The 56175-nt window shown below is 53.9% G+C and carries 53 protein-coding genes and 1 pseudogene (2 of these 54 cut by a window edge); 33 read left to right on the top strand and 21 right to left on the bottom strand.

Annotated features, from left to right (window positions below; all coding sequences use genetic code 11):
- A protein-coding gene (locus FOC35_RS20460) for a chitosanase (protein WP_172570023.1) crosses the window boundary here: on the top strand, positions 1-677 show its 3' portion. 106 nt of this gene lie to the left of the window's left edge; only the last 677 of its 783 coding nucleotides appear in the window; the start codon falls outside the window, past its left edge; it ends in the stop codon at positions 675-677.
- 48 nt (positions 678-725) lie between these two features.
- Here the strand turns inward: FOC35_RS20460 and FOC35_RS20455 are convergent, their stop codons facing one another.
- The 3 genes from FOC35_RS20455 to FOC35_RS20445 are packed head-to-tail and all read right to left on the bottom strand — an operon-like array spanning position 726 to position 3280.
- Positions 726-1487 (bottom strand): inositol monophosphatase, encoded by a 762-nt coding sequence (locus tag FOC35_RS20455; protein WP_172570022.1) that lies wholly within the window; start codon positions 1485-1487, stop codon positions 726-728.
- 9 nt (positions 1488-1496) lie between these two features.
- Positions 1497-2504, bottom strand: coding sequence for a LacI family DNA-binding transcriptional regulator (locus FOC35_RS20450; protein WP_172570419.1), 1008 nt, complete (start codon positions 2502-2504; stop codon positions 1497-1499).
- A 5-nt stretch (positions 2505-2509) separates the two neighbouring features.
- Positions 2510-3280, bottom strand: a complete 771-nt coding sequence (locus FOC35_RS20445) for an MBL fold metallo-hydrolase (protein ID WP_172570021.1) — start codon at positions 3278-3280, stop codon at positions 2510-2512.
- 164 nt (positions 3281-3444) lie between these two features.
- Here FOC35_RS20445 and FOC35_RS20440 point away from each other — a divergent pair, with 164 nt between their 5' ends.
- The 14 genes from FOC35_RS20440 (at position 3445) to FOC35_RS20375 (ending at position 16473) form a co-directional block, all read left to right on the top strand.
- The gene (locus FOC35_RS20440; RefSeq protein ID WP_172570020.1) at positions 3445-4428 is read left to right on the top strand and encodes an ABC transporter ATP-binding protein; all 984 of its coding nucleotides are present in this window, start codon (positions 3445-3447) and stop codon (positions 4426-4428) included.
- A 28-nt stretch (positions 4429-4456) separates the two neighbouring features.
- On the top strand, positions 4457-5596 hold the full coding sequence (locus FOC35_RS20435; RefSeq protein WP_172570019.1) for an extracellular solute-binding protein: 1140 nt from the start codon (positions 4457-4459) through the stop codon (positions 5594-5596).
- 58 nt (positions 5597-5654) lie between these two features.
- Positions 5655-6485 carry an ABC transporter permease gene (locus tag FOC35_RS20430; RefSeq protein WP_172570018.1) on the top strand — a complete coding sequence of 277 codons (831 nt, stop codon included), beginning with the start codon at positions 5655-5657 and terminating at the stop codon, positions 6483-6485.
- Positions 6486-7313 (top strand): ABC transporter permease, encoded by an 828-nt coding sequence (locus FOC35_RS20425; RefSeq protein ID WP_172570017.1) that lies wholly within the window; start codon positions 6486-6488, stop codon positions 7311-7313.
- Positions 7314-7416: 103 nt separating this feature from the next.
- Positions 7417-7716 carry a hypothetical protein gene (locus FOC35_RS20420; RefSeq protein ID WP_172570016.1) on the top strand — a complete coding sequence of 100 codons (300 nt, stop codon included), beginning with the start codon at positions 7417-7419 and terminating at the stop codon, positions 7714-7716.
- A gap of 201 nt (positions 7717-7917) precedes the next feature.
- Entirely contained in the window at positions 7918-8793 is an 876-nt protein-coding gene (locus FOC35_RS20415) for a carbohydrate ABC transporter permease (protein ID WP_172570015.1), read from the top strand.
- The gene (locus FOC35_RS20410) at positions 8783-9670 is read left to right on the top strand and encodes a carbohydrate ABC transporter permease (protein WP_172570014.1); all 888 of its coding nucleotides are present in this window, start codon (positions 8783-8785) and stop codon (positions 9668-9670) included. The genes FOC35_RS20415 and FOC35_RS20410 overlap by 11 nt, the downstream gene beginning before the upstream one ends.
- An 11-nt stretch (positions 9671-9681) precedes the next feature.
- Positions 9682-10506 carry a phosphodiesterase gene (locus FOC35_RS20405; RefSeq protein ID WP_172570013.1) on the top strand — a complete coding sequence of 275 codons (825 nt, stop codon included), beginning with the start codon at positions 9682-9684 and terminating at the stop codon, positions 10504-10506.
- A 5-nt stretch (positions 10507-10511) separates the two neighbouring features.
- The gene (locus tag FOC35_RS20400; protein WP_172570012.1) at positions 10512-11585 is read left to right on the top strand and encodes an ABC transporter ATP-binding protein; all 1074 of its coding nucleotides are present in this window, start codon (positions 10512-10514) and stop codon (positions 11583-11585) included.
- A 7-nt stretch (positions 11586-11592) separates the two neighbouring features.
- Positions 11593-12900 carry an ABC transporter substrate-binding protein gene (locus FOC35_RS20395; RefSeq protein WP_172570418.1) on the top strand — a complete coding sequence of 436 codons (1308 nt, stop codon included), beginning with the start codon at positions 11593-11595 and terminating at the stop codon, positions 12898-12900.
- 136 nt (positions 12901-13036) lie between these two features.
- A complete protein-coding gene (locus FOC35_RS20390; protein WP_172570011.1) occupies positions 13037-14455 on the top strand; it encodes a PLP-dependent aminotransferase family protein in 1419 nt (472 codons plus the stop codon).
- Positions 14455-14976 (top strand): GNAT family N-acetyltransferase, encoded by a 522-nt coding sequence (locus FOC35_RS20385; RefSeq protein ID WP_172570010.1) that lies wholly within the window; start codon positions 14455-14457, stop codon positions 14974-14976. The genes FOC35_RS20390 and FOC35_RS20385 overlap by 1 nt, the downstream gene beginning before the upstream one ends.
- Before the next feature lie 109 nt (positions 14977-15085).
- Positions 15086-15415 (top strand): hypothetical protein, encoded by a 330-nt coding sequence (locus FOC35_RS20380; RefSeq protein WP_039898219.1) that lies wholly within the window; start codon positions 15086-15088, stop codon positions 15413-15415.
- Positions 15416-15687: 272 nt separating this feature from the next.
- Positions 15688-16473 (top strand): polysaccharide lyase family 7 protein, encoded by a 786-nt coding sequence (locus FOC35_RS20375; RefSeq protein WP_172570009.1) that lies wholly within the window; start codon positions 15688-15690, stop codon positions 16471-16473.
- 50 nt (positions 16474-16523) lie between these two features.
- On the opposite strand, the gene FOC35_RS20370 is transcribed toward FOC35_RS20375, so the two are convergent.
- The gene (locus FOC35_RS20370) at positions 16524-16952 is read right to left on the bottom strand and encodes a molybdopterin-binding protein (RefSeq protein WP_172570008.1); all 429 of its coding nucleotides are present in this window, start codon (positions 16950-16952) and stop codon (positions 16524-16526) included.
- A 274-nt stretch (positions 16953-17226) separates the two neighbouring features.
- Here FOC35_RS20370 and patD point away from each other — a divergent pair, with 274 nt between their 5' ends.
- From patD to FOC35_RS20350, 4 genes are all read left to right on the top strand, one after another.
- Positions 17227-18651, top strand: a complete 1425-nt coding sequence (gene patD / locus FOC35_RS20365; protein ID WP_172570007.1) for an aminobutyraldehyde dehydrogenase — start codon at positions 17227-17229, stop codon at positions 18649-18651.
- Positions 18652-18733: 82 nt separating this feature from the next.
- A complete protein-coding gene (lysM, locus tag FOC35_RS20360) occupies positions 18734-19177 on the top strand; it encodes a peptidoglycan-binding protein LysM (protein ID WP_016536399.1) in 444 nt (147 codons plus the stop codon).
- A 120-nt stretch (positions 19178-19297) separates the two neighbouring features.
- On the top strand, positions 19298-19471 hold the full coding sequence (locus tag FOC35_RS20355; protein ID WP_071704136.1) for a GhoT/OrtT family toxin: 174 nt from the start codon (positions 19298-19300) through the stop codon (positions 19469-19471).
- 136 nt (positions 19472-19607) lie between these two features.
- Positions 19608-21236: an ABC transporter ATP-binding protein gene (locus tag FOC35_RS20350; protein WP_172570006.1), complete on the top strand. Its 1629-nt coding sequence runs from the start codon at positions 19608-19610 to the stop codon at positions 21234-21236.
- Between the two features lie 20 nt (positions 21237-21256).
- Here the strand turns inward: FOC35_RS20350 and FOC35_RS20345 are convergent, their stop codons facing one another.
- Genes FOC35_RS20345 through FOC35_RS20315 form a run of 7 tightly spaced genes read right to left on the bottom strand, consistent with a single transcriptional unit; the run spans position 21257 to position 28684 of the window.
- Positions 21257-22072, bottom strand: a complete 816-nt coding sequence (locus tag FOC35_RS20345) for a sulfurtransferase (protein ID WP_172570005.1) — start codon at positions 22070-22072, stop codon at positions 21257-21259.
- A complete protein-coding gene (locus tag FOC35_RS20340) occupies positions 22062-23057 on the bottom strand; it encodes an ornithine cyclodeaminase (RefSeq protein WP_172570004.1) in 996 nt (331 codons plus the stop codon). The genes FOC35_RS20345 and FOC35_RS20340 overlap by 11 nt, the downstream gene beginning before the upstream one ends.
- Before the next feature lie 2 nt (positions 23058-23059).
- Complete coding sequence (locus FOC35_RS20335) at positions 23060-24058, bottom strand: 1-aminocyclopropane-1-carboxylate deaminase/D-cysteine desulfhydrase (RefSeq protein ID WP_172570003.1); 999 nt, start codon at positions 24056-24058, stop codon at positions 23060-23062.
- A gap of 36 nt (positions 24059-24094) precedes the next feature.
- Positions 24095-25423, bottom strand: a complete 1329-nt coding sequence (locus tag FOC35_RS20330) for a M20/M25/M40 family metallo-hydrolase (RefSeq protein WP_172570002.1) — start codon at positions 25421-25423, stop codon at positions 24095-24097.
- Positions 25420-26334, bottom strand: coding sequence for an ABC transporter permease (locus FOC35_RS20325; RefSeq protein ID WP_172570001.1), 915 nt, complete (start codon positions 26332-26334; stop codon positions 25420-25422). Before FOC35_RS20325 ends, FOC35_RS20330 begins: the two co-directional genes overlap by 4 nt.
- Entirely contained in the window at positions 26334-27194 is an 861-nt protein-coding gene (locus FOC35_RS20320; RefSeq protein WP_172570000.1) for an ABC transporter permease, read from the bottom strand. The genes FOC35_RS20325 and FOC35_RS20320 overlap by 1 nt, the downstream gene beginning before the upstream one ends.
- The gene (locus FOC35_RS20315) at positions 27191-28684 is read right to left on the bottom strand and encodes an ABC transporter substrate-binding protein (protein ID WP_172569999.1); all 1494 of its coding nucleotides are present in this window, start codon (positions 28682-28684) and stop codon (positions 27191-27193) included. Before FOC35_RS20315 ends, FOC35_RS20320 begins: the two co-directional genes overlap by 4 nt.
- A gap of 186 nt (positions 28685-28870) precedes the next feature.
- Here FOC35_RS20315 and FOC35_RS20310 point away from each other — a divergent pair, with 186 nt between their 5' ends.
- Complete coding sequence (locus FOC35_RS20310; protein ID WP_016536409.1) at positions 28871-29527, top strand: GntR family transcriptional regulator; 657 nt, start codon at positions 28871-28873, stop codon at positions 29525-29527.
- A gap of 130 nt (positions 29528-29657) precedes the next feature.
- On the opposite strand, the gene FOC35_RS20305 is transcribed toward FOC35_RS20310, so the two are convergent.
- From FOC35_RS20305 to FOC35_RS20295, 3 genes and pseudogenes are all read right to left on the bottom strand, one after another.
- On the bottom strand, positions 29658-30800 hold the full coding sequence (locus tag FOC35_RS20305; RefSeq protein ID WP_172569998.1) for a PLP-dependent aspartate aminotransferase family protein: 1143 nt from the start codon (positions 30798-30800) through the stop codon (positions 29658-29660).
- A gap of 22 nt (positions 30801-30822) precedes the next feature.
- Positions 30823-31782, bottom strand: a pseudogene (locus FOC35_RS20300) (PLP-dependent cysteine synthase family protein); the annotation flags it as partial.
- Between the two features lie 278 nt (positions 31783-32060).
- Entirely contained in the window at positions 32061-32567 is a 507-nt protein-coding gene (locus tag FOC35_RS20295) for an Rrf2 family transcriptional regulator (RefSeq protein WP_172569996.1), read from the bottom strand.
- 172 nt (positions 32568-32739) lie between these two features.
- Here FOC35_RS20295 and FOC35_RS20290 point away from each other — a divergent pair, with 172 nt between their 5' ends.
- Both FOC35_RS20290 and FOC35_RS20285 read left to right on the top strand, forming a co-directional pair.
- Positions 32740-33942: an NAD(P)/FAD-dependent oxidoreductase gene (locus FOC35_RS20290; protein WP_172569995.1), complete on the top strand. Its 1203-nt coding sequence runs from the start codon at positions 32740-32742 to the stop codon at positions 33940-33942.
- 156 nt (positions 33943-34098) lie between these two features.
- A complete protein-coding gene (locus FOC35_RS20285; protein WP_172569994.1) occupies positions 34099-35487 on the top strand; it encodes a hypothetical protein in 1389 nt (462 codons plus the stop codon).
- Positions 35488-35546: 59 nt separating this feature from the next.
- Here FOC35_RS20285 and FOC35_RS20280 read toward each other — a convergent pair whose 3' ends face one another.
- Complete coding sequence (locus tag FOC35_RS20280) at positions 35547-35768, bottom strand: YdcH family protein (protein ID WP_016536417.1); 222 nt, start codon at positions 35766-35768, stop codon at positions 35547-35549.
- 259 nt (positions 35769-36027) lie between these two features.
- Between FOC35_RS20280 and FOC35_RS20275 the strand changes: the two genes are divergently transcribed.
- Genes FOC35_RS20275 through FOC35_RS20265 form a run of 3 tightly spaced genes read left to right on the top strand, consistent with a single transcriptional unit; the run spans position 36028 to position 40332 of the window.
- Complete coding sequence (locus tag FOC35_RS20275) at positions 36028-36792, top strand: siderophore-interacting protein (protein ID WP_172569993.1); 765 nt, start codon at positions 36028-36030, stop codon at positions 36790-36792.
- 10 nt (positions 36793-36802) lie between these two features.
- Positions 36803-37378 carry a PadR family transcriptional regulator gene (locus FOC35_RS20270; protein WP_254065322.1) on the top strand — a complete coding sequence of 192 codons (576 nt, stop codon included), beginning with the start codon at positions 36803-36805 and terminating at the stop codon, positions 37376-37378.
- Positions 37379-37437: 59 nt separating this feature from the next.
- Positions 37438-40332, top strand: a complete 2895-nt coding sequence (locus tag FOC35_RS20265) for a putative adhesin (RefSeq protein WP_172569992.1) — start codon at positions 37438-37440, stop codon at positions 40330-40332.
- 188 nt (positions 40333-40520) lie between these two features.
- Here FOC35_RS20265 and pqqU read toward each other — a convergent pair whose 3' ends face one another.
- Positions 40521-42635 (bottom strand): TonB-dependent receptor PqqU, encoded by a 2115-nt coding sequence (gene pqqU / locus FOC35_RS20260; RefSeq protein ID WP_172569991.1) that lies wholly within the window; start codon positions 42633-42635, stop codon positions 40521-40523.
- Between the two features lie 258 nt (positions 42636-42893).
- Here pqqU and FOC35_RS20255 point away from each other — a divergent pair, with 258 nt between their 5' ends.
- The 3 genes from FOC35_RS20255 to FOC35_RS20245 are packed head-to-tail and all read left to right on the top strand — an operon-like array spanning position 42894 to position 44705.
- Positions 42894-43454: a fasciclin domain-containing protein gene (locus FOC35_RS20255; RefSeq protein ID WP_016536423.1), complete on the top strand. Its 561-nt coding sequence runs from the start codon at positions 42894-42896 to the stop codon at positions 43452-43454.
- 43 nt (positions 43455-43497) lie between these two features.
- Positions 43498-44052, top strand: a complete 555-nt coding sequence (locus tag FOC35_RS20250; RefSeq protein WP_172569990.1) for an RNA polymerase sigma factor — start codon at positions 43498-43500, stop codon at positions 44050-44052.
- Entirely contained in the window at positions 44049-44705 is a 657-nt protein-coding gene (locus FOC35_RS20245; RefSeq protein WP_172569989.1) for an anti-sigma factor domain-containing protein, read from the top strand. Before FOC35_RS20250 ends, FOC35_RS20245 begins: the two co-directional genes overlap by 4 nt.
- 44 nt (positions 44706-44749) lie before the next feature.
- Here FOC35_RS20245 and ansP read toward each other — a convergent pair whose 3' ends face one another.
- Positions 44750-46198, bottom strand: coding sequence for an L-asparagine permease (ansP, locus tag FOC35_RS20240; RefSeq protein ID WP_172569988.1), 1449 nt, complete (start codon positions 46196-46198; stop codon positions 44750-44752).
- 283 nt (positions 46199-46481) lie between these two features.
- Complete coding sequence (locus tag FOC35_RS20235) at positions 46482-47663, bottom strand: hypothetical protein (RefSeq protein WP_172569987.1); 1182 nt, start codon at positions 47661-47663, stop codon at positions 46482-46484.
- A 328-nt stretch (positions 47664-47991) separates the two neighbouring features.
- Here FOC35_RS20235 and FOC35_RS20230 point away from each other — a divergent pair, with 328 nt between their 5' ends.
- Together FOC35_RS20230 and FOC35_RS20225 are read left to right on the top strand one after the other, a co-directional pair.
- Positions 47992-48894, top strand: coding sequence for a DMT family transporter (locus FOC35_RS20230; protein WP_172569986.1), 903 nt, complete (start codon positions 47992-47994; stop codon positions 48892-48894).
- Positions 48895-48977: 83 nt separating this feature from the next.
- Complete coding sequence (locus tag FOC35_RS20225) at positions 48978-49328, top strand: MmcQ/YjbR family DNA-binding protein (protein WP_172569985.1); 351 nt, start codon at positions 48978-48980, stop codon at positions 49326-49328.
- Here FOC35_RS20225 and FOC35_RS20220 read toward each other — a convergent pair.
- Positions 49325-52396 carry a beta-galactosidase gene (locus FOC35_RS20220; RefSeq protein WP_172569984.1) on the bottom strand — a complete coding sequence of 1024 codons (3072 nt, stop codon included), beginning with the start codon at positions 52394-52396 and terminating at the stop codon, positions 49325-49327. The genes FOC35_RS20225 and FOC35_RS20220 overlap by 4 nt on opposite strands.
- Positions 52397-52798: 402 nt before the next feature.
- On the opposite strand from FOC35_RS20220, the gene FOC35_RS20215 reads away from it, so the two are divergent.
- A complete protein-coding gene (locus FOC35_RS20215; protein ID WP_039898225.1) occupies positions 52799-53056 on the top strand; it encodes a hypothetical protein in 258 nt (85 codons plus the stop codon).
- 111 nt (positions 53057-53167) lie between these two features.
- Here FOC35_RS20215 and FOC35_RS20210 read toward each other — a convergent pair whose 3' ends face one another.
- The gene (locus tag FOC35_RS20210; protein ID WP_172569983.1) at positions 53168-53452 is read right to left on the bottom strand and encodes a hypothetical protein; all 285 of its coding nucleotides are present in this window, start codon (positions 53450-53452) and stop codon (positions 53168-53170) included.
- A 213-nt stretch (positions 53453-53665) separates the two neighbouring features.
- Between FOC35_RS20210 and FOC35_RS20205 the strand changes: the two genes are divergently transcribed.
- Positions 53666-54478 (top strand): arylamine N-acetyltransferase, encoded by an 813-nt coding sequence (locus tag FOC35_RS20205; RefSeq protein ID WP_172569982.1) that lies wholly within the window; start codon positions 53666-53668, stop codon positions 54476-54478.
- A 417-nt stretch (positions 54479-54895) separates the two neighbouring features.
- Here FOC35_RS20205 and FOC35_RS20200 read toward each other — a convergent pair whose 3' ends face one another.
- Positions 54896-55537, bottom strand: a complete 642-nt coding sequence (locus FOC35_RS20200; RefSeq protein WP_172569981.1) for an HD domain-containing protein — start codon at positions 55535-55537, stop codon at positions 54896-54898.
- 113 nt (positions 55538-55650) lie between these two features.
- On the opposite strand from FOC35_RS20200, the gene FOC35_RS20195 reads away from it, so the two are divergent.
- Positions 55651-56175, top strand: partial view of a GlxA family transcriptional regulator gene (locus FOC35_RS20195; RefSeq protein ID WP_172569980.1) — the 5' portion only. Its footprint extends 429 nt past the window's final position; 525 of the gene's 954 nt are visible here — the first part of the coding sequence; the start codon lies at positions 55651-55653; the stop codon falls past the right edge of the window.

The raw sequence follows: 56175 nt of genomic DNA, 5'->3' as shown, positions 1-56175 counted from the left end.
AGTTAGTTTCGAGCGCCGAAAACTCATCGCTGGACTGGCGCAAGCAGTATGCTTATATCGAGGATATTGACGACGGGCGCGGCTATACCGCCGGGCTTATCGGCTTTACTTCTGCCAACGGCGATATGCTCGACGCGGTTGAGCGCTATACCTCCTTTGCGCCGTCAAACCGGCTCGCGGAGTATTTACCCGCGTTGCGCAAGCTGGCGGAAAATAATGACGACTCGCACGAAGGGCTTGAACCCGACTTTATCCAAAACTGGAAGGAGGCGGCGAGGGATGAAAAGTTCCGGGCGGCGCAGGACCGCATTCTTGACGAGCAGTACCTGGCACCGGCGGTGAAGCAGGCGAAGGCTGACGGTCTGGGGATTCTCGGCCAGTTTATCTATTATGATGCGCTGGTTATGCACGGCCCCGGCAACCAGCGTGAAGCTTTTGGCGGGATACGTTCTGCGGCCTTGCGCAGCACTATGCCCCCCGCAGAGGGGGGGAATGAAAAAGGCTGGCTGAGCGCGTTTCTCAACGAGCGAGTCAAAATTATGCGCGAAGAGAAGGCGCATGAAGAGACTTCGAGGGTCAATCTTGAGCAGCGCCGATTCCTGGAGGAAAGCAACTACAGCCTGTCGCCTCCGCTGCGCTGGCGAACCAATGATGAAGATTTTGTTATCGAACGTTGAGAGAACTCAGCCCGCATAACGTTGCGGGCCGGGAACAGGGGAAAATACTCAGGCTTCCAGCAAAGCCGACAGCCGTTCCTGAACGCTATTGCAGCCCGCCAGCACAAGGTTACCGCGCAGTAGTCCGTCATTGGCGAGAAACGCATTGCTGGTTCCGCCCGCCTCGGTAATCAGCAGCAGCCCGGCCAGCGCGTCCCAGCTGTTCATGTGCTCTTCGTAGTAGGCGTGGACCTGACCCGCGGCAACGTGAGCCAGCATCAATGCGCCCGCGCCGAAGCGGCGGTATTCCATACCGTCATTGAGCAAGTCTTCAATAGTGCGTGCGTAGAGCGGCACCGGCGCGCGGCTGGAGCGGCCAAGGCCTATAACCACGCTTTCCGGCACGGGGTCGTACAGTTTCAGCCGTTTGCCATTGAGCCAGGAGCCTGCGCCCTGGCGAGCGAAAAAAAATTCATCGCGATCCGGGGCATAGATAATGCCCAGCTCAATTGTATTCTGGCGAACATAGGCCAGAGAAACGCACCAGTAGTCCATGCCGAGAATGAAATTGGTTGTGCCGTCAACCGGGTCGAGCACCCATACGCCGCGCTCGCCTTCGGCCAGGCCGCTCTCTTCCCCGAGGAAACCGTCTTCGGGGCAATGCTGCTGTAGCCAGCTTTTAATCTGTTGCTCAACTAAAACATCCGCCTGCGAGACAAAGTCCTGGCGCCCCTTGGTTTCTACCTGCAATCCCTTGTCGCGCAGCGCCTGGGCATGGGCGCCTGCCTGACGTATTAACTCGCATAGTTCCTGCTGCTGCTGTTCGGTCATGTTCTGCTCTTATGTGGTGGGTAGCGACGTGTGTCGATGGATTAAGTCAACCTTCACCCAGCTGGTGCGCGAAGGCTGTAACGGATCGCGGGCTCTTTCCAGCAGGTGCATCAGCGCCAGGCGGCAAATCTCGGCCACATCCTGATTAAGCGTAGTAAGTCGATAACCGTATTGCGCCGTTTGCGGCGTGTTGTCAAAACCAATCAACTGGAAGTCCTGAGGTGCATCTTTACCCTGCTGGCGCATGCCGTCGAGAAAACCGCAGGCGAGCTGGGCGTTAGCGCAAAAAATCCCCTCCGGCGGCGGTTCAATTGCGGCGGCTGCCTGCATGCCTCCGTCATAACCTTCCAGCGGGGCAAGCAGCGTGACCAGGTTCCGCGCGGTATCGACGCCAAGTTCGTCCAAGGCCAGCCTGAATGCCTCGCCGCGCATTCTTCCCGCCCAGGTCGAATTGTCGTTGTTCAGCCAGCCAAACCGGCGGCAGCCGCCTCGTACCAGTTGCTCAGCCGCCAGCGCCGCGCCTGACGCGTTGTCGGAGCAGACGTAATCAACGCCGGGAATATCGGGCTGACGGTTGATGCCCACCACCGGAATTTGCTGCTGTACGCACTCGTTGACCAGCGCTTCCGGCGGCTTGCCGGAGGTGACGATAACGCCGGAAACGCGAAACTGGGCGAAATGCCGCAGGGTGTCTGCCAACTCCTGCTCGCTGCGAATTTCGGTTACCAGAGCCTGAAATCCGTGACGCTGAATTTCACCCAGCAGGCCGTCCAACAGGCTGCTGCGGAAAGGATCGTTAATCCGCGATACGATGACGCCTATCAGATGGCTGCGACGACGGTTAAGTCCCTGGGCAAGAAAATTAACCTGATAACCCAGTTCTTTAGCGACCAGTAGCACGCGCTCGCGGGTTGCGGGGGAGATGCTGCCGTTATTGCTAAGCGCACGGGAAACAACGGCACGGGAGACTCCGGCGCGACGAGCCACGTCTTCGGCGGTGACGCTTTGTTTTATCAACGAACTCAAGGCAGATAATCCTCGGTGTAAAAACGCTGCTGGCGGAAGTCATATTGCAGCCCGTCGTGGCTGACGAAAAGCCCGGGGTGAGGGCGGCAGGCCAGCTTCAGCGCCGGTAAAATGGCGTCGTTGCAGTGGTACAGCCCCAGCGCAGGTAACGCCAGGTCGTTAAACAATTTCAGGCAGCAGGGGAAGTCGCCGTGGGAGGCGTCATCGGCTAATTCAGATAGCGAAGCGCACTCCTGAAACGCCAGTTCGGCTCCGGCCATCAGCGCAATGGACTCTGGCGTGGGGCGGCCATCGCCGCTATAAAACAGGCTGTGTTCCCTGATGTCGATGCGTATCGCGAGGTTAGCCATTTCATGGCGGGTATGTGCGGTGCGAATTTGCCAGTGCTGCCAGCTGAACTCCGGCTGGCTGTCTCGCCACTCAATGGCAAAGCAGAGCGATGTTTCCGGCCAGTTAGCCAGAAGCGCCAGTTGCATCAGCACCGCCCTTTGCCCGCGCTGGCTGTAAATAATCAGCGGCTTGTGGCGCGAAAAACTCTTCCAGTGGTTGAGCAGGGCGGTCAGCCCGGTGCAGTGGTCAGGGTGAACGTGGGTAAAAAACAGCACTTCGATGTCATTAATTCCGCCGCCGCGCTGCCACAGCGCCCGGGGAACGGTGGGACCGCAGTCGATAAGCCACTGCCGATTTTCATCATCAATGACCCGTAATGCAGAAGTGTTTTGCCAGCGGGAGAAGGCGCTGCCGCAGCCAATTACGTCGATTTTCATTATCCCTCGCTAAAAATTCTTCGCGGTTAATTAAAGTGTCACAAACACACGCCACAGTAGGCTCACATCATCCATGAGCGGCGTTTCATTTTTTTTACAGTCAAATGAACACGTGTTCATTTTGGAAAGAAAATGTACCAAACAGAGATTTTCGGATATTGCCCATGAGCTACCTGAATATAACAAGCCTCCAAATCAGCTACGGCGATAAGGTGGTGTTAAAAAATATCGATCTCGCCGTGAATAAAGGTGAAATGATTGCACTGCTGGGGCCTTCGGGCTGCGGGAAAACAACATTATTAAATGCGCTATGCGGTTTTATCCCGGTGGAGAAGGGCGAGATTAACGTCGCCGGGCGAGATATTACCCAAAGTTCGCCGGAGCAAAGAAATATAACCATGGTGTTCCAGAGTTATGCCTTGTGGCCACATTTAACGGTGGCGCAAAATATTGGCTATGGGTTGAAATTGCGTAAATGGCCGTGGGAAGATATTAAAAAGCGGGTCGAAGAGTTGTTGCAGATAGTTAACTTGGGCGGCCTGGATGGGGCAAAAATAACCGAGCTTTCCGGCGGGCAGCGGCAGCGGGTTGCGCTGGCAAGGGCGCTGGCTATAGAGCCGGACGTGCTGGTGCTGGACGAGCCGCTGTCGAACCTGGATGCGAAGGTCAGGCTCAGCGTGCGTCACGAAATCAAGCAGTTGCAGAAAAGGCTCGGGTTCACTTCGGTTATCGTCACTCACGACCAGCAGGAGGCGCTGGTAATGGCCGACCGCATCGTGGTGCTGAACAACGGCCAGGTTGAGCAAATTGGTACCCCGGAAGAGATTTACCAGCGACCGGCTACGCCTTTTGTCGCCGACTTTATGGGTGCGGATAATCTTATTTCCGCCGATGGGGAGCTTATTTACTTCCGCAGCTCGGATGTTTTCCTTTCAGCATTAAATGATCAAAAGCCAGATGGCGGTTTAATCTTTGAGGGTATCGTCGAACAGCATGCTTTTATTGGGCATAACTATCGCTACGGCGTTCGCTGCGGTGAAAAATTACTTCTGGCTGATTCTGTCGATAATTATTCAATAAATAGTGAGGTCAGTCTATCCGTTCCTGCCTCGGCGCTTCATATTTTTAGTTCATCTCACACAGCTTGATAACATTATATTACTCTGAGGGTTGGTCATGTTTAATAAAACCAGGATTGCGGCAGTTACGGCTTTATTTCTGAGCTACGGCGCTCATGCAGAAACTATTCTCAACGTTGCCACCGCGGGCGACCAGAATATGGTTGATTACGTTAAAACCTGGCTCGGGCCTAAGTTTGAGGAAGCGCACCCCGGCGTTAAGGTGCGCGTAGTCGGTACCGGGCCGGGCGATGCCGGTTCGAACAAGATAATTGAAAAACTCAGCGCCCAGCAGCAAAGCGGGGCGAAAACCTGGGATATCGACGTAGCGGTGGTGCACCAGAAAGCCGGGGGCGAACTGGTGGAAAAAGGGCTGCTGGAAAAATATCGTCAGCAGATTAAAACCGGTTCTATGGTAACGGCTGATAATGCCAAAAACGCGCTGGGCGTGAACGTTGAAGGCTATGTGATGCCGATGTTCCTGAGCCAGACGGCAATCGCATGGAACAGCGAAACCATGAAGGCGCCTCCGGCTTCCTACGACGAGCTGGTCGCCTGGGCGGCAAAGCACCCTCAGGCGTTCGGCTATAACGGTATTAAAAACGGCATGTCCGGCGTCAGCTTCGTGGTGGGCTGGATTTACGCTTATGGCACCGACGCGCAGCGCCTCTCCGCTTTGCCTTACGATAAAGGCGTGGAGAAAAACTGGCCACAGGCTTTTGAGAAGCTGAAAGAATTCAATAAAAATGTCACTTTTACGCCGGGCAACGCGGGCACGCTGGACATGCTGACGAGAGGCGAAATCGCCATGGGGCCGGTGTGGGTGGATATGTTCTACACCTGGAAAGATCAGGGCAAGCTGCCGCCTTCAATCAAGCTTTCCCTGCTGGCACCGGGCATGCCGGGGCAGCCAATGTATTACGTGACGCCGGCCAAAGCGGCACAACCTCAGTTGGCGCGTGAATTTATCGAGCTGGCGACCAGCCCGGAAGTGCAGGCCGAAGGGATTGTGAAGCAGTTTAACTGGTATCCGGGAATAGACGCGCAGTACGTCAAGCCGAAGCTGGATGATGCAACCTGGCAGAAGCTGTTTGCAGAGATTTCGCCGAAAGCGCTGGCCGACTACGGTAAAAGCTTCCCGATTGCGCCTTATTTCGACGACATCAAAGAAGGCTATGAGAGCCAGGTTTCCAACTAATCACTCCCGAACGCTCAGGCCAGCCCTGAGCGTTATTGTCTGAGCATTAAGGTTTCTTATGCGCGTCTCGCTAAAATATCTGCTGCTGGTCAGTCCAGCCGCGCTGATGATTACGCTGTTATTTCTCTACCCGCTTGGGTTTTCGCTGGTGGCCGCTTTTACTTCGGACACCCAGGCTTTTACTCTGCAACACTTCGCTAAGGTATTTACGCTCTATTCGAGCGATATCGTTTTTACCGTGGTAATGGTGCTGGTTTCGGTAGCGCTGTTGGCGCTGCTCTCCATCACGCTGTCGGCGGTGATTACGCTCTCATCTTGTCGGCCGATTGTGCGCCTGCTGGGAGTGCTGTACCGCCTGCCGCTGTTTATTCCCTTTATCGTCGCCGCCCAGATGATGCGCACCTTTCTCGCCAAAAACGGACTGATGAATAACCTGCTGGTGGCAACCGACATGGTGGGGCCGCTGGACACTATTTCATGGCTGGGCTGGAAGGGAATCATTATTACTTTTGTCTGGAAGCAGCTGGCGTTTGCCACTTTGCTTATCTCCGGCGCGATGGCCGCGCTAGACGCGTCGCAAATTCTGGCGGCCAGAAACCTTGGCGCTTCAAAGCCTCGCATTCTGTTCGACATTGTTCTGCCTCAGGTGCTGCCCGCCGTGGGCGTCGCGCTGGTGCTTTCTACGGTGATTATGATGTCGGTACTTTCCGTTCCGCTGATGATAGGCACCGGTTCGCCAACCATGGTGACGGTGGATATGGCATTCCGCGTGAATTCCTACGGGGATTATGCGGTGGCTAACGCGCTGGGCGTAATTTCACTGCTGATTTGCGGCGCGCTTTCCTGGTTTTATCTGCGCTATAGCCTGCGCCAGAAAGGAGGCGAATAAATGAAGCTTAATTATCTCTGGCGTAAAGCCCGGCCAGGCCGGTTGCTGCAGGCGCTGCTGCTGGCTTTTATGCTGTTCGCCATGTTTGGCCCGCTGCTCAACCTGCTTATCTGGACGGTGACCGAAAGCTGGTTTTACCCGCATGTTTTGCCCAGCCAGTGGGGGCTTAAATACTGGTATCAGGTGTTCAGCCCCGACAGCGATGTCTCCGGCTCGTTGTTAACCAGCGTTTTCATCGCCGTGCTGTCGGTGCTGGTTTGCCTGGCTATTTCTATCCCGGCCGGGTTTGCGCTTTCGCGCCGTGCCATGCCGCTGCGGGTGCTATTTATGCTGCTGTTCCTGATCCCACAGGCGTTCCCGAACCTGACGGTGTATATGAATATCGCCCGGCTGTTCTATCTGTGGGGGCTTAACGGCACTATCGCTGGGGTGGTGCTGGTGCACAGCGTACATGGGCTGATGTATTCGGTATGGATCTGCGTAGCCGCGTTTTCGTCCGTTGACCCGCTACAGGCCCGGGCTTCACGCAACCTGGGCGCGGGGCCGCTGTTTACCTTCTGGCATATCGTGCTGCCGCAGGCTGCGCCGGGCATCGTTGCCGCCGGGATCTTTGTGTTCCTGGAATCGCTGGATGAGTTTACCGGTACTTTCTTTGTCGGCGCACCGGACATCACCACACTGCCGCTGCTGCTGTATAACGCCAGCATGTCCGGCAATTATCAGGTTTCGTCGATTACCGCGCTGATCCTGCTGGTGCCTTCGCTGCTGTTTATGCTGGTTATCAATAAGTTTATGCGTCCGGAAATGTTGGCGAAAATGGGCAAGTAGGGCGGGTTATTGGCTACAATACAGATAATTCCGCACTGAAAATGTTATAGATTATCAGCCACCTGGCTTAGCAAAGCCGGGGAAAACAGCCTAAGAGGTGAGTATGAAAATTCTGCCGTTTGCCGTTGTTCCCGTCCTGCTGGCTACCTTTAGCAGCTTCGCCTCTTCCGACGAGGCGTGGAAGGCGTTGGATAAAGATATTCAAAAGAGCTGCCTGGCAATTAGCGCCCTGCAGGAGAAAAAAGTGGAGGGCAAACGTATCGATTTTAGCGATGACGTAGGCTATTCCGCAGTGGTTATTTCCGGAAGCTACAAGTCTAAGAACAGCAGCCCGGCTCCGGGAAAAGAGCTTTGCCTGTATAACCGAAAAACACAATCCGCCAGCCTCGCTGAAATGCAGTAATCCGTTTTAGTTCCGCCGTATTTTTCTTCACACGGAGAATATATCCGTGTGAAGAGATTCTCCTTTAGCCAGAAGCAGTTACCCGATAAACTCTGATGCAGCAAGGCTTCATGGTCGCTGAACTGCCATTTCTCCGTAACTTTTTTGCCATATATCGCTCCCATACTTCCTGACTTCTGACCCCCTTACAGGCTTCGGACAATGGAAAAAAGACCCTGGCTCCCCTGGCTGATACTCTCGCCGTCTCTCATTTTTCTCCTGCTTTTCACCTGGTTTCCGCTGGTACGTTCAGTCTATGACAGCCTGTTCGATACCCGCATGGCGAGCGATACCGGCGTTTATGTCGCCGCCGGAAACTATATTCGGCTGTTTGCCGATGTGGTTTTCTGGAAGTCGCTTCTCAATAACCTGGTCTACATCGTGCTGACCGTGGTTCCCGGCGTATTGTTAGCGCTGCTGCTGGCCGTTTCGCTGTGGGAAAACCATCGTGTTAACCGCTGGCTGCGCACCGCATTCTTCTTTCCGATGATAATCCCGATGGTCAGCGCGGCCGCGCTGTGGCTGTTTATCTTTATGCCGGGGATGGGAATGCTGGATTACTACCTGGCAAAAATCTTTGGGCCGATGAACAACAACTGGCTGGGGCGCAGCAATAGCGCGCTTTATGCCCTGGCGCTGATTGGCGTGTGGAAGTTTGCCGGTTACTACATGCTGTTTTTCCTTGCCGGGCTGCAAAGCCTGCCGTCCTCTGCACGCGAAGCGGCGATTATGGAAGGCGCAAGCTCCACTCAGGTGTTCTTTAAGGTAACGCTGCCGCTGCTGCGCCCGACGCTCAGCTTTGTGATTACCACCGCGCTTATCTACTCGATCACCCAAATTGACCACGTTGCGGTAATGACCCGGGGCGGGCCGGACAACTCGACCACGGTGCTGCTTTATTACATCCAGAGCCTTGCCTGGGATACGCACGATCTGGGTAAAGCTTCCGCTGCGACTTTCCTGACGCTGGCTGGCCTGTTTATCTTCTCATTCGTTAATCTGAAGCTGCTGGAAAGGGGCGCACACCATGAGCGTTGAGTTTTCTTCCCCGGTTGTCAACGCGCGTAGCGTGGCGCAACCGCTGTGGTTTCGCCTGCGCAAATCGAAGGGTATCACCCTCAGCGTGCTGATGTGCTGCCTGGCTCTGCTGTGGGTCAGTCCGTTTATCTGGATGCTCTCCTCGGCGTTCAGCGCCAGCACTTTTGGCGAGGGCATGGCCTCCGTGCTGCCTCGTTTCCCCCTGACGCTGGACAATTTCCGCGACGCCTGGCAAAGCGCCGACTGGCTGAGTCTGTACGCCAATACCGTTATCTTCAGCTTTGGCACATTCTTCGTGCAGTTAATCACTATTACCACCGCTGGCTATGTGTTTGCCTGCCATGAGTTTCGCGGCAAACAGACGCTGTTCCTGCTGTTCCTGGTGCAGCTTATGGTCATGCCTGTGGTGATGATGGTGCCGAACATGATGACGCTGAAAGCCCTCGGGCTGCTTAACACCTTAACCGGCGTGATGATGCCGTATTTCACCTCGGCTTTCGGGGTGTTTTTGATGCGTCAGGCGTTCCTGGCTATTCCGAAAGAGCTTGAAGAAGCAGCGCTGATGGAGGGCTGCCGCTGGTGGCAGGTGCTCTACCGCGTACTGCTGCCGATGTGCTGGCCGTCGGTGCTGGCGTTTGCCACCGTGAGCATTACCTATCACTGGAACGAATATCTGTGGCCGCTGATGATGCTGAACGACCCGGATAAACAGGTGCTGACCGTCGGGCTGGTCTCTTTTGCTATGGGCGCCGAGTCCGGCGGCCAGTGGGGCACCATCAGCGCCGGGACCATTATGGTCTGCCTGCCGCTGATGCTGGCCTTTATCGCCTTCCAGAAGCAGTTTCTGCGAAGTTTTGGTTTTTCAGGCATTAAGTAAGGAGTTGAGTGATGTTATTAGCGCATATTTCCGACACCCATTTCCGCAGTCAGAACCAGAAGCTGTACGGCTTTATTGATATCAACGCCGGGAATGCCGACGTGGCTTCACAGCTTAACGCCCTGCGCGAGCGCCCGGATGCGGTGATTGTCAGTGGTGATATCGTTAACTGCGGCCGCCCGGAAGAGTACCAGGTTGCGAAACAGGTTCTCGGCACAATAAAGTCGCCGCTGTATTTGATTCCCGGCAACCATGACGATAAAGAGCAGTTTATCGAATACCTCCGTCCGCTCTGCCCGCAGCTTGGCAACGACCCGCAAAACATCCGTTACGCGGTGGATGATTTTGCTACTCGCCTGCTGTTTATTGACTCAAGCCTGGCGGGGCAGTCCAAAGGCTGGCTCACGGAGGAGACCGTTGTCTGGCTCGAAGCTCAGCTTATTGCCGGCGGCGAAAGGCCTACGGCGGTGTTTATGCACCACCCGCCGCTGCGCCTGGGCAATGCGCAAATGGACCCTATCGCCTGTGAAAACGGCCATCTGCTGCTGAACCTTATCGAGCGTTTCCCGGCGCTGGTGCGCATTTTTTGCGGCCATAACCACAGCCTGACGATGACTCAATATCGCCAGGCCACCATCGCCACTATTCCCGGAACGGTTCACCAGGTTCCGTATCACTTTGAAGACAGCCGCCCTTATTACGACATGTCGCCGCCATCCTGCCTGATGCATCGCCAGGTGGGGGCGCAGTGGGTCAGCTATCAGCACTCGCTGGCGCACTATGCCGGGCCCTGGCTTTACGACGCAAGTGTTAGCTGCCCAACGGATGAGCTTTAATCGCCATGTTAAGACTGAATCAGGTAAGCAAGCAGTTCGACGGCAAAGCGGCGCTTAATGCCCTGTCGCTGAGTATTGACGACGGTGAATTTGTGGTGCTGGTGGGGCCATCCGGCTGCGGGAAAAGCACGCTGCTGCGCATGCTGGCCGGGCTGGAAGAGGTGAGCGCCGGGGAAATCTGGCTTAACGATGAGAACATCACCGCTATGTCGCCGCGCGAGCGTAACTTTGCGATGATCTTCCAGAACTATGCGCTGTTTCCTCATCTTACGGTGCGGGACAACATCACCTTTGGCATGAAGATCCGCAAAGAAGATAAAAGCAGTTGGCAGCCACGGCTTGAGCAGGTGGCTAAGCTGTTACAGCTGGGAGAATTACTGGACAGAAAACCGGCCAAACTTTCTGGCGGCCAGCGGCAGCGCGTGGCAATGGCGCGAGCCATCGTGCGTAACCCGCGCCTGTTTCTGATGGATGAACCGCTTTCTAACCTTGATGCGCGCCTGCGCACCGAAGTGCGCGACAGCATTATGGCGCTGCATCAGCAGCTTAAAACCAGCACCATTTATGTCACCCACGACCAGACGGAAGCGATGTCTATGGCCGACCGCATAGTGGTGATGAACGGCGGCGTGGTGCAGCAGGTGGGGAAACCGGAACATCTCTATGCCTGGCCCGCCAACCTCTTTGTAGCCGGGTTTATCGGCTCCCCGGCGATGAACCTGCTGTCTTTACCTTGCGCGGAAGGCCGGGTGCAGCCCGACGTTTTAAACCTGCCGCTGCCGCCGTCTGCATCTACGCAGACAAACGTCTGGCTGGGTATTCGCCCGGAACATATCACCGATAGCCCGGAAGAAGGGCAGCTGACGCTGTCTGCCACGGTGGTACAACGAGAACTGATGGGTGCAGATTATCTGCTCCATGTCAGCACGCCCGTGGGAACGTTACGCTATACCCGCCGCCATCGCGGTGTGGTGCCAGAAAAAGGCGATACGCTAACCCTCGGTTTTTCACCCTCTGATGTTCATCTTTTTCATATTGACCAACACCACAACTTACACCAGGAGATTGACCATGTTTAACCCCCTGATGCATAAATGGCGGGCGCTTGCCGTTTGCTGTTCGCTGGCTTTAAGCGGCGCGGCACTGGCGAAAGAAAAAATCGACTTTATGTTCCCTGCGCCCGTAGACGGCAAACTGACGATGGAGATGACCCGCGTCATTAAAGCGTTTAACGACTCGCAGCAGGATGTTGAAGTTCGCGGGATCTTCACCGGCGGCTACGACACCACCAAAATCAAAGCAGAGTCAGCACAGAAGGCCGGTCAGCCGCCCGCGTTGGTGATTATGTCCGCCAACTTTACTACCGACCTGGCGCTAAAAGATGAAATCTTGCCGATGGACGAGCTGTTTAAATACGGCAACCGTAAGGCGGGTGACTTCCTGATGAACGACTTCTGGCCCGCAATGCATAAGAATGCTCAGGTGATGGGCGTGACTTATGCCATTCCGTTCCACAACTCCACGCCAATTCTCTATTACAACAAAACCCTGTTTGACCAAGCCGGGATCAAGCAGCCGCCGCAGACTTGGGCAGAAATGCTGGCAGATGCGAAGAAGCTGACCGACGCCAGCAAAGGCCAGTGGGGCATTATGCTGCCGTCCACCAATGACGATTACGGCGGCTGGATTTTCTCGTCGCTGGTTCGCGCCAACGGCGGCAACTACTTCAATGAAAACTATCCGGGTGAAGTTTACTACGACTCGCCGACCACCATCGGCGCGTTGCGCTTCTGGCAGAATTTGATCTACCGCGACAAGGTAATGCCGTCCGGCGTACTGAACTCTAAGCAGATCAGCGCGGCATTCTTTAGCGGCAAGCTGGGTATGGCGATGTTGAGTACCGGCGCGCTGGGTTTTATGCGTGAAAACAGCAAAGACTTTGATATGGAAGTTGCCATGATGCCAGCCAAAGAGCAACGCGCCGTGCCTATCGGCGGTGCCAGCCTGGTCAGCTTCAAAGGTATTTCCGACGCGCAGAAAAAAGCGGCTTATCAGTTCCTGACTTATCTGGTCAGCCCGAAAGTCAACGGAGAGTGGAGTCGATTTACCGGCTACTTCTCGCCGCTCAAAGCCTCTTACGACACGCCGGAGATGAAAGAGTATCTGCAAAAAGATCCGCGCGCGGAAATCGCCCTAGAGCAGCTTAAGTACGCCCACCCGTGGTATTCGACCTACGAAACGGTGGCGGTACGCCAGGCGATGGAAAACCAGCTGGCGGCCGTAGTTAACGACCAGAAGGTGAACCCGGAGGCGGCTGCGAAATCCGCGCAGAAAACCGCGGATGAGTTAATGAAGCCTTATGTTGAAAAAACGGCTTTAGCTGATTCCCGGTAACCAGCGTTATCGATCGGGCGGCGGCCGTCGCCCGATTTTCCACTTTCGATTATCATCGATAAAAATCACTTTCTGACTATAACAGTTGCGTAAAACAGCGTATTTTTAGCGCTCTGATATAGACAGGGAGCAGGGCATGAAAAAATACCAGCAGCTGGCACAGCAAATCCTCGAGCAGATTGCTCTTGGCGTGTGGCAGCCCGGCGACCGCCTGCCGTCTCTGCGCGAGCAGGTGCGGCACAGCGGCATGAGCTTTATGACCGTCGGTCACGCCTACCAGATGCTTGAAAGCCAGGGTGCAATCGTTGCCAGGCCTCAGTCCGGCTATTACGTTGCGCCTCGCCCTGTGGCGCGCAGCATACCTGTTACGGTGCAGGTCACCAGCGATGAAACTGTCGATATCAATACCTATATTTTCGATGTGCTGCAGGCGAGCTGCGACGCCTCGGTAGTGCCTTTCGGTTCCGCGTTTCCCGACCCGCGCCTATTCCCTTTACAGCAGCTAAACCGCTCAATGGCTGCGGTGAGCAAAACCGCGACCGCCATCAGCGTGATAGAAAGCCTGCCGCCGGGTAATGAGGCGCTGCGTCACGCTATTGCGCAGCGCTATGCCCAGCAGGGGATTCAGGTTTCCCCGGATGAAATAGTCATTACTGCCGGGGCGCTGGAGGCACTAAACCTCAGTCTACAGGCCGTTACCGAGCCGGGGGATTGGGTTATTGTGGAAAATCCGTGCTTCTATGGCGCGTTACAGGCGCTGGAACGCCTGCGGCTTAAAGCGCTGTCGGTGGCGACCGACCCGGTCAGCGGTATCGATCTTGAGGCGCTGGCCAGAGCGCTAAAGGAGTACCCGGTGAAAGCCTGCTGGCTGATGACCAATAGCCAGAACCCGCTGGGCGTGACGCTTTCGGCGGAGAAAAAGGCGCAGCTGATTGAGCTATTGCAGCGCCATAACGTCACGCTTATCGAGGACGATGTCTATACCGAGCTTTATTACGGGCGGGAAAGGCCGTTACCGGCCAGGGCGTATGACGAGCAGGGAATGACCCTGCATTGCTCATCCTTCTCCAAATGTCTGGTGGCCGGATTCCGCATTGGCTGGGTAGCCGCCGGGAAACATGCCCGCCGCATTCAGCAGCTTCAACTGATGAGTACCTTATCCACCAGTTCGCCGATGCAGTTGGCGCTGGTCGATTTCCTGGCGACCCGTCGCTACGACACACATCTGCGTAAACTTCGCCGCATGCTGGCCGAACGCAAACAGCAGGCATGGCAGGCCCTGAGCGAGTTGCTGCCGGAGGCGGTTAAAATCCACTGCAGCGAAAGCGGCTATTTTTTATGGGTCGAGCTTCCTGAAGGCTGCGATGCCAGCCTGCTAAGCGAGCGCGCACTGGGGCATAAAATCAGCATTGCTCCCGGGAAAATGTTTACCACCGGCAAAGCGTGGGACAACTACTTCCGCTTCAACGCTTCATGGGCGTGGGGGGAAAGAGAGCAACAGGCAGCGGTGACGTTGTCACGTTTAATCGCCCAACAACTTGAGGAAAAGGCGTAATGTATCAAACGGAAAGGCTTATTTTGCGCCCCTGGCGCGAGGAAGATTTACCCTCGTTTGCCGAGATGAATGCTGACCCGGAGGTAATGCGCTATTTCCTGAATCCGCTAACCGAGGACGAAAGCCGGGACTACCTTGAGTCGTTTCGTCAGCGCATGGCTGAAAACGGATTTGGTTTTTGGGCGCTGGAAGAGCGGAGCAGCGGCGAACTGGCCGGGTTTGTCGGGTTAAACCGGCCGGGTTATACGCTGCCATTTTCTCCCTGCGTGGAAATAGGCTGGCGGCTGCGGAAGGCTTTTTGGGGCAAGGGTTATGCGCCAGAGGCTGCGGCGCGGGCGCTGCGTGTCGGCTTCGAAGAGTACGGGCTTGAAAGCATTGTGGCGTTTACCGCGCTGCCAAATATGCCTTCGCAGAGGGTAATGGAGAAGCTCGGAATGACGAGAGAAGGTGAGTTCAACCATCCTATGGTGTCTGAAGACCACCCGCTGCTGCGGCACGTCTGGTATCAAATTCAGCGGTAGCTGTCGATATTGCCCCGCCAGCCGTAAGAAATGAACAATTTTTGTGAGCAATCACGGCGTTAGTTCTGCAAAACTGCGCCTTCAAAAATGTTTTTACGGAATGGAAATTATGAATATCGGCGTATCGCTGGCAGGGCGAATGATTGTGCAGGGGCTGAGCGCAATTAAATCAAGAGCGACTAAATTTGGTAGCGGCGTGAGTAAACTAGTCAGCAGCTTAACCCGAATCAGCAATAGCGATAATCGGCCAACTAAAGGTAAAGAGTGGAAAAGGGCAACATTTCCAAACGGCGTAGGCTATGCAAATATCGAGCACCTGCATATGCCATCACGTTTTTTATCCAGTAGCGAAACGAACAAAAAAATCCAGTTTTCAGAGTTTTTGACCCGCGTTAACTCCAACCCGGAATTAAAGAATAAGTTTAGCTCGATGGCGTAACAGTTATTACTAATTGCTGTCACTCAGAACGCTGGCTCAGTTCACCGGGCCAGCGTGTTCATTTCTGGCATTGTCTGAAACCACACCCCCGGCGCTAAAAGTTACTCTTTAGCATGAGCAATTGTCCGTTTATTTCCTTAATTCATCAAATTTTTAACCCGGACACCGGTTGTTACTACTGATATGCCATTGCTAACAGATTTAAAGTAAAGCCGTTACGGGAATTAATGATTAGCTTGTCGAGCGGTTTTAAAGTTGCATTGGGGTAAGAGATGAAGAGTAAAAGCCAGCTTTACGGGTTAACGTCGGGTCTGCTTCTGGCGGCGTTGAGCGCCTGGGCGAAAAGCGAACAGGGTGCGCCGGGTGAAAACTACCCGGTTTTAACCCGAAGTTATTTATTGCAGTCGTTTGATAGCAGCCAGAAAGTGAAGGAAGAGAAGATTACCCCGGAATTGCAAAATCAGTATTTTTACAGCAATTGCGGCGGCTCCAAAGGTTGTGATTCGGCGCTCCCTGAGGGGGCCATCATGTTTAAAGCGCCGTCCGGGTTCGGTTCAACGGCGCACAGTGAGTTCCCGCGCGTTGAATTAAGAGCCACGCAGAACTTCGTTAACGGTAGCGAGTTTAATAACGAGCAAAGCGGCTCGGTCTATATAGTGCAGGCACCGTCTACGCGCTCGATTATCTTCGCCCAGATCCACGGCGATAAGCCCGGCGGGTCGGAGATGTTCAAGCTGCGTTGGGAAAACGGGGTGGTGGTTGCGGGCGTTAAAGAAAATTATGGCGATGCGGAGAAGAGAAGCACGCTGTTATCCGGCATCGGGCTGAACGAAAAGATTGATTACAAGCTGAAGGCTAAAGGGACTTCGGGCGGAATGAAGGTCACGATTGAAGTCAGCGCAGACGGGAAAACGGCCAGTAAAACATTCAGTTACCCGGAGCAGGGCTGGAAGGGCGTCCAGCTGTATTTTAAGGCCGGGAACTACAATCAGGACAAAGACAGAGACGGTTCAGAAGCTAAGGTCGCCTACAGCAAGCTGGACGTACGTTACCAGTAATGGCTTTAAACCCGGCGGCCCGGAGGCTGCCGGGCAGGCAATCTGCAATATTACTTTTTAACCGCTATCAGCACAGATGAAGCTTTTACCAGCGCCAACAGGCGGCCTCCGGCCTTAAGTGCCATCTCCTCTGCCGCCTCGTTTGTTACGACGGCGGTCAGCTCAAAACCTGCGTCAGTTTTAATGTGCACGGTAGTATTTACCGCACCAGCCAGCACGGATTTCACTTCGCCGGGGAACTGGTTGCGGGCGGAGAAGCGGTAGCCGCAATCTTCGCTTGCCAGCATTACCCACGGCGCTTTGATAAGGGCGATAGCCTCTTTGCCGTTGACCAGGCCCAGCGCATCCTTGCTGGTGCGCGTGACGACGGCCACCAGCTTGCCGCCGCCGTTGAGCGTTAATTCTATTTCGTCGTTAACCGCGCCATCCGTGACGTGGCTGATGGTGCCGGTTAACTGATTACGGGCAGAAATGGTCATGGTGCCTCCTGGCGTTCGACTTGAAAGGGATGAGATAAAGCATAGAACCGGCGGCCGCTGATTCATATTAATTTTCTATAGATATCAAATTTGACCGCGCAGCTGTTATACCAGAGCAAAGAGCAAAACTGGCGCAGCTTACTGCGTGGTGCGTCACAACGTGGTGAAATTTTCGGATGTGGCAGACTGCGCCCGGAATGCCGAAGCTAAGCTTTTTATCACGAATCATCGATGCCTGCGGGCCAGAAAAACCAGACTGGGTAAGGGGAGCGGAATGCAAAGCCAACTGTTGATTAACGGCAAGCTTGTGGATGGCCTCGGGGAAAAGCAACCGGTCTACAATCCGGCAACCGGCAAGGTTCTGCTTGAAATCGCTGAGGCGACGGTGGAACAGGTAAATGATGCGGTGCTGGCGGCGGACCGGGCTTTTACCGGGTGGGGGCAGACAACGCCGAAGGAGCGCGCTGAGCACCTTCTGGCGCTGGCCGATGTTATCGAGCAGCATAGCGAAGTCTTCGCCCGCCTGGAGTCCCAAAACTGCGGCAAGCCTTATCACTGCGTGCTTAACGACGAAATTCCGGCGGTAGTGGATGTCTTCCGCTTCTTTGCCGGAGCCAGCCGCTGCCTGGGAGGGCTGGCCGCCGGGGAATACCTTAGCGGACATACTTCGATGATCCGCCGCGATCCGGTGGGCGTTGTCGCCTCTATTGCCCCGTGGAACTATCCGCTGATGATGGCCGCGTGGAAGCTTGCGCCTGCGTTAGCCGCCGGTAACTGCGTGGTTATCAAACCTTCGGAAATCACGCCGCTGACGGTGTTTAAGCTGGCCGAACTGGCAAAAGATATCTTTCCTGCTGGCGTGCTGAACGTGCTGTTTGGCCGGGGGCAAACCGTTGGTGATGTGCTGACCGGTCATGAAAAAGTGCGTATGGTTTCGCTGACCGGCTCTATCGCCACCGGCGAGCATATTATCAGCCATACCGCGCCGTCGATAAAACGCACCCATATGGAATTGGGAGGCAAAGCGCCGGTCATTGTTTTTGACGATGCCTCACTGGAAGCGGTGGTCGAAGGCGTGCGCACCTTCGGTTATTACAATGCCGGGCAGGATTGCACCGCCGCCTGCCGAATCTACGCCCAAAGCGGAATTTATGACCGGCTGGTGGAAAAGCTGGGCGCGGCGGTCGCCAGTCTTAAATACGGCAGCCCGGACGATGAAAGCACCGAGCTTGGGCCGTTAAGCTCGCTGGCGCATCTGGAGCGGGTCGATAAGGCGGTGCAGGAGGCGAAGGCGCTGCCCCACGTTGAGGTGATTACCGGGGGCGGGAAGGTGGAAGGTTCCGGCTATTACTTCCAGCCTACGCTGCTGGCAGGCGCGAAGCAGAGCGACGCTATCGTGCAGAAAGAGGTATTTGGCCCGGTGGTCAGCGTCACCCGTTTTGACGATGAGCCGCAGGTGCTGGAGTGGGCAAATGACTCGAGCTACGGGCTGGCATCGTCTGTCTGGACGCAGGATGTTGGCCGCGCCCATCGCCTCAGCGCCCGCCTGCAATACGGCTGCACCTGGGTTAATACGCACTTTATGCTGGTCAGCGAAATGCCGCACGGCGGCCAGAAGCTCTCCGGCTACGGCAAGGATATGTCGCTCTACGGCCTGGAGGATTACACCGTCATTCGTCATGTGATGATAAAGCATTAACACGATCCACCTGTCCGCAAAAGTGGGCATTTTTGGCTTCCTTTGCCAGGCTTACAGGGACTTGTAAACAGGAGAGACGACCATGGGTTTATTTGATTTTGTCAAAGAAGCAGGTGAGAAACTGTGGGATTCGCTGAAAGGAAATGACGGCGACCAGGGAAGCAAGCTGGAAGAACACCTGAAAAAGAGCGGCATTGAGGGCGCAGACAAGGTGAGCGTGAGCGTCGAAAACGGCAAAGCGGTGATAACCGGGGATGGGCTTACGCAGGAGCTAAAAGAGAAAATCCAGGTCGCTGTAGGCAACGTAGCGGGTATCAGCAGCGTTGAAAACAACATCAAAGCGACGGACTCCGCGCAGGAGGCGACATATTACACCGTCAAATCCGGTGATACGTTAAGCGCCATTTCTAAACATGTTTATGGCGATGCCAATAAGTACAACAAAATCTTCGAAGCCAACAAACCTATGCTCAGCCATCCGGACAAAATCTACCCCGGGCAGGTGCTGATCATTCCTAAGCTGTAGCGCTGCAAATAAACCCACTTCGGTGGGTTTTTACACTAAAAAAACAGGTTGTGAAACTTGATCTGCGTCATAAAAAAGAGCATATTTTGCAAAATTTTTTAACAAGTAGTCATGTCTGGTATGACCCTTTATCAACATATGTTGGTTTTTTACGCCGTAATGTCGTTAATCTGCGCCGGGATCACCTGGCTGCTGGCCAAAGATTCTAAACGCATCAAATTTCTCTGTTCCGTGCTGGTTGGGGCGACCTGGCCGATGAGCTTCCCGGTGGCGCTGATGTTTTCGCTGTTCTGAGCCTCCCTGCGGCCCGGTTTGCCGGGCCTTCGCCATTAACTCCCTCCTGAATAAGCTATCAGCAAATCATCTTGTCGTGTCCGGGCAGATACTATAGTCTCAAAAATCACGATGTTAGCCCCGACCCGGAACCGCTATGGCCGCCCAGAATCCGCTATTAACCGTTAGCTCACTCTGCATTAATACGCCCGATGGAAAACCGCTGGTGCAGAACGCCTCGTTTAGCGTCGAGCGCCGCGAAATCGTGGCCCTGGTAGGTGAGTCCGGCTCGGGTAAAACCTTAACCTCTCTGGCGGTCATGGGGCTGCTGCCCGGCGGCGTGTACCAGAGCGGCGGTGAAATCAGTTTCAACGGCGAGCTTATTGCCGCGCCCGGAAAAACTTATCCTCGGCGGCTGCGCGGGCAGCAAATTGCCACCATTTTTCAGGAGCCGATGAGCAGCATGAACCCGGTGCTGAAAGTGGGTGAGCAAATTGCCGAGGTGCTGGTGCGCCACCAACAATTAAGCTGGAAACAGGCGCATCGTGAGGCGATAGCGCTGCTGGACAGAGTGGGCATCGTTAACCCGGAGCTGCGTGCAAAACAGTATATCCATCAGCTTTCCGGCGGGATGCGCCAGCGCGTGATGATCGCCAGCGCAATTAGCTGCAAGCCAGCGCTGCTGATTGCCGATGAGCCTACCACCGCGCTGGACGTTACCATCCAGGCTCAGATCCTTTCCCTGCTCCAGGAACTACAGCGTGAGATGGCGATGGGCATCTTGTTTATCACCCATGATTTAAGCGTGGTCGCCCGCTATGCGGACCGTGCCTGCGTGCTGTATCAGGGCAATATTGTTGAGCAGGGCGACGTGCCGACGCTGCTGACTTCACCCCAGGCCGGGTACACCCGCAGGCTGATTGCCGCCTCGCAGCCCGAATCCAGGCCCTGCAGGCGTAAAGATGTGACTCGTACCCCGCTGGTGCAGCTCTCTCAGCTCACTAAAAGCTACCCGCAGGCTCACGCGCTGCCGTTCTTCCCGGCCAAACGGCAGACGGTACTCAAGCCAACAAGTCTTGAGATCGAACGGGGTGAAATTGTTGGGCTGATTGGCGAGTCCGGTTCGGGAAAAACCACGCTTGGCCATGCGGCTATCGGTTTAATTCCTGCAGACAGCGGCACTATTATTTTTGACGGTCTCGATGTGCGCCGCGCCAGCCGCGAGCAGCAGCAGGGTATGCGGCGCAGGGCGCAAATCATATTCCAGGACCCTTACGCCAGCCTTGACCCCAAAATGCCGGTTGGAGAGCAGATTGCCGAGCCGCTACGCGTACACAAGCTGCTCCCGGCGGACCAGATCCAAAGCAGGGTAATTGAGCTGCTGGAACTGGTGGGGCTTGAAGCCAGCGCGGCGACGCGATTGCCTTCTGCGTTTTCCGGCGGGCAGCGGCAGCGCATCGCTATTGCGCGAGCTTTGGCCCTGGAGCCGGAACTGCTGGTGGCCGATGAGGCGGTTTCCGCGCTGGATCTCTCGGTGCGAGGGCAGATCCTCGCACTGCTTGCCGATCTGCGCAACCGTCTGGGTTTAACCGTTTTATTTATCAGCCACGATCTCGGAGCGGTGCGCCAGGCATGCGACCGCGTAGTTGTCATGTATCGCGGTGAAATAGTGGAAACCGGAGCCACACAGCAGGTGCTAGACCGCCCGCAGCACGAATACACGCGCCAGTTGCTGTCCGCCGCGCCGGATATTCAGCAAGCGCTGAAGCTCCGTGCGGCCGGTTAATCAGCGGTGAAAATGCAGGGTTAGCTTCCGCTATGCAGCGCTAATTCAGGGTGGGCAGCCCATTCGTGCCATGAGCCGACATAAACCGCCAGGTCCTGGTATCCGGCAAGCCTCAGAGCCACAAGAACCGTGGCGGCGCGCGCGCCTCGATGACACCAGGCGATAATTCTTTGGGAAGGATTAAACCCGGCCTCGGCGGCGAGGTGGGCAATAGCTTCGGCAGACTTAAAGCAGCCGCTCTCCACTACATCCTCCCAGAACAATAGCTTCGAGCCGGGTATCCTTCCCGCCCGTGCGCAGCAGCCATGAACAAAGCTGCCTGCGTATTCCGTTGGCCTTCTCGCATCGAGTAAGACAGCCGTCAGCGTATCAGCCTCAAGCACTTCCTTGCGGGTTGCGGCCAGCTGCGGCGCGGCAGGCTGAGTGGCTGGAGCATTCATCGCGGAAACTTCAGCCCAGGTTCCACTACCCGGTATTAACTCTCCGCCAGCCGCGATCCACGCATTAATACCGCCGTCCAGAGCAAGGCCGGACCTGCCCAGAGCGAACCACAGAAACCACAGGCCGCGTGGAGAACGCATTCCCACCTCCTGTTCAAAAAAGACCGGTGTGGCATCATCGGCAATATTGAGCTGCTGCCAGGCCTGGATAAAAGCACCGGCCATCGCCGCGTAGTCTTCCTGCGTGGAGTCGGGAACAAAGTAGTCGTAGACGTTAAGGCCGTATGCGCCAGGCAAGGAGGCCTCTCGCCAGGCGGCAATGTCCCGAACATCAATCAGCGCCAGCCGCTCGCCGCTGGCAAGGCGCTGACGCAAATCGTTGGCGCTAATTATCATCAGCAGCTTCCCAGCCAAACGGCAGCTTGCAGCCTTCGCCCCGCGAGAGCGCCTCCTGCAGAACTCGGGCGGCGAGGGCGATATCAAAGACGTTAAGGCCGAAAGAGGAGAAATAAACTTTGTCCGTCGGGCTGGCGTGCCAGCCATCAACCACCAGGTTAGTTAAGTCAGCCGCCACTTTTAGCTCGTCAAACAGCCCGGCGCGGTACATCTGAAACAGGCTCTTGGAGCTGGTTTGTTTGAAATCGCCCCAGAGATCCACCACCACCTGGTCGGCGGCGGCAATCGTTTCGAACGCCACTTCGTGATAGCCGATTTGCAGCACCATGGTGCCCGCTCGCCAGATACCGGGGCGCAGAAAAGGCTCGCTGGCGCTGGTGCAGGTGATGAGCGCATCCCAGTGCTGGCTTAGCGCATCATGCAGCGCTTCAAACTGCGTGACGGGCCAGGGTAAATCGCCGGTCTGGCCCAGCATTTTCACCAGATGTTCTGGCGTGCGGTTCCAGCAGTAGACCATTTCAAGGTCGGGAAAGTGCGCGCTCAGCATCTCAAGGTGAGCGCGAGCCTGAACGCCTGCGCCAAGCAGTAAAATACGTTTTGGCGCACGGGGCGCTGCTTTCTGTAGCGCCAGGGCCGAAACCGCCGCCGTCCGGGTCGCCGTGAGGCTGCCGCTTTCCAGCAGCCCGATGGGAAGGCCGTTGTCGGCGCGGTTGAGCAGCGTCATCGCCATTGCCTGCGGGTAGCCGTCGCTGGCGCGGGGACGGTGAGCCGTCCACTTCACGCCGGTGGCATTGAACCGCCCACCAACTCTGGCCGGAAGGGCGTAAACTTTGCCCAGGGGAGTATCGAGGTCGACATGCGTTTCCGCGGGCATTACCGCTTCGCCGCTTCTCAGCAGGCGGACGGTGTCCTCAACAACCCGTAAGGCCGTGACAGGGTCACTTCCACCCAGGCCGGTAACCTGCTGAAAGTTCAGTATTTGCATGCTCAGTGTTCCAGTAACGTTTGGGCAAAGGGATAGAGCGCCGGAGAGCCGCCGCAGTGCATGAAAATAACCGAACTGCCGGGATGGATCTGACCTTGCTCTGCAAGCGTCATTAAGCCGTGCATCGCTTTACCAGTATAAACCGGGTCCAGCAGTACGCCTTCCTGCTGAGCAACCTGATAAATAGCATTAATACCGCCTTCTGAGGGCACGCCGTAAGCGCTGCCAACAAAGCCGTCTTCAATCCAGATATCCTGCGGCTGCCAGCTTTGATCCCAGTCGAGCAGGCGCGCACAGTCGTCCGCCATAGCGGAGATGCGGGCCTGGAACCAGTCCGCTTTGGCGCTGACGCTGATGCCAACAATTTGTGTTTTTGGCCAGTAGCGGCGCGCACCAACGTACAGCCCGGCAAGCGTGCCGCCGGAGCCGGTTGGGGCGACAATAACGTCAGGCGCGGATTTACCCTGCGCCCGTAATTGAGCATCTATCTCTTCCACCGCTCGCACATAGCCGAGTGCGCCAAGCGCGGTTGCGCCGCCGAGAGGAATGATCATAGGTTTTTCACCGCGGGCGCTGGCCGCGTCGGCATGGGCCTGCATCGCGCCTTCAATCTGGGTAAAGTAGCCTTCGGGATCGAGGAATTGCAGCTCCGCGCCAAACAGCTTGTCCAGCAGTAAATTGCCCTGGTAGGTTTGCGGTTCATCGCCGCGCAGGACCAGGACCGGCTTCATGCCGAATTTGCGCGCCGCCGCCGCAACCATCCGGGCATGGTTAGACTGGTGGCCGCCGGTGGTGATAACGACTTTTACGCCCTCGCGGCAGGCTTCTGCCATCAGGTATTCCAGCTTGCGGACTTTATTCCCGCCGCCGCCGAAGCCGCTGTAATCGTCGCGTTTGATGGTTAATTCAATGCCTAAGGCCTGGGACAGGCGCGGCAATGATTCCAGCGGAGTGGGGAAGAATCCTAGCGTAACACGTTCAAAATCATTCACATTTTTCATGCATTATCCTGTCTGGTTCCCTGATGCCGGAGGTCGTTAAAAAGCGACAAGCCAGTCGTTAAGCGACTGCTGGAAGCGCTGAAGCCCTCGAAGCGTAACGAATTCGTTCACCCCGTGAGCGTTGCCGCCGTAGCCAAGCCCGCCGATTAAAAAAGCGGGGGCAACGGGAGCGAAAGCGTAGGCGGGGGCGCAGCCCGGCGCCCACGGCCAAATTTGCGGCCTGGCGTGTTGCTGGTGATAGCTGACCATAAGCTCAGCTACGCCGGGATCGTCGATGCTAAAGCGGTAACCGGGGTAACTGTCGCCGGGCACCAGTTCCACTCCTGAAAGCGCGGCGACCTGCTGCTCAATGCGGCGCATAAGTTTTTCGCCGTCAACTACAGGCGGCGTTCTTAGCACCAGGTCGGCAAAGGCTTCCGGGGGTATAACGCCCTGCGCGCCGTGCGGCAGGCTGGCTATTTCAGAAATGTTCAGCACCGCGCTACCAAGCAGATAAGCCAGGCGGCTGTAGCTGTCTCCTTCAATCGAGAATTTTTCGCTGCGGCGAAAGGTTAGCTCGTCGTCAGGATTAAAATTGGCCGCAAGCTCGTCGAGAATTGAACGGGCTTCTTCATCAAGTTTGCCGGTTTCGAGCACGCCGTTAGCGTGGGCGGGCGCGAGGGTATTCAGAGCCTGCACCAGCCGCCAGACCGGATTATCTATCCAGGCGGCATTGCTGGCGTGTATGGCCGCCTTCGGGCCGCCCCAGTTTCCCCCTTTTACTTGCAGGCGTCCGCCGCTGCGGCCGGTAAAGCCGAGATAGAGACGAGGTGCGCCCCCGCCGTATTCGCAAAGTGAGGGAAATAGCACGGCTTCGGCGGGGTTAATAGGGCAAGGCTGCTGCGCAAGATAGCGGCGCAGGTTGCCGCTGCCGATCTCTTCTTCACCTTCGAGCAGTATTTCGATGTTGGCGTGCAGCCGTCCCGAGTGATAGAGGTTGCGCACTACCATAAGCATGCCCGCCAGCGGGCCTTTGTTATTTTCAGCGCCGCGGGAAATAAACACCTCGCCTTTGTCCGGCCAGTGTTTCAGGCCGCCAACAAAAGGATCAACTTCCCAACCCGCGGTATCCGCAGGCATCACGTCGTACATGTTGTACAGCACCAGCGTGCGCGGTGAACCGATATCGACCCGGACATGAACCAGAGGCGGGGCGCTATCCTGAAGCTGTCCGGCTACCGGGAACAGCACTTCGGCATCGGTTTCTTCAACCAGCCAGCGCTCCAGCCAGGCGGCCAGTTCGCGCTGCCGGCCTATGTTTCCGGCCACGCTTTCAAATGGCGTTATCTGGCGAAGCAGATCCAGCGTTGCCTCTAATTGACTCATAGCCGGATCCTCGGGTTCAGCACCACGTACAGTAAATCAATCACTAAATTCATCATCACAAATACCAGCGCGGCGAGCAGGACAATAGCCTGTACCAGAGAGAAATCGCGGTTCTGGATGGCTTGCACCGCCAGGCGGCCAATACCCGGCCAGGCGAAGATAATTTCGGTGACCAGCGCGCCGCCGAGCAGCGAGGCAAAATACATGCCCTGCACGGTCACCACCGGGATAAGCGCATTGCGTAAGCCATGGCGGATAAGAATGCGCCATGAACTCAGGCCCTTGGCCTGCGCGGTGCGGATATAATCCTGGGCCAGAACGTCTATCAGGCTGGCGCGCACCAGGCGGGCGATGGCGCTCATATAGTAGGCCCCAAGGCTAATGGCGGGCATTATCAAGTGGCTGAAGCTGCCGTAGCCGCTGGAGGGCAGCCAGCGCAGATGCAGGCTGAAATAGAGGATCATCAGCAGGCCGAGCCAGAAGACCGGTACCGCCTGGCCGCTGAAGGCCAGCAGGCGGGCAAGTAAGTCCCAAAAGCTGTTGCGCCATACCGCGCTTATTACCCCAAGCAGCAGGCCGATAAGCGTGCTCCAGGCAAGGGCGGAAACGGCAAGCAGCAATGTGGCGGGAACGCGCTGGGCAATAAGGTCGGTAACCGGCTGTTCATAGCGCAGAGACAGGCCGAGGTCGCCGTGCAGCAGGCTATTCAGATAATGGCCGTACTGCCAAAGCAGCGGACGGTCGAAACCCATAGCATGGCGGAAGGTCTCAATTTCTTCATTTGACGAGCCCGGCGGCATCATTACCGCGGCTGGGTCGCCCGTCAGGTGCAGGCTGTAGAAAATCAGCAGCGACACGCCAAACATCACCAGCACGGCCTGAGCGAAGCGAGAAAGAATATAGCGCAGCATCAGTCGAGTCTCGTGAGGGTTTTACGCAGCAGGCTGTCGCCGAGCAAATTGCAGCCGACAACCAGCGCGGCAATAATCAGCCCCGGCCACAGCACCAGCCATTCGGCCAGCAGCATATACGAACGGCCTTCGCCAATCAGGTTGCCGAGCGTTGGCGTGGGCGGCTGAATCCCCATGCCGAGGAAGCCGATTGAGGCCTCCAGCACGATGAGGCGCGGGATATCCAGCGTCAGCAGCACTATCAGCGGCGTGGCCAGGTTAGGCAGGATATGGCGCAGCAGGATGCGCGGCGTGGAGAAGCCCATCGCCCTGACCGCCTCAATGTATTCAAGTTCGCGGATCTCGAGGGTTTTAGCGCGGGCCACGCGGGCATAAATCGCCCAACTGGTGACGCCCATAATCAGAATGATGTTTTGCAGCGAGGTGCCAAATAACGCCATCACCAGCAGGATGAGCAGAATAAACGGCACCGCCAGCTGAATATCCATCAGGCGCATGATGACGGCATCAAGCCAGCCGCCAACGTAGCCCGCCAGCATGCCAAGCAGAGTGCCAATAACGGCGGCAATAGCCGCCGCCAGTAACACTACCGTCAGGGAAAGGCGGGTACCCGCCAATATTCTTGACAGCAAATCGCGCCCGAGTTGATCGGTGCCAAGCCAGTGCATACCGCTTGCCGTTTCGCTACCCGGCGGCAGGAAAATATCCGCCAGGTTATTGGTGAGCGGGTCGGGCAGCGGTAGCCACGGGGCCACCAGCGCCAGCAAAATCACTATGCCTAACAATAAGCCCCCCAGCGCCCCGTCGCCAGAAATCAGGCGGCGAGGGCGGCGGGCAAGGGCGCGTTGGGGGAAAATCATTTCAGCCTCAGGTCGTACAGCGGAATACGCGCATCTGCACGCCCGGTAAAGGTGAGATTATCGCTGTTGGCATACAGCGAATCTTCGCGATACAGCGGGATAAGCGGCTGCTCTTTGGCGACGACTTTCTGGATATCTTGCAGAATAAGCTCGCGTTTTTTTGCATCAACCGTGGAGCGGCTGGCGTTCAGCAGTTTATCCAGTTCCGGGTTGCTCACCGTGGAGTACGGCTCGCCGGAGTGCAGAATGGGATACAGCGCGGCGTCGGCGTCCAGGGTCTGGGTTGAACCCCAGGCCAGCATGTACATTTCCGCCTGCTTACCGGAAGCCACCTGCTGGGTGTAAACCGACCATTCAGGCACCTCAAGCTGCGCCTTCACGCCGATAGCGGCCAGGTCCTGAACGATGGCCTGAGCCACTTCTGCACTGGCAATATAGCGACGTGGCGCCTGGAATTTCAGCGTAAACCCATTCGGATAACCGGCTTCTTTCAGCAGCTCTTTGGCCTTAGCTACGTCCTGCTGCGTGGCCGGAACATTGAGATAGCCGAAATCTTTAGCGCCCGCCATGGTGCCGGTTGGAGTGCCAAAACCGTGCAAGAGCTGGCTGGTGTAAGCCTGGCGGTTTAATGCCAGCGAAAGTGCCTGGCGTACGCGTGCATCACTTAAAGGTTTCTCACTATTCTTGAGGCCGAGGTAAATGGTTAACCCACCACCTTTTACCTGCTCAAGATGAACGCCTGGTTTGTTTTTTAGGGCAGAAACAAGGTCCGCAGGGACACTATCAACCAGCTGAACTTCCCCGGTTAGCAAGGAAGTAATGCGAGCGGTCGCTTCAGGAATAGGCCGCCATGTCACCCGATCAATTACTGGTTTCCCGCGCCAGTAATGTGGGTTAGACTGCATAACTACGTGCTCATCTGGTATAAATTCTGTTAATGTATATGCGCCACTACCAATAGGTTTGCGTGCAAACTCTGCGGCACCGACTTTACTTACATAGGCCGGTGGCACGATATAGGTTGGATAGCGGCTCATACGAGTGGGTAGAAGAGGATCCGGGCCGTCGGTATGGATACGAACCTGGTATTCGCCGGTGACCTCTACGGATTTGATGGTGCGAATATAGGAGATGGTCGGCGCATGGTTGGCCGGATCAAGAATACGATCGATTGAAAATTTTACCGCAGCTGCGTTGACCGGCTCACCATTAGTAAAACTGACGCCAGGACGCAAATCGAACTGCCAGGTTGTGTCATCCAGAGCTTTCCAGGATGTCGCAAGTCCTGGCTGGAGTTGCATGTTTTTATCACGCAGCACCAGAGTGTCGAAAATATTATCCACCAGAGTGGCGGCCTCTTTCAGGAAGCCGGGATCCATTGCGGTGGCGGAAGCAGGTTGAGCAATGACTAATTCACTGGCGTAGCTGAAGGGGGTTACCAGACTCATTAATACAGCCAGAGCTGCAAGTTTACGACCGGATGCTTTCATTTTTGGTCTATCCCTATACGTTACCGTCTAAATTATTGATGAGTATCGAATGTTTTTTCAGGCTTAATCGCATGCCAGTATAAATTAAGTAGCAAGAGTACATGATATATCCTATATACTCCATGGACGACAAGCCAGTTATTAAACTGCAAATACAAAGTAGTTATTTTGCTATAGGAAATAAACATGCTTGACTTAGAAAAAGCGCAAAGAATGAGTTTAACCATGCAGGTTGAAGCAAGGTTAAAGGGTGCATTAATCGTGGGAACGCTAAAACCCGGAGCCAGATTAGTCACCAAAGAGATTGCGGAGCAGCTTGGAACCAGCATTACGCCGGTGCGTGAGGCTCTGCTTCGACTTGTCTCTTCGGGGGCGCTGGATGCGACCCCGGCTCAGGCTTTTTTGGTCCCTGAAATTTCGCTTGGCCGTTATCATGAAATAACCGTCATCCGGAAGAACCTGGAAGGAATGGCGGTAGAACAGGCTGCACGGCATATGGATCAAAGCAAACTTGCCCGCTTACAGCAGCTGTGCGATGCATTTCTTCAGGCAAAACAGGAAAGCGTTGAAGCCGCCCTACAGGCAAACAGAGAGTTCCGTTTCCAGCTCTTTGACTATGCGGATATGCCGACTCTGACCGTCTTAATTGAGCAGTTGTGGGTGCGTATTGGCCCTTGTTTCAATTATCTCTACCCGCAGTCGGAAGTAATGAGCCAGGGTCATCATAATTATGATGACTTGCTCGAGGCTTTAGCCGAGAAAGATGAAGCCCGCAGCGTGAAGGCAATTCATAAAGCAATTGATGATGGCGCTGATATTTTACGTCGCCAGTATTTTGGCTAAATAACACACAGCGTTATTTTATTCAGGCCCGATAAAGAAATGGTCTTTTGTTGCACTGAATTTTTTCAGCTAACGCAAACAAAAGGCCATTTCTTATATTACTAACAATATTTATCGCCAGTATTTACCTTCAGCTCAGCGCCTGCGCCAGATCGGCTTGTAAATCATCGGCATCCTCAATACCTACGGACAGACGAATCAGCTGCGGTACGATGCCGTTGGCCAGGCGTTGCTCAAGAGGAATGGATGCATGCGTCATGGTGAAAGGCTGGCTGACCAGGCTTTCCACGCCGCCGAGGCTTTCGGCAAGGGTAAACCACTTAAGTTTCTTAATCATCTCTGCCGCACGCTGCTCGCCACCCTGAACCACAATTGAGATCATACCGCCAGGCTGGGACATTTGCCGGCGCGCCAGGTTGTGCTGTGGGTGGCTTTCCAGCCACGGAAAATAAACTTTTTCCACCGCCGGGTGTGCTTCCAGCCATTTAGCCAGCTGTAGGGCATTGGTGCTATGGCGTTCCATGCGCAGTGCCAGGGTACGTATACCGCGCAGAGTAAGGAAGCTGCTGAACGGATCAAGCACGCCGCCAACCGCATTCTGCAAATAGCCCAGTTGCTGAGCGAGATCCTCGTTATCGCCCACTACCGCCAGCCCGGCAACAACGTCAGAATGACCGTTCAGGTATTTGGTTGCCGAATGCACCACGATATCAAACCCGCTTTCCAGCGGGCGCTGCAATGCAGGAGAGGCAAAAGTATTATCGGCCACGCTAATCAGGCGGTGGCGTTTGGCAATATCCGCAATGGCCGCGAGATCGGCCAGCTTAAGCAACGGGTTGGTCGGGGTTTCGACCCAGATCATGCGAGTGTCCGGGCGAATGGCTGCCTCTAACGCCTCGAGATCGTCCGGTTTCACCCAGCTAACCTGGAGAGAAGCGCTGCGCTTGCGCACGTTTTCAATCAGTCGCCATGTTCCGCCATAAACGTCATCAATGGCGATAATGTGGCTGCCGCTGTCAAGAATTTCGAGCACCGTGGAGATAGCCGCCAGGCCGGAAGCAAAGGCATACCCCTGTTTGCCGCCTTCCAGCTCGGCAATCGCGGTTTCCAGCGCCTGGCGCGTTGGGTTGCCGCTGCGGGAATATTCAAAGCCGGTGTGCTGGCCGGGGGCGGGCTGCTCGAAGGTGGATGTGGCGTAGATCGGCGGCATTACCGCGCCGTGTGCATCCTCAAAAGTTCCGCTGTGTACGCTTTGGGTGGCAAACTTAGTCATCATATTTCCTTTGTATTCATGCCAGGTTTTGCTGGCTGAGCCATTGATCGTTAAACATTTTCGACAGGTATTTATTGCCGCTGTCGCAGGCGAAAGTGACCACGCGCTTCGGTGAGGTTTGCGCCTGACAGTAACGAATGGCGGCGGCGAGCAGGGTGCCGGTCGAAGAGCCAGCCAGTACCCCTTCGTGAGTCAAAAGGTTGCGTGCGGTGGCAAAGGCTTCGCGGTCGCTGATGCGGTAGGCATGCCGCACGCTCTTAAAGTCCGCCAGTTCGGGAACAAAATCTTCGCCTATGCCCTCAACCAGCCAGCTTCCCACTTCGCCGTAGCTACCGTGTTCAACTACGTCGGCAAGGATCGAACCGCACGGATCGGCGAGGACAAACTCGGTATCTGGCGAGTGCTGGTGGAAAAATTGCTGTAGCCCGCCAAGCGTACCGCCGGAGCCAACGCCTACCACAATGGCGTCGATTTTTCCTTCGGCCTGCTTCCAAAGTTCAGGTCCCGTACCCCGGGCATGTGCCAGCGGGTTTGCAGGGTTGGAAAACTGGTCGATGTAGAAGCTGCCGGGAATATCCGCCGCCAGCCTGAGGGCGTAGTCCTGGTAGTAATCCGGGTGGCCTTTGGTGACGTCGGAGCGGGTCAGGCGCACATCAACGCCCAGCGCCTGAAGGTGGAAAATCTTCTCCTGGCTCATTTTGTCTGGCACCACCAGAATCAGCGGGTAGCCTTTTTGCGTGGCGATCAGCGCCAGGCCCAGCCCTGTATTCCCGGCGGTTGCTTCGATTATCGTGCCGCCTGGCCGCAATTTGCCGCTGCGTTCAGCCTGCTCAATCATCGATAGCGCAACGCGGTCTTTAATTGAGCCGCCGGGATTTTGGTTTTCCAGCTTCAGCAGCAGCTCGCAGCAGCCGGTATCGAGGTGGTTCAGCCGCAGCAGCGGAGTGTGGCCTATCAGGTCAAGTACAGAGTCGGCAATCATGGTTCTCTCGCAACATGAAAAGTGTTCATGTATGGAATGATAGGGCGGCCAATTGCTCCATCTAAAGAACATAAACCCGCTGTTTAGAACTGAAAGTAATATAATCTGCTGGTTTGGCGGTAGGGAGGGAAAGCCGTTTGGATGTCCAGAATGGGGGATGGCTAAAAGATACGTTTTTTGCGGGATCCGGCTCGTTTTATATACAAAAAAGCCAGCCTGTTATGCGCGGGCTGGCTTAGTATTTGCGAAATTGTACTAACGGGAAAGCATCGGAATAACTAGCTGCTGCGGCGGTCGCGGATCCACTCCTGAACCTCTACAACGAACTCATCCGGCGCTTTGCGATACATGCGGCGGGCAAGATCCAAAACGGTATGCTGGGCCAGCGCTTCTTCCATACGCTGCTGGGCAATGTTCATGACGGCGCGCACGCCGCAAATACCTTCGCAGGCCCATTTGGGCGCAGGTTCGTCGAAAATGGCGAGCCGCTGGCGAATTTCTTTGCAGTCGAAAATGCTCTTTTCACCGTCGATGGCTTCGACAATATCCAGCACGCTAATCTGGTCCGCGGGCCGGGCGAGGCTAAAACCTCCGCCTTTACCTTCGCTGCTGACTACCAGGCCACCTTTAGAAAGCCGGGTAAAAATTTTGCCAAGATAGTCGTACGGCACGCCCTGCAGCTCGGCAATTTCACGTACGCTCATTTCACGGCCTTCGCCTTTACTGTCCACCATGCATATCAGACTGTGAATGCCGTACTCCACGCCCGAACTGTAAAACGCCATGCTGCCTCCGACTGATTTAATCCAGGTAATGTAGGGATTTTACGCCCGGGATGCAATCCGCAGGCGTGAAGTGTCGGTATATAAAATTAACTACGAAAGATCTTGTCGTAGTTAACTGCGACAAGTATAGTCGCAGTCGTTGGCCATCGAGGGCCTTTATTGGAGTAGAGCAATGCAACAGAAGATCCTGATTCTTGGCGCCGGTTTTGCCGGTATGTGGGCGGCCCTGAGCGCAGCGCGCCTGGCGGCAATGCACCAGCGTGAAGATATTGAGATTACCGTGCTTGCACCCCAGCCGGAGCTGCGGGTTCGCCCACGTTTTTATGAAACCCAGGTTGCCTCGCTGGTTGCTCCGTTGCAGCCGCTGTTTGACGTGACCGGCGTGACGTTCGTTAAAGGAGAAGCCCAGCGTATAGACAGCGAAAATCATTGTGTGTGGTACCGCGATGAGCAGGGGAATAGCACTCCGCGCCAGTACGACCGACTGGTACTGGCTACCGGCAGCAACCTCAAACGCGACCTGATTAGCGGGGCGGCGGAACACGCTTTCGATCTCGATCAACTGGAGAGCGCGCTGCGCCTTGAGCAGCATATTTCCGCTCTGGCACAGCGGCCGGACAGCGAAGCGCGTAATACGGTTGTCGTTTGCGGCGGCGGTTTCACCGGAATTGAAATGGCGACTGAACTACCGGCCAGGCTGCACAGCATCCTTGGAACCGATGCCGCAGTCCGCGTCATTGTGGTGGAGAGGGGCGATAAGATTGGCGGCCGCTACAGCAGCGAATTGCGCGAAGTTATCGCCACCGCCAGCGAGGAGCTGGGCGTAGAATGGCGTCTTAATGCTGAAGTGCGTGAAGTGGATGCCGAAGGTCTTGTCCTGGCCGACGGGGAGCGAATTCAGTCGAGCACGGTTATTTTAACCGCTGGCGTACAGGCAAGCCCGCTGACGGAGCAGATTAAAGCCCCGCGCGATAAGCAAGGGCGGCTGCATGTAGACGAATTTCTTAAAGTCGAAGGGCAGCCGGGAATCTTCGCCACCGGCGACGTAGCCCGGGCAGCAACCGATGATAAAGGTAACCTGGCGCTGATGACCTGCCAGCACGCAATAATGCTTGGCCGCTTCGTCGGTTACAACGTGGCGGCAGACTTGCTCAACGTTGCGCCTCTGCCTTATCGCCAGATTAATTACGTCACCTGCCTCGATCTCGGCAACTGGGGAGCGGTGTTCACCGAAGGCTGGGAGCAGGAAGTGAAGCACGTCCGCGAAGAGGCCAAGAAAATTAAGCTCTCAATCACCCAGGAGCTGATTTACCCTCCGGTAGCCGACAGAAAAATTGCGTTTGAAACGGCTGACCCGCTGGCACCTTTCGTTTAAGCGACAGCGCTGGGGTAGCCTGCCGAATCGGGCTGCCCTAAATTAAACGCTAATCCTTAGAGAAAGGGTGGTCAGATGGGCGGTTATCGTCCGTTTGCCGGGGTTTTGGGGTGCTAGTATCAGTAAATAACTTCTTACTATTACTAAAAAAACCTCATGGAAAATAACTTTCTAAAACAGATTCAGCAGTTCCTGGTGGATTTTGAAAGCGCGCCCCTGAACCCTGATTTACCTCGTTACCTGGCTGATTATCTTTTCTCACATCAGCAATTACTGGATGATGCCGAAACAACGCTGACACTAATAAATACCCTTGGCGACTGGCTGGACGGAATAGAATTGCAGCCGAACCAGCTTTACCTCGCACTATACCTGTACTGGATTAGCGCAATGACCCGTAACGGTATCGAGGTCTTTTATTTTGGCGATTTGAATCATCTGCAATTCCTGGGCGCTCGTTTCAGCACGCCGGTGATTAATAATCTTTACTTCCTCAGTGCGGCAGAGACCAACAGGCAGGAAATTGACGATTTTTACGCGAAGATTGCCGGTAGCGTAGCGCCATTTGTTATTTACGATCCCCAGGGGCTCAAGCTGGCCCTGGCCGTTGAACACTCCCAGGCTATTGCCTGTCTCTCCTTTTTTGACCTGTTGATTGATAATTTTATTCCGGCAAGCCCCGATGCCGGGAGCCTCACGCATTTGCTGGCGAAACCCTATTGTGATTTGGCTAGTCCGCAGGTAAAAACGGCGATTATCGGTAATTCTTATAGCTTCTATGGCTTCCCTGAAACGCTCCTTGAGCACAGCGTTAACATCTCTACTCACAGCCTCGGCCTTAAGCAGGCGCAGCAGCTGACCCGCCATATTCTTGACCGCTTTCCCCATATTGAGAATTTTGTGTACTGCCTCGGCTTTTTTGACCTCTACTGCGATTTATTAAAAAGCAAAGATGACTTCAATCAGCAGATAATCCATGTCTGGAGCCAGCTGAACAGCCATTATCAGATAAAGGAAGTCAGCGAGTCGGCAATGGACAGCTGCCTGGTATTCAGCCGCCTGGCGATGCCGTCTCCCGCTCAGGGAGTGAAAATAGACGGGTTAGAGGATTTAAGCGCGCGCGACCAGGTGTGCGACAACTCCCGGGCGATATTTGCCAGCACCGGTTATCTGCCTTTTGAACAGCAACAGCAGGCCGCTCAGCAGCGGGGTGTTTCACATTCGAAATCTATTCGCCATCATTTAACGCTGAATGAGAATGAGCTCCGGGTAACAGCATTGGCGACTGAGCTGGAGCAGCGCGGAAAGCAGGTAGTCTGGCTGACGCCGCCTTTCCCTCCTGCCTACGTGGAGCATCTTGATGAGGAGATGAAGTCGACCCACCGTCGCTGCTTTGCCGGGCTGGAGAGTGCGGGTTCGCGTTTTATCGATCTTTCAGAAAACCAGGCGTTCCGGCCCGAGGATTTCCGCGACGGCGATCATCTGAACTTTACCGGTGCCAGCAGGATGGCGGCAGAGTTGCGCAGATTAAGAGTGGTTATCTGATAAACAAATAAGGAAGGGGAAGCCCCTTCCTTAGTCTTTCCGGTTTCAGGTTCCGGCGGTCAGGCAGGCTGGCTCGCCCGCTTCAACATCTGATAAAGCTCGTCTTTAAGCCTCAGTTTTTCTTTCTTCATTTGCACGACTTCATCGTTATATCCCGTCCCTTGCGGACCCTCCCTGCGCATAATTTCGCTATCGAGACGGTTGTGCTTGTCAAACAGGCTGAGAAAGCGGGGGTTTTCGGATTTCAGGTGGGAAATCAATTCACGGTACTCAGGAAACATGTCAGGCCTCCCTGGTCGGATGGTAGGTGAATGGAATGAAACTGGCAGATGCCAGAGTTCAGTGTAGAAGCAGAAGGCCCGCAAAGGAAAGGTTAAAAAAGCATCGAATTGTCAATTTGCGATCCAGGTTGTTCCTGCGTGTAATGACATGCATTCTCATTCATCAGCGAAAAATAATGCCGTAAAAAGCTAAAGACGGGGTCATTTTTGTGCTCTAAGATATGTCTATGATATATCTTAACCCTCAAGAGAATAACCTATGACGATACAAAATAGCGGCAAAAAAGTGCCTGTTAGGGTGCGAAATGAACTCAAATTCCGTGAGTTGACGGTAAAAAGCAAAGACTTTATCGCTAATACCTTCTTCCGTATTGTGTTCAGCGGCCCGCAGCTGGCCGACTTTTCCTCCCAGGGCTTTGATGACCATATCAAAGTATTTTTCCCGGCGGTGGACAGTGCTTTTACTCCACCTCAAATCACCGACGAAGGTATCGTCTGGGGCGACGGGCCGCGTCCACAATCCCGCGACTATACGCCGCTGGACTTTGATGCGGTACGCCAGGAGCTGACGATAGATTTCTATCTGCATGAAGACGGTGTTGCCAGCAACTGGGCGAGGGACGCGAAGCTAGGCGATAAGCTCACCATTGGCGGGCCACGCGGTTCGCTGGTTATCCCAACCGATTATCGCTGGCAGTTGTACATCTGCGACGAAAGTGGACTTCCGGCGGTGCGCCGCCGCCTGCAATCCCTCCCGGCTGACGCGCGGCCGCTGGTGCTGGTCAACTGCCACAAAGCAGAAAGCCTCCGCTATCTTGAGGCGTTCACCTCCGCACAGGTACAGGCGCTAAAGCATGATGAAATCGTTGAGCTACTGAAAGAGCTTGAGATCCCCGCTGAAGATTATTTCATCTGGATAGTGGGCGAAGGCCAGCAGGCTAAACAGCTGGGCGACTATCTGCTGGAAGTTCGCGGCCTGGATGCAGACCTGGTGCGCACCGTCGCTTACTGGCACGTTAAATAAGGAGCGAGCGATGCGAATTCATCATCTGATGCAGCAAAAATGCGAACGTCATGAACGCCACGGAGGAAGGGGCGGCCACGGTCGTCATGAGCAAAGCAACCCGGAAGGTCGCGCCCGTCATCGCCGTGAGCGCCTGTTTGACGCCAACGATATTCGTCTGCTGATCCTGCATTTACTTTCCGGTGGCCCGGCGCACGGCTATGAGCTAATCAAATCCATTGAAGGACTGGCAAAGGGAGAATATGTTCCCAGCCCCGGCATCATCTACCCGAACCTGACGCTGATGGAAGATATGGGGCTGATTGTTGCCGGCGAAGGGCAAAGTGGCAAAAAAGCATTTGTGTTAACAGATGAAGGGAAAACGTCTCTGGCAGAGCAGTCTCAGGAGCTTGAGGCGGTCACGGGGCGGCTGGCCACGCTGGGCGTGCTTGGCGATAACCGCCGTCTGCCCGAAGTGCAGCGCGCCATTCATAACTTTAAAATGGCGCTGAACACAAAGTTGGGAAGTGCAGGCTTGTCGCAGGAAACGCTGTACAAGATAGTCGATACCCTTGACCAGGCGGCGAAAGATATAGAACGCAGTTGAGTCTAAAAGCCATTAACTGAAAGTAATACCGGCGCTGATATGCGATAAGCTATATTTACATGGAAAAAGGCTTAATCATGCCAGTATCAGCGTCGCAGCACAGAGTTTCAGCCGGAGCTTACCAGAATATGCTTCACGATAATTTCAGGGTAAATTCCACAATAAAGACCCAGGACATAAACCTGGACCGCTCTGACATTCCGGATGAAATACGCAATGTAGGAAGCAGCATCAACAGAGTAGTCAATTCCTACGAAGAGCTAAGCAGACCATCATACCAGGCTACAGCGCCGCGGCAGGGCATAGCCGCACCGCTGTTGTTGCTGTTGAGTCAGGTAAGACTTGATGCTATCCCGTTTTCATCTGACCTACTGAGATTTCCGGCAGCGGATGCATCGCCGGTGCCGCTGGCTGAAACAAAATCAACCATGGCAGCAGATATCCTCCGGGATTTGAAAAGCGATGGCTATATTGTTACAGGCGGTCGGAAGCAGAGCGAATTAATTTCCAGCCTGGTAAAGTATTGGGTCTCTGACGGGCAACTGACCGCAGATGAAAGCGGAGATGCTGAACTGTGGCTTAGGTCGGAAGCCGCCGGAATGCCGATGGTTGTTGCCCGCCTTGATAATGAAAGTTCGGGCACCACCCGCACGAGACGGGCTCTGGTCGAAGAGTCTGACCCTGGAACTGGAGAACATATAAAAGAACACTGTGCATTTGAAGAAGACATACTTAATGCAAGGGGGGAGAACCAGGGAAAGCTGCTTTTATTCGAGGCCCAAAGGGCCGAAAATCCGTTTCGCATGATATATGATAATACTGATGGAGGCCCCTCTCCGGAAGCCCGCAGCGTTGCAAATGGCCTTAACATAGTTGCCGGCATTCTTACGCTGGGAATCTTGCCCTTATTCGGGGGACTTATAGCAAACGCCAAACGACGGGAATATTATCAGACCAAAGGGGATGAAATTTGTGCAGAACGATTCAGAAGGTTGTTTATTGCGGAAGTGGCAACGTCTCTTGATGTGGACGGGCTGACATTTGCGCAGCGGGGAGGTACCGGGAAAGTGAAACCATCAGAACTTTTCCACGCTTTGCCGGAACAAGAGAGGGCTGCCTTTTATACCCGCAACCCACGCTCCGGCATCAGAAAGGAAATTCTGCTGGAGCTGAAACTGGGAAGAGGAGCAATAAATGATAATGGAAGCAAGGTTTATCTCAAACCAACTGATAAAACCAATGAATTCACAACATATTCCCCTGATGCAGTAAACCCGGAGTTACTGGAGAGGCGAGTTATTGTTGATGAAAGTAATATGTCATGGCGTTATGCGGATAGTTTTGACTCAACGGGTCTCAATGTCGAAATCAGTGAGGGAAAACAACAGGTAAGACTGCATGATGAAAACTATGAACTTCATCAGGATGCTGTCGGTAAATATGAAATCGTTGTAAATAAAAAATCAGGGGTGAAAAAATTTATTCCTATTTATATGGAGCCATTATCACGGACATGGCATCTCAGCACGCATAATGAACACTCTGTATTCAGCAACAAACAAATTAACACCATAGCAGAAATAAAAGTAAAAAAAGAAAATGGATTTTATTATGCCCGCAGAGGAAACAATAATCAGAACTACTACGGGAATGGTAATATATATGTACAGGAGCAAATAGGTGATTACAATCGCTATCCCTGGGGGCGTTGTGTTGAAATGAACGGTGAACTGGTTCCAGTTAAAGAAATGATAACACCGGGACATGGTTCTCATTATGAAGTGTACGACCTGTCGTTTCCTGATAAAAAAGGCCATCGGATTGAGTGGGATGGTAATCGCTGGTTATTTGAGCGAAAAACATCTTCTCATGTATCTGAAAATTTAGAGAAAATAATTGGTCCAGAAATTATTGTTGCAAAAGTGGATGCGGGAAAAATTTCGGCCCCTGACCATCAGGGATTAAGATATGATGCTGATGAAAATAGATATATTAAAATTGATAATAACTTTGTTAATGTTTATAAACATGAGCAGTTATATTGCATCAGAAAAAATAATGGTGATAATTTATTTATTGATTTTAAAAAAGATGAGTTCTTTTTGCATGGGAATAAGGTTGCGGATAGATTTGATGGCAGAAAAGTAGCGAATATAGATATATCTGCACTTGGCGTTCACTCTATTCCAAATCATAAAAACCTTTACATTACAGATAATGGTAGTCTTTATATAAAGTTAAACGGTGAACATTATCCAGTCGAATTTATGGGTAAGGATAGACGGGTGGTCCTTATTGGATCACCAAATGAAATTCGCCTTTCCTGCATATATGGGGCTGAGGACGGTAGTGTAAAAAATATCGATGAATACCTTGGTCAGTCCATTTTGACATATAATGGAGATACCGAGTTGTATATTGGCACCGATATGGCAACTGAAAAATCAAAGATTATGAGATATGATAAAAACAAAAACAACCTGGTTAAAACTCATGCTATTTCGATCCGTGATATAAACAAACAACTAAATAAAATAGAGTTCAAAAACTTTGATCTGTACATTCCTAAAAAAACGTCCCGCGATGTATATCTTGCAGCACATGCTGCACAGGATATTAATCTTGCCAGTCAAATACCTGATAACCTCGAATTAAAATTCTATACAGAGAAAGGGAGGCCTCTTCATGGCTATGTTGATGACTTGCAAGATTTAGTGAATGGAAAATTTAATGCGGTAGAAACAAAAAAAGGAGGTGAATACATTGAGGCTTACGCTATAATTTTTGATCATGACTCACAAATTAATTACGCCAGATTAGCAGTTGAATCAAATAAAAGTATAATAAAGGTTAAAGATCATGGTGAGGTGACGTTGAAAAATTTACTCCGCGATATATCTTCCCTGTCTGATGAAGATAAAACGCTTCATCTGTATATGTGTCGATCGTTTTAAAGCTTCCGCTGACGCCTCTTTTAATGTCAGCGTTAAGTTACTCACCGCGCAGATGGCGGGTCAACATCCCTCGGCAGGTGAACGTGATTTCTCAAAACGAATGTCCGACTCGCCAGATTTTGAGACGGACATCCATTATAAAATCCTGTTCTATATCGCCCCTCCGGGTTTAGCCGAAGGGGAGATGATTACTGGAAGCTGTAGCTCAGGTTAACGCCCACGCCATAATTACGGCCCGGAGCCGGTTCAAAATAGCGACCGTTTCCTTCGTTTACAATCACCGAACCAACATAATCCCGATCAAACAGATTATCTACCCGGCCCCAGACGTCCAGCAGCCAGTTTTGCTTCACATGCAATTTGTAGCCGGTATTCAGCGAGGCGGTGGTATAAGTTGGCGCTTTTGCATCGTTCTGGTCGTCGGCCTGAATATCGCTCATATAGCGCACATCTGCTCCGGCGTACCAGCCTTCTTCCGGGGCGTATTCCAGAGAGGCATAGCCCATATTGCGTGCGATGCCCGGCATGCGGTTGCCATTACAGTCACTCGCCCCGCAGGCGTTACTGCGGTACGTCGCATCAAGGTAAGTCCATGCCATTTTCATGCGCCAGTCATAGCCGAACTGCTGGTCAAGCGACAGCTCAAGCCCGCGCCTGCGAGTTTCTCCGGCATTTTTGTAGGTTGTGCGACCGCCGCTGCTTTGATCGACAACGATCTCGTTATCGGTATCGGTCTGGAACAGGGCCGCGGTGAAGAGGCCGTTGCCTATGCGGTTTTTACTGCCAACCTCAAAGGTGTTGCTGGTGGACGGTTTGAGGCCAAAGTTAAGCCCGGATTCGCCGTTATCGCGGTAGGAGAGTTCATTGATTGTCGGCGTTTCAAAGCCGCGCCCCGCTGAGGTGTAAACATTCCACCCGTCGTTTATCGCGTATTTGAGCGAGGCCGCAGGCAGCCATTTATGGTAGCTGGCGTCGCCGCTGTCATCCCCGTTTTTACCGACGATGTAATGGTCGTTTGAGTCGAAATAGACCGAGCTATAGCGCACGCCCGCATCGAGGCTAAGTTTGTCGGTTAACTGCCATGCGGTTTGCAGATACGGATCGAGGTTCCACATCAGGTTGCGCTCATTGCGGCGCAGATTACCTTTTTCACCGAATACCGGTGCGCCATTTTCAACCACAAAATTCTCGTAGCCTTTGCGCTTTTCGGTCATCGTTTCATAGTCGAGACCGGTGGTGAAGGTCACCGGAACCACGCCCAGATCGCCGGTGTGCGTCCAGCGCGTATCAATCCCCTGATAGTGCCTCGCGAGCTGAATAACGCCGCCGGGGTGGGTCGGGTTTTTCTGCGGAGCCAGCGGAATTGACTGATATTGCGTGGTTTCCCGCACGCCCGCGTACATCATCACGCTTAAATCATCGTGCTCGCTGAGCTGGCGCTCGTAGCGAAGGCCGCCCTGAGTCTGTTTGGTGGTTTTGCGGGTGTTGTACTGATCTGCTCGCGGAGCCTGGCGCGGGTTATCCCGCCATTCTTGCTCCGTCAGGCCGCCAGGGTCATTGGCATCGATATCCACGCTGTTAAACATCAGAGTCAGCTTGCTGGCGTCATCCAGGCGAACGCCCAATTTCGCATTGCCGAGATTTTTCTGGGCGCTGCTGTGGTCGCGATAGCCGTGGGTGGTGAACCTGGAAGCTGAAATCGCGTAGTCCACGTCTCCTGCGTGGGTGCCGTCGCCGGTGGAGCCAGTCGCCTTCACGCTGTTGCGCCAACTGCCGAAACTGCCGTAATAGCTGCTGGCTTCCAGGGTTGGCGGCTGGGTTCCGGTTTGGGTTTTAACGTTTACCACGCCGCCGGAAGCGTTGCCGTAAAGCGCAGAGAATGGCCCGCGCAGTACTTCAACTCTTTCCACGCTGTTCAGGTCAATATTCGAAGTTTGCCCCTGTCCGTCGGGCATGGTTGCGGGAATACCGTCAACATACATGCGCACTCCGCGCACACCGTACATCGAGCGCGAGCCAAAGCCGCGAACCGAGAGCTGCAAGTCCTGGGCATAGTTCTGGCGATTTTGTATCTGTAGCCCCGGCACGCTGCTAAGGCTTTCGGAAAGATTTATCCGCGGAGCAGCCTGGCGCATATCGTCGCCATTTACCACGCTAACCGCCGCCGGCGTATCCAGTTCTGAGACGATAGCCGGTTTTGCCGTAACCAGCAGGGTGGTTTCGTCGCTTTTAGCCGTTTCGGTGGCGTGGGCAAAGCAGGGCGTAAGAGCCGGGATTAAAAGAAGAGGGAACGCGGTTTTCATTCTGTGAGGCTTGTTTTTCAGGGCTATTTTCATCAGGAAGTGTTTTGCGGCTGGCGCCAGTTATTCTGGACAGGAAGGGTATATGTTAGTGGTTGTGTGTAAATTTTGAAAATTATTAGCGCACGTAACGTTAACTATTGGTTGCGAGTGATGAAAAAGAGGGCAAATTATTTTTTAAAATTGCTGCATCCGGCGGGAGTACCTCAAACGTATATCCAGTTGTGAGCAACTTTTGCTCCTACAACTGAGGAATTCAAAATGAACAAATACTTTGCTTCTGCCGTGTGTGCTTCCGCTTTTTTCAGCACTATCAGCATTGCCGCGATGAATAATGACTCAGTCATGGTCGGCGGTGCGGCTATGTACCCCTCAAAAAATATCGTTGAAAACGCCGTGAACTCCAAAGACCACACCACGCTGGTTGCGGCAGTTAAGGCGGCGGGCCTGGTGGATACCCTGGAGAGCAAAGGGCCGTTTACCGTATTTGCACCTACCGATGCGGCGTTTGCCAAACTCCCGGCTGGAACAGTGAGTAATCTCGTAAAACCTGAAAATAAAGCCACGCTGACTTCTATCCTTACCTATCACGTTGTTGCCGGAAGGTACGACATGAAAGCGCTGGAGAAAAAAATTCAGCAGGGCGGCGGGCACGCGGAACTGAAAACCGTGAACGGCCAGCCGCTGTGGATTATGAGCAACGGCCCGCACAATATTCAGCTTAAAGACGGCAAAGGAAACATTGCCAATATCAGCACTTATGACGTTAATCAGAAAAATGGCGTAATCGACGTTATTGATACCGTACTGATGCCGAAGTGAGTGTCTATACTCGATTCAGGCTTGTTGCCCGGTCGGGAACTCTATGGATAAAACTCTGGTAGAACAGCAGGTAAAATTGATGCAGGCGGTCGCGGAAGGCGACCGTCGCGCATTTGAGCAACTTTATCGTCAGACTTCGTCCCATCTTTTTGCCGTGGCGCTGCGTACTGTTCAGCGCCGCTCCTGGGCAGAAGAGTGCCTGCATGACGCATTCCTTACGGTATGGAACCGGGCTTCAGGTTACGACCCTGCGTTAAGCTCTCCGGTCACCTGGCTTACCCATATTGTGCGTAACCGCTGTATTGACTGGTTGCGCAGCGGGCAGTCTCGCGCGGCAAATCAGGAAGATGTATTGAGCGATCAAACGCCGGATGTTGAAGAGCAGCAGGATAACGGCTGGTGCGACGAACAGCAGGCCAGCCGACTGCGCGGCTGCCTCGACGGACTTAGCAGTGAGCAACGGCAAAGCGTGGTGCTGGCCTATTATCAGGGCATGTCCCACGGCGATATCGCCGACTGGCTTCAACAGCCGCTCGGCACGGTTAAAAGCTGGATCCGCAGGGCGTTGGATCATCTGAAGGATTGTGTCGGCCTATGAACAGCAGCCAAAAAAGAGATAACGCCCTTGCCGCCGAATATGCCCTCGGCACGCTGCGCGGCAATGCGCGTTTACGGTTTGAAAAGCGCCTTCGGCTTGAGCCGGAGCTTGCCGCCGTGACGGGCCGCTGGCAGACGCTGCTGGGCGGGCTGGACAGCCATCTTGCCCCACAGCAGCCGCCCGAAAGCGTTTGGAAGAAAATTCAGCTTAGCCTACCGCCGGAGCGCAGCAATGAGCGTTCACGCTGGAGCTGGAACTATCTCGGCTGGGCACTGGCCGCCGGTATTGCAGCCGTGGCGCTGGTGCCTTATTTCAGCAGCAAAGCGCCGGAACTGGCTCCGCTGGTGGTGCTTAACGGCGCGCATCAGCAGGGGCAGTGGCTGGTTAGTGCAGACAGCGAACGTAAAACCCTCAGCCTGACGCCGCTCCAGACGGCGGCGATTTCCGCCAACAATAGTCTACAGCTGTGGGCTATTCCGGTGGGGGCGAAGCCGGTTTCTCTGGGGCTGCTGGATAGCAGAGCACAGAGCAAAGTGGATAACGGAGGCGTGACGTTGTCACGCGGGGTGACTATCGCCATCAGCCTTGAGCCGCAGGGTGGTTCGCCAACGGGTCAGCCAACCGGGCCGGTGGTGTATAGCGGAGTGCTGTAGCGATTAATCCTCTCCCGGCGGGGAGAGGATTGAGGTAAGGCGGGTTATTCGTGGTGATCGTGAACTTGCTGAGCCACTTCATGCACGCGTTTGCGCGCCCCGAACCAGCCCAGAGTCAGCAGCACACCCAGCACCGGAATAGACGCGATGGTGTAGGTGCCGTTCGGGTAGTCGAGCGCCATCAGCACCAGGACGCCAAGCAGGAACAGCAGCGTCAGCCATGAGGTAAACGGTGCGCCCGGCAGCTTGAAGCTTACTTCTTCCGCTTTCCCTTCTTTAATCGCTTTGCGCAGGCGAATCTGGCACAGCACGATAAACGCCCAGGAAGTGATAATGCCGAGCGAAGCGACGTTCAGCACAATCTCGAACACCTGAGAAGGAACCAGATAGTTGAGGAATACGCCAATAACGTAGACGCCGCTGGTTACCAGAATACCGGCATACGGCACCTGGTTCTTGCTCATCTTCGACATAAATTGCGGAGCGGAGCCGCCCATAGACATAGAGCGTAGAATACGCCCGGTGCAGTACAGCCCCGAGTTCAGGCTGGAAAGCGCCGCCGTCAGCACCACGATGTTCATCACGTCCCCGATGTACGGCACGCCAAGCTTCGAGAAGAAGGTAACAAACGGGCTTTGGCCTGCCTGGTAGGCATTCCACGGCAGCAACAGCACCAGCAGCACCACCGAGCCCACGTAGAACAGGCCGATACGCCAGATAACGCTGTTAATTGCCTTGGGCACCATGGTTTTCGGGTCTTTACATTCCCCGGCGGCGGTGCCTACCAGCTCGATGGAGGCAAAAGCGAATACCACGCCCTGTACCAGTACCAGAGCAGGCAACAGTCCGTGCGGGAACAGCCCGCCGTTGTCGGTTATCAGGTGGAAACCGGTAGTGTTGCCGTCGATAGGTTTGCCGGTGCCGAGGAAGATGGTGCCGACAATCAGGAAGGCGACAATCGCCAGCACTTTGATTAGCGCAAACCAGAACTCCATTTCGGCGAACCACTTCACGCCAATCATGTTCATGGCGGCGACCACGGCCAGCGCACCCAGGGCGAATACCCACTGCGGAACATCGCCAAACGCGCCCCAGTAGTGCATGTAGAGCGCAACGGCGGTGATATCCACGATGCCGGTCATCGCCCAGTTGACGAAGTACATCCAGCCGCAAACGTAGGCCGCTTTTTCGCCGAGAAATTCACGGGTATAAGAGACGAAGCTGCCGCTCGACGGGCGGTGGATAACCAGCTCGCCCAGCGCACGCAGAATGAAGAAAGAGAAGATACCGCAAACTAAGTAGATTAGCGCCAGCGCGGGGCCGGCTGCCTGCAGGCGGGCGCCGGCGCCGAGAAACAGGCCGGTGCCGATAGCGCCACCGATGGCAATCATCTGTACGTGGCGGTTGCCCATCGCCTGGTGATAGCCCGAGTCCTGTGAATTTAACCAACGCCTTTTTGCGGCGCGGTGTTCCGCTTCAGTCTTTGTTTTCATTGAGATTCCTGTCTGCCTTTGAGTTAAAAAGCGCCGTCCTTTTCCGCCCGTTAATTCTGGCTGCGGAGGCCGTGAAAAAGAGGGCGAGGAATCCTGGCAGAAAATTGAATGAGAAGCAAAATTACAAACTTGTCTTTTTACTGATGATATTCAGTAGCTGTGATGTGGGTAACATTCTCAACTTTTGGAGAGTCATCCACCCTGGCCTGAGTAGGTGATGTAGCGGCAGTCATTTTGCAATATTGCTGCCGCTTCCCGACGTTAGTTAAAGAGGATTGCGGGATCAGTAAGGCAGCAGTTTTGCATTTCGCGTTTGTGCGACTTCTTGTAACTGAATTTTATAGACGCCTTCGCCCGAGTTTCTGACTATGTTGTTGACTCTAAAATTAGCTTTTGGGGAGTAGAGCTTTTCTTCTTCAGTGGCTTTATTCCCGAATGAGAGACCATTGCCTACCGTTATTCCCCTGGCGCTGTTACCTTTAATTTCAAAGATAACCTTTACAGCATCATTGCTGTTACTGGCGAACTCTTTAGCTACGCCAGCGCTTTTAGATGTAGAGAAAAACTGACCCGGTTTATATACTTGGTTTTGATCTTGCTTGAACTGTTCAACCAGTGAGTTAAGGCCTGCCGTTGTCATGCCTTGCCCCCGGAAGGTATGCATATTACTGCCTCCAGGCGTATACCAGGCGTCTGCCGCTGCGCTGACCATACGCGACAGATCCGAAGCACATGCGTTGATCGTGTTTTTTATATCTTTGTTGCCGCCGGAGAAAATGTTATCGCCTTTGGCCGACTGATACTCTGAGATAACTTCTCTGCTGCTAAGCCTTCCGGGCTCTTTACCCTGACCAAACTGATAGCGAGCCTCGGCGTTTAAAGCCTTACAGCCTGCATTGCTTTGGTAGATGAGAGAGAAATCCTTACTGGTTTTTGTGGATTGTGCACCTGATTTATCAGCGCTGGTTTTAGCCGTGGTCACGTTCCCCATATTCTCGTCTTTGATCTGCCGGACCCTGACGTTTTTGAGTTCGGTTTCTTTATATCCAAGATCCTGTTTCAGGCTGGTCATTTTGGCTTTATCGCTTTTGATTTCAGATGAAATGACAGAAATTGCCTTTGAGGCTGATACCTGGCTACCCGGGACGCCAAGCTTGCTTGCTGCATCCGCTCGTTCCTTCTGATAGCGGCTGCCGCTGAATAATGCCTTTCCTGAACCGGGTTTGAAATTACTGCCTTTCAGCCTGATGCTGGAATCCCCGCCATGCTTATCAGAGATAGCATTCAGAGTATTGAGTGATGTTTGATTACGTTTGATTGAAGTATCCAATTTATCAATCGAGTTTTTGACACCTCTAATCTCTGAACCCAGCTTGCGTTCTTGATTTTGCAACTCGGCTTTTGCCGGCTGCAGCGACTGGCTTGAGATGTGCGTAGCGCGATTATTGTTAACACTCATGTTCATAGGTTTTTCTCTATTAAGGGGTAAAATAGGTAAAGTTTAATTGGCTGTGTAATATATTCTTTCCGATGATGCTTTAATCGGTGCCGATAAGCTTTCAAGAAAAGCTCCAGAAAGAGCCTGGAAGATACGAGTGTCCCTGCGGGAGCCACCATTTAAGGCGCAGCTAACCCAGGATGCATTTACCCCAAATCTTGCTAACTCATTCCTGAAATTAGAAAGATGTTTGTTTACGCGAGTACCTGGTTTACAGTCCCCATCAGACTTAATGACGGTAACACCTTATTACACATGGAAAAAATAGGTTCTTTAACAGGGGAAGGGTGACGGTATGCGAGCATCGGATTATCTCAGGCTGTTATTTCTTGCTGCGGTATGGGGCGCCAGTTTTCTCTTTATGAAAATTGCCGCACCGGAGTTTGGCGCAATTAATACGGCGTTTTTAAGGGTGTTTTTCGGTTTTTTTGGATTGGCTGTGATTCTCTTCATTCTGAAATCATCCTTTAACTTTGACGGCAAGTTTCGCTCCGCGCTTGTGCTGGGAGCGATAAACTCCGGGCTGCCATTTTTTATGTATTGCCTGGCTGCACAACTGTTACCCGCAGGGTATTCGGCAATCTTAAATGCAACAACTCCGTTAATGGGTGCGATCGTCGGCTTCTCCTTCTTTGGCGAGAAGCTTAGCGCCAGAAAATGGGTCGGCGTGGTGCTGGGGCTGGCGGGGATAATGGTCATCACCTCAGTCGGCGATACTCATTCAACTAACGAGAAGATCTTTGGCATCATTGCCTGCCTGGTGGCGACTACCTGCTACGGCGTTGCCGGGTTCTTAACCCGCCGCTGGATCTCTGATAAAGGGGGGCTTGATCCTAAAATTGTCGCTTTTGGCAGCCAGGTTGGTGCGACGCTGTTCCTGCTTCCATTCTTTGCCTGGAGCGTAAGCACAGGCCCAACCATAAACTGGATGCAGGGTAACGTGTGGCTAAGCGTGCTGGGGCTCGGTATTATTTGTACCGCCGTTGCCTATATTTTTTATTTCCGCTTAATTGCTGATATAGGGCCACTGCGCAGCCTGACGGTGACTTTTTTAATCCCTCCTTTTGGCGTCTTATGGGGATACCTGATTCTAAACGAGACCATCAGCGAAGGGTTTATCATCGGCGCGCTAATTGTCTGTGTTTCAGTCTGGCTGGTTATCAGCCCGGAAAAGAAAAGGGTAGCCGTAAACGGTTAGCCGTTGCGGCAGAGCACCCTCTAATGGCGTTATAATCGGAGCGTGCTGGCAGCCGGTTTCTGGCACGCATTCAAGGAGAAACGATGAAACGTGAAGCCCTCTTTGCCGCCGTATTTGAAAAATACCAGGTTGAGCCTGACTATCCGTGGGATAAATTTAAGGATTACGCTGTGTTGCGTCACCGCTACAAAAGAAAGTGGTTTGGCGTGGTGCTGAGCATTTCTGGGGCAAAACTCGGACTCGAGAGCGATGAGATAGTAGATATCGTTAACGTTAAGGTGATGCCCTCGGTGGTGGGCTCGTTAAGAATGCAGCCGGGCATATTGCCCGGCTATCATATGAATAAAGAGCACTGGATAACGGTGCTGCTGGATAAGGTGCCCGATGAAGATATCCTCGGGCTGCTTGATGAAAGCTTTAGCCTGACCCGCTAATTGCGTTTCCAGCTTATCGCATAACAGTAACGCGAGCCGGAAAGCAGAAACTCCGGCGAGACGCTGGGGCTCCAGGAGTCGTCGCCCCCGACGCCCATATGGAAGCCGTCGATATTCAGCCAGCAACCTGCCTCCTCTTTAAGCAGATGGCGGTGAGTAGCTTCGCGCAGCTGCCGCTGGCTGTAACGGCTTATACCGAACTGAAAAGCACCGCTAAGCCGGTTCTCACCATACTCAAGCAACGTTGTGCCGCAGCGAAGGCCGTTTTCACTCGGGAAGACGTATGGCGTATACATGGCCGCAAGCGGCTGCGTCCAGCGGTCGTAGTGCGCAGAGCTTTGGCGGTCGGGGTAGTTTTCGTGCGGGCCAAGCCCCTGCCAGCTAACCTCCGGTTCAATCTCTGCCAGCTGGCAGCTCAGGCCAATTCGCGCCGGAGCCGGAATGCCGTAGGCAACCTCAACGTCAACGCTAATATGCAGTTCGCCCTCGCAGTCTATACGGTAGCTTTTTCGGCTAATAAACAGCGTGCAGCCGTTGCCCCGGAAAGCATGTTCGCTACGAATCAGGACTTCCTTGCCCAACGAGAAGGCTTCAAAGCCGATCAGTTCAGTCGTAAGGCTATACATACCGGCCGCCTTCCAGCGCTCTACCCATGCATTCGGATCGATATGCGCGGCTTCGCTGATGCCGATATCGTTATCCAACGGGGCACGAGTGAAGTTATCCTCAAGCGGCGTAAGAATAACGGGACGCTGATGGCTAAGCCACTGGCAAAGCAGGCCGCTTGTGCGCTCAAAGCGCCAGTGTTGCTCGCCGTGGAATACCTCCGCATAGCGCTCATCCATTTGCAGGATGGGTGCAATACCCGGTTTGCCGCTCTGCGGGACGGCTAGAGTGGACGGCAACTGCCATTGATCTTTAGCGCAAATATGACCGGCATCGCTCCAGGCCGTAGCGGCCAACTGCCGCACTTCGACATTGAGCCAAAGCTGCCCGCTGCGGCTAACTTCCGGCAGGCTTAACTCAATAATCCGGGTTTCCTGCGGTGGCAAGTCGAGCGAGTATTCCCCGCTCGCTAACGTTTCCCCCTCGCACTTCAGCGCCCAGAAAAGATGTTCGTTATCGCTGTGGCGGAACAAGTATTCGCTGGTCACTTCCAGCCGGTTGCCAGGCAAAAGCTGGAACTGGAAGAACTGCTGCGCCTGTTTTGCTTCGTACAACGCGGGGTGAGGCGTGCGGTCAGCAAACACCAGGCCGTTCATACAGAACTGACGATCGTTTGGCTTGTCGCCAAAGTCACCGCCGTAGGCCGCCCACGGCATGCCGTTTTCATCGTAACGTGTGAGCGACTGGTCTACCCAGTCCCAGACAAAGCCGCCCTGCAGGCGAGGGTGCTGACGGAAGGCGTCCCAGTACTTGCTGAAGCCGCCGAAGCTGTTGCCCATGGCGTGGGCGTATTCGCACAAAATCAACGGACGATTCTCTTCCGGCAGGCCAATCCACTTTTTAATCGACCACTTCGGCACCTGCGGGAAGGGCTGGTCCATATCAACTCGGGCATACATAGGGCAAACAATGTCGGTTGCCGCACTGTTTGCGCCGCCGCCTTCGTACTGCACCGGGCGGGTTGGATCGTTAGATTTAATCCAGCCGTAGAGCGCATCGTGATTGCTACCGTGGCCAGACTCATTGCCCAGCGACCAGATAATTATCGACGGATGGTTACGGTCTCGTTGCACCATGCGGGTGACGCGCTCGGCCATCGCCGGTAGCCAGCGTGCGTCGTCGCTCAGGCGGTTCATCGGCACCATGCCGTGGGTTTCAATGTTCGCTTCATCCACCACATAAAGCCCGTAGTAATCGCACAGGCGATACCAAAGTGGATGGTTAGGATAGTGGGAGCAGCGCACGGCGTTAAAGTTATGCTGCTTCATCAGCAGAATATCCCGGCGCATGGTTTCGAAGTCCATCACCTGGCCGTTTTCCGGGTGATGCTCGTGGCGGTTGGTGCCGCGCAAAAGCAGCGGCTTGCCGTTAAGCTTTAATAATCCGCCGCTGATTTCAACTTTACGGAAGCCAACATCGCAGGCTTCGGCTTCAATGACATCATTCCCGCGTTTGAGCAGCACTACGGCGCGATAGAGGTTCGGTACCTCTGCGCTCCAGAGCAGCGGGCTTTGAACGGGCAGACGCAGGCAGGTACGGTCATTATAACTGCCGCGTTCGTCAATGATTTCGCTACCGATGGCCTGCTGATGAACGGCAATCAGTTGGTCTGCATACCAGAGCTGAACGGCAATTTCGCAGCCTGAAACCTCAGGTCCCTCAATCATTACCAACGCTTCTAATTCGGCACGGGTAAAGTCTTCATTTAAATGGGTCACCAGTCGGATATCGCTGATTCGGACATCCGGCTTATGCAATAGCGAAACGTCGCGGAAGATCCCGCTCATGCGCCACATATCCTGGTCTTCCAGATACGTGCCGTCGCTCCAGCGCAGCACCATAACCGCAATGCAGTTTTGGCCGGATTTTAACGCAGCGCTAAGGTCGAATTCTGAGGGAAGGCGGCTGTCCTGGGCGTAACCTATCCATATGCCGTTGCACCACAGATGAAAAGCCGAATTCACTCCGTCAAACACGATGCGCGTTTGGCCGCTGCTTAACCACGCCTGTTCGATATCAAATACGAGCGAGTAACAACCGGTGGGATTTTCTTCCGGCACAAAAGGAGGGGTCACCGGGATTGGATAGGTAATGTTGGTATAAATCGGCGCATCGTAGCCCAGCATTTGCCAGTTAGAGGGCACGGGAATCTCTTTCGCATCCCCCAGGTTTTGCGTTAACCAACTTTCCGGCACCGACTCAGGGCGAGGAAAATAGCTAAACTGCCAGATGCCATTAAGCTTTTTAAGCGACGGTGACGGTGCATCGTTGCGCGCGGCTTCTGCACCCCGCCAGCTTGAAAAGGGGGGATGCGCTGCCAGCTGATTGAGCTGCGTAACCGCCGGAGATTCCCAGTCTCGCCGGGCAAGAATAGCGCTTAGTGATAGTGTTCTGTGACTCATTTCGGCAGGCCTCTTTTTTTTACTGTCTACACAGTTCAGGGCAATATGTTGCTGAAAGCCGATGAAGTAAATAGGTGATCGGGTTCGAAAGAAAACAAATTTGCAAAATGTATATCCCGTCTTGTTCTGGGTGAAAACCAGGCAAAGCGCCGCGAGCACAGAAGTCAGGCAGGCAATAAAATCCAGGGGGAATTAGTCGTTAAAGTTACAAATAGAGTTAATTTAATATCGTTAGATCAGCAGCTAATCCATTTTCACCGCCAATAAATGCTGATATCACTTTAATAATCACCCATAAAAATGATCGTTTTATGCAAATTTAATTTTGCCCATATGCTTAGCTTGGCGGGCACCAAAGGATATAAAAAAATTTTAATATCTATGTCAGGAGTGGATTTGTTAATGGTTAAATTATCAGGCTGCGCTCAATCATCCCGCACTATGGTGAATGTTGAGGCAGTGCATCAAAAAGAGAAGTTAAGTAATAAAGAAACGAGGAGCGTTTCGCCAGTGGGTGAAAATCTGCTAAAAGCCGCAAATACAAATGATTGTAGCTTTATTATGGCGAAGCCATTTAGGGATGAGGCCTTTGTTGAAGGGCAGGTCGCCCGCAAAGCCTGTTCGTTCACGCTTATTGCAAAACCCGATGGAAAGGGGTAAGAAAACGGAGTGTAGCCATAAATTGACTGGAATTGGCTGCAAAATAGAGAGTTAACGCAAGATTGAGGCAGGTTTGTGTAGTGATACAAACCTGTCATTACGATTTATGGACTAAAACTCTCCCATGTCATAGAGTTTCTTGACTGCGCCCGGGATGGGTTTATTGAAAGTTACATCTGGATTAAATTTTATTTTACGCAGCGGCTTAGTATACTGGTGCTGACTTTTAGCACAGGTATCTTTTTCATCCAAAATTATTTTTTCATTACTATTGCAAACGTCAGTAATATGAAGTGGAACTTTGTTTTTTGGGAAGTTTTGTTGTGATGCATTTAATGCCACGGCCCTTAGTCGAGGGCTCACAGATTTCGTAGCTGAGGTGTCTGTAGTATTCACGATGATTTCCTTTAAAAATTCAACTGTGGGGTGGAGTAGTGCAACACACCCCGGTCATGCTAATTATTAAAAAACGCTCATAACTGTTTTCAGCGATGGTAAAGGCGGTGTGCTATTGCGAAAAAATTTCTGGTACCAGAGCACTAACGATCATCTCCTCTGCAGGAGGCGCATTTATAGTGATGCCATTATTTACAGCATGGAATCAGCAAAATGGCATTAGATCTCGACCGCTACTTCAGGCGTATTCACTATCGTGGGCCACGCGCCGCTTCCCTCGAAACTTTACGAGCCCTTCATCTGGCACATACCTGTGCTATTCCGTTTGAGAATCTGGACGTCCTGCTCGGCAGAACTATTCAAGTTGACGACGATAGCGTGTTTGAAAAACTGGTTATTGCTGGGCGTGGCGGCTGGTGTTTTGAACAAAACGGACTGTTTCGCAACGTGCTCGCTGAACTGGGTTTTGAGGTGGAGAATTTGTCAGGCCGAGTGCTGCTGGCAAACCCGCCGCAGATGCCCGCCCGTAGCCATCGCCTGACCAAAGTTACCCTCAATGGCGAAGCGTGGATTGCCGACGTTGGGTTCGGAGGCAAAACTTTGCCCGCGCCGGTACGGCTGGTTGAAGGCGAGCTTCAGGCCACCACTCACGGCGTTTACAGCCTGGAAAGAGTGGAAAATGACTGGCTGCTTAAATTCCACGGCGACGACAAAATTATTAACCTTTATCGCTTCAATCTCGAACCGCAATATCTCTCTGATTATGAAATGGGCAATCACTATGTGGCGACCTGGCCGCAGTCGCATTTCCGCCACTGCCTGACTCTGAGCCTCTACCTGCCAAACGGAGAGAAAAATACGCTCTATAGCGCTGGGGAAAATGCTCCCACGTTTGAAAGCGCAGAGCAGCTTTACCATCATCTTCAAAGCGATTTCAATCTGAGGCTGGATCACCCGCGCCACGGTATTCAGCTTGATGAGTTCTCAACAATGCTGGAGCGAATTGGCGTTATTCCTCACGCCTGACCGATGAACTGCAGCATTTGTGCCAAACGGGGCGCGGAGATCGCCAACGATCCCTGTGACCTCGTTTAAGATGCGGCATAAAATTGTGGTTTTATTTTTTAGGGCAGTGAAATTATCTGGTTTCGCGCGAGAGGGTGGCGCTGCGGCAGCGATAATATGATGAATATTCAAAAATTGACGATACTTTGAAAATTTCCTTTATCAATTTGAGCTTTTTTCTTTTAGCATAACGGCGGTTCTAACTCAGCGTGGCACACCGGTTAACAAACAAACGTTATGAAAAACATCTTTCTGGCAATCGTTCTCTCTCTTATGGTTATTGGCGCATTTGCGCACGATCCGCAGCCTGGTTCCGGGCTTGACGCTATTGCGGCGGTTCAGGGCAGATAACGGCTTCGCCACCCGCCCGGGAAAAGCTTAACCTACCCAGCGGGAGGCGCGGATAATACTGCAGAAGTTCAGCGGCGCAAACGCTGGCTCCTTATCCTTTATAACATCGGCCTTCACGTTACCAAACGTGGTGGCTGGTTTGTGTTTTATCCCGTCGTAGAACGCCTGAATAATCTCTTCTTTAAACGCCGCCGGGCGAGGGTGCTGGTTCACAACCTGTTCGCGCTGTCGGTCGCTGAATTTCTCATAATCAATCCCAAGCACATCCATTTCGACCCCTGCGGTGACCAGAGCGATTTCCGGCGCCATAAATTCTGGGATCCCCGGCGTGGTATGCAGCGCAATTGCCGCCCACACTTTGTCGATATCTTCCTGTTTTACGCCGTACTGGCGTAAAAAGTCCCGGGCGGCAAAAGCGCCGTCTACTTCAAAGCGCTTATCGCAGCTACAGTGCTCGTGGGTCAACCCCATGTCGTGAAACATACAGCCGATGTAGAGCAGTTCATGGTCAACGTTAAGCTCGCGGCGCTGCCCCGCAAGCGCGGCCCAGTAGTAAACGCGGCTGGAGTGGTGAAACAGCAGCTCTGACTCGGTATCACGCACCAGCTGCGTGGCATCGCGGGCCATTTTGCTGTCCGGAATGGCAGCGCCATCAATATTCAAGCTCATCTCTTTCTCCTCATGTTGGTGTTGAGGTAGCATAGGCCGCATTCAAAATGTCTCAAATAATCGTATGGCGACGATTATAGACATATGGCGTAATAAGCGACGTGGAGACGGCAATGGCCCATAACGTACTGATTCTGGCAGTCCCCGGTGTTCAGCTGCTCGACGTTTCCGGCCCGCTGGATGTGTTTGCCGAAGCAAACCGTATACTGCGGCGCGAGGTTTATCGCCCGGTAGTGGTGGGCCTGGATGAAACCATCATTGTGGCCTCCTCCGGGGTAAGATTGCTGGCGGACTGCCTATTGGCCGATGTGGAAGCGGGGCGAGAAGCCACGTTTTTACTGGCCGGTGCGCCGGACGCGGGCGAGCGTTTTCTTAGCGAAAAACAGAGCGCTGATATTCTCCGTCTCTGCAAGCGTAGCCGTCGTTTTGGCTCGGTATGTACCGGCGCGCTGCTGCTGGCGCAAACCGGTTTGCTGAGCGGAAAGAAGGTCACTACTCATTGGTCAACGGCTTCGCTGCTGGCGGCGCGTTACCCGGAAACTAAGGTTACCGCCGATGCTTTATACGTTATGGACGGGCCACTGCGCACCGCGGCAGGCGTGACATCAGGCCTGGATCTGGCGCTGCGGCTGGTGGAA

It is taken from the genome of Cedecea sp. FDAARGOS_727 (genome assembly GCF_012273235.1).
Taxonomy (GTDB): Bacteria; Pseudomonadota; Gammaproteobacteria; order Enterobacterales; family Enterobacteriaceae; genus Cedecea; species Cedecea davisae.
The sequence above is the reverse complement of the archived record's forward strand: the minus strand, read 5'-3'. Positions and strand labels throughout refer to the sequence as shown.

Bases quoted from the DNA above. Each gene is read 5' to 3' on its own strand.
- FOC35_RS20455 (WP_172570022.1), bottom strand. From the start codon at position 1,487: ATGACCGAACAGCAGCAGCAGGAACTATGCGAGTTAATACGTCAGGCA.
- FOC35_RS20445 (WP_172570021.1), bottom strand. From the start codon at position 3,280: ATGAAAATCGACGTAATTGGCTGCGGCAGCGCCTTCTCCCGCTGGCAA.
- FOC35_RS20440 (WP_172570020.1), top strand. From the start codon at position 3,445: ATGAGCTACCTGAATATAACAAGCCTCCAAATCAGCTACGGCGATAAG.
- FOC35_RS20435 (WP_172570019.1), top strand. From the start codon at position 4,457: ATGTTTAATAAAACCAGGATTGCGGCAGTTACGGCTTTATTTCTGAGC.
- FOC35_RS20430 (WP_172570018.1), top strand. From the start codon at position 5,655: ATGCGCGTCTCGCTAAAATATCTGCTGCTGGTCAGTCCAGCCGCGCTG.
- FOC35_RS20425 (WP_172570017.1), top strand. From the start codon at position 6,486: ATGAAGCTTAATTATCTCTGGCGTAAAGCCCGGCCAGGCCGGTTGCTG.
- FOC35_RS20420 (WP_172570016.1), top strand. From the start codon at position 7,417: ATGAAAATTCTGCCGTTTGCCGTTGTTCCCGTCCTGCTGGCTACCTTT.
- FOC35_RS20415 (WP_172570015.1), top strand. From the start codon at position 7,918: ATGGAAAAAAGACCCTGGCTCCCCTGGCTGATACTCTCGCCGTCTCTC.
- FOC35_RS20410 (WP_172570014.1), top strand. From the start codon at position 8,783: ATGAGCGTTGAGTTTTCTTCCCCGGTTGTCAACGCGCGTAGCGTGGCG.
- FOC35_RS20405 (WP_172570013.1), top strand. From the start codon at position 9,682: ATGTTATTAGCGCATATTTCCGACACCCATTTCCGCAGTCAGAACCAG.
- FOC35_RS20400 (WP_172570012.1), top strand. From the start codon at position 10,512: ATGTTAAGACTGAATCAGGTAAGCAAGCAGTTCGACGGCAAAGCGGCG.
- FOC35_RS20395 (WP_172570418.1), top strand. From the start codon at position 11,593: ATGCATAAATGGCGGGCGCTTGCCGTTTGCTGTTCGCTGGCTTTAAGC.
- FOC35_RS20390 (WP_172570011.1), top strand. From the start codon at position 13,037: ATGAAAAAATACCAGCAGCTGGCACAGCAAATCCTCGAGCAGATTGCT.
- FOC35_RS20385 (WP_172570010.1), top strand. From the start codon at position 14,455: ATGTATCAAACGGAAAGGCTTATTTTGCGCCCCTGGCGCGAGGAAGAT.
- FOC35_RS20380 (WP_039898219.1), top strand. From the start codon at position 15,086: ATGAATATCGGCGTATCGCTGGCAGGGCGAATGATTGTGCAGGGGCTG.
- FOC35_RS20375 (WP_172570009.1), top strand. From the start codon at position 15,688: ATGAAGAGTAAAAGCCAGCTTTACGGGTTAACGTCGGGTCTGCTTCTG.
- FOC35_RS20370 (WP_172570008.1), bottom strand. From the start codon at position 16,952: ATGACCATTTCTGCCCGTAATCAGTTAACCGGCACCATCAGCCACGTC.
- patD (WP_172570007.1), top strand. From the start codon at position 17,227: ATGCAAAGCCAACTGTTGATTAACGGCAAGCTTGTGGATGGCCTCGGG.
- lysM (WP_016536399.1), top strand. From the start codon at position 18,734: ATGGGTTTATTTGATTTTGTCAAAGAAGCAGGTGAGAAACTGTGGGAT.
- FOC35_RS20355 (WP_071704136.1), top strand. From the start codon at position 19,298: ATGACCCTTTATCAACATATGTTGGTTTTTTACGCCGTAATGTCGTTA.
- FOC35_RS20350 (WP_172570006.1), top strand. From the start codon at position 19,608: ATGGCCGCCCAGAATCCGCTATTAACCGTTAGCTCACTCTGCATTAAT.
- FOC35_RS20345 (WP_172570005.1), bottom strand. From the start codon at position 22,072: ATGATAATTAGCGCCAACGATTTGCGTCAGCGCCTTGCCAGCGGCGAG.
- FOC35_RS20340 (WP_172570004.1), bottom strand. From the start codon at position 23,057: ATGCAAATACTGAACTTTCAGCAGGTTACCGGCCTGGGTGGAAGTGAC.
- FOC35_RS20335 (WP_172570003.1), bottom strand. From the start codon at position 24,058: ATGAAAAATGTGAATGATTTTGAACGTGTTACGCTAGGATTCTTCCCC.
- FOC35_RS20330 (WP_172570002.1), bottom strand. From the start codon at position 25,423: ATGAGTCAATTAGAGGCAACGCTGGATCTGCTTCGCCAGATAACGCCA.
- FOC35_RS20325 (WP_172570001.1), bottom strand. From the start codon at position 26,334: ATGCTGCGCTATATTCTTTCTCGCTTCGCTCAGGCCGTGCTGGTGATG.
- FOC35_RS20320 (WP_172570000.1), bottom strand. From the start codon at position 27,194: ATGATTTTCCCCCAACGCGCCCTTGCCCGCCGCCCTCGCCGCCTGATT.
- FOC35_RS20315 (WP_172569999.1), bottom strand. From the start codon at position 28,684: ATGAAAGCATCCGGTCGTAAACTTGCAGCTCTGGCTGTATTAATGAGT.
- FOC35_RS20310 (WP_016536409.1), top strand. From the start codon at position 28,871: ATGCTTGACTTAGAAAAAGCGCAAAGAATGAGTTTAACCATGCAGGTT.
- FOC35_RS20305 (WP_172569998.1), bottom strand. From the start codon at position 30,800: ATGACTAAGTTTGCCACCCAAAGCGTACACAGCGGAACTTTTGAGGAT.
- FOC35_RS20295 (WP_172569996.1), bottom strand. From the start codon at position 32,567: ATGGCGTTTTACAGTTCGGGCGTGGAGTACGGCATTCACAGTCTGATA.
- FOC35_RS20290 (WP_172569995.1), top strand. From the start codon at position 32,740: ATGCAACAGAAGATCCTGATTCTTGGCGCCGGTTTTGCCGGTATGTGG.
- FOC35_RS20285 (WP_172569994.1), top strand. From the start codon at position 34,099: ATGGAAAATAACTTTCTAAAACAGATTCAGCAGTTCCTGGTGGATTTT.
- FOC35_RS20280 (WP_016536417.1), bottom strand. From the start codon at position 35,768: ATGTTTCCTGAGTACCGTGAATTGATTTCCCACCTGAAATCCGAAAAC.
- FOC35_RS20275 (WP_172569993.1), top strand. From the start codon at position 36,028: ATGACGATACAAAATAGCGGCAAAAAAGTGCCTGTTAGGGTGCGAAAT.
- FOC35_RS20270 (WP_254065322.1), top strand. From the start codon at position 36,803: ATGCGAATTCATCATCTGATGCAGCAAAAATGCGAACGTCATGAACGC.
- FOC35_RS20265 (WP_172569992.1), top strand. From the start codon at position 37,438: ATGGAAAAAGGCTTAATCATGCCAGTATCAGCGTCGCAGCACAGAGTT.
- pqqU (WP_172569991.1), bottom strand. From the start codon at position 42,635: ATGAAAACCGCGTTCCCTCTTCTTTTAATCCCGGCTCTTACGCCCTGC.
- FOC35_RS20255 (WP_016536423.1), top strand. From the start codon at position 42,894: ATGAACAAATACTTTGCTTCTGCCGTGTGTGCTTCCGCTTTTTTCAGC.
- FOC35_RS20250 (WP_172569990.1), top strand. From the start codon at position 43,498: ATGGATAAAACTCTGGTAGAACAGCAGGTAAAATTGATGCAGGCGGTC.
- FOC35_RS20245 (WP_172569989.1), top strand. From the start codon at position 44,049: ATGAACAGCAGCCAAAAAAGAGATAACGCCCTTGCCGCCGAATATGCC.
- ansP (WP_172569988.1), bottom strand. From the start codon at position 46,198: ATGAAAACAAAGACTGAAGCGGAACACCGCGCCGCAAAAAGGCGTTGG.
- FOC35_RS20235 (WP_172569987.1), bottom strand. From the start codon at position 47,663: ATGAACATGAGTGTTAACAATAATCGCGCTACGCACATCTCAAGCCAG.
- FOC35_RS20230 (WP_172569986.1), top strand. From the start codon at position 47,992: ATGCGAGCATCGGATTATCTCAGGCTGTTATTTCTTGCTGCGGTATGG.
- FOC35_RS20225 (WP_172569985.1), top strand. From the start codon at position 48,978: ATGAAACGTGAAGCCCTCTTTGCCGCCGTATTTGAAAAATACCAGGTT.
- FOC35_RS20220 (WP_172569984.1), bottom strand. From the start codon at position 52,396: ATGAGTCACAGAACACTATCACTAAGCGCTATTCTTGCCCGGCGAGAC.
- FOC35_RS20215 (WP_039898225.1), top strand. From the start codon at position 52,799: ATGGTTAAATTATCAGGCTGCGCTCAATCATCCCGCACTATGGTGAAT.
- FOC35_RS20205 (WP_172569982.1), top strand. From the start codon at position 53,666: ATGGCATTAGATCTCGACCGCTACTTCAGGCGTATTCACTATCGTGGG.
- FOC35_RS20200 (WP_172569981.1), bottom strand. From the start codon at position 55,537: ATGAGCTTGAATATTGATGGCGCTGCCATTCCGGACAGCAAAATGGCC.